Source organism: Lysinibacillus sp. BS3 (assembly GCF_039614735.1).
Classification (GTDB): Bacteria; Bacillota; Bacilli; order Bacillales_A; family Planococcaceae; genus Lysinibacillus; species Lysinibacillus capsici.
Genome location: NZ_CP154860.1, coordinates 229,893 through 287,563, shown reverse-complemented (window position 1 = coordinate 287,563; position 57,671 = coordinate 229,893). Strand labels below are relative to the sequence as shown.

The 57,671-nt window shown below is 38.7% G+C and carries 59 protein-coding genes, 1 pseudogene and 2 riboswitches (2 of these 62 cut by a window edge); of the genes and pseudogenes, 19 read left to right on the top strand and 41 right to left on the bottom strand.

Going from position 1 to position 57,671, the window contains the following annotated elements; genetic code table 11:
* Positions 1-8, top strand: partial view of a PhzF family phenazine biosynthesis protein gene (locus AAJG31_RS01490; RefSeq protein ID WP_279495108.1) — the 3' end only. 892 nt of this gene lie to the left of the window's left edge; the window shows 8 of its 900 coding nt (coding positions 893-900); its start codon lies off the left edge, out of view; its stop codon occupies positions 6-8.
* A 103-nt stretch (positions 9-111) separates the two neighbouring features.
* Here the strand turns inward: AAJG31_RS01490 and AAJG31_RS01485 are convergent, their stop codons facing one another.
* Positions 112-996 carry a LysR family transcriptional regulator gene (locus tag AAJG31_RS01485; RefSeq protein WP_279495109.1) on the bottom strand — a complete coding sequence of 295 codons (885 nt, stop codon included), beginning with the start codon at positions 994-996 and terminating at the stop codon, positions 112-114.
* Between the two features lie 104 nt (positions 997-1,100).
* On the opposite strand from AAJG31_RS01485, the gene AAJG31_RS01480 reads away from it, so the two are divergent.
* Positions 1,101-1,868: a sulfite exporter TauE/SafE family protein gene (locus AAJG31_RS01480; RefSeq protein WP_103118187.1), complete on the top strand. Its 768-nt coding sequence runs from the start codon at positions 1,101-1,103 to the stop codon at positions 1,866-1,868.
* 126 nt (positions 1,869-1,994) lie between these two features.
* On the opposite strand, the gene AAJG31_RS01475 is transcribed toward AAJG31_RS01480, so the two are convergent.
* From AAJG31_RS01475 to AAJG31_RS01435, 9 genes and pseudogenes are all read right to left on the bottom strand, one after another.
* The gene (locus tag AAJG31_RS01475; RefSeq protein ID WP_279495110.1) at positions 1,995-2,747 is read right to left on the bottom strand and encodes a glucose 1-dehydrogenase; all 753 of its coding nucleotides are present in this window, start codon (positions 2,745-2,747) and stop codon (positions 1,995-1,997) included.
* Positions 2,748-2,819: 72 nt separating this feature from the next.
* Positions 2,820-3,116, bottom strand: a complete 297-nt coding sequence (locus AAJG31_RS01470; RefSeq protein WP_112118590.1) for a 3-isopropylmalate dehydrogenase — start codon at positions 3,114-3,116, stop codon at positions 2,820-2,822.
* 57 nt (positions 3,117-3,173) lie between these two features.
* Positions 3,174-3,601 (bottom strand): annotated as a pseudogene (locus AAJG31_RS01465) (hypothetical protein).
* A 267-nt stretch (positions 3,602-3,868) separates the two neighbouring features.
* Positions 3,869-5,125, bottom strand: a complete 1,257-nt coding sequence (locus tag AAJG31_RS01460) for a DUF4179 domain-containing protein (protein WP_279495113.1) — start codon at positions 5,123-5,125, stop codon at positions 3,869-3,871.
* Positions 5,122-5,622 (bottom strand): sigma-70 family RNA polymerase sigma factor, encoded by a 501-nt coding sequence (locus AAJG31_RS01455; protein ID WP_279495114.1) that lies wholly within the window; start codon positions 5,620-5,622, stop codon positions 5,122-5,124. The genes AAJG31_RS01460 and AAJG31_RS01455 overlap by 4 nt, the downstream gene beginning before the upstream one ends.
* 163 nt (positions 5,623-5,785) lie before the next feature.
* Positions 5,786-6,148, bottom strand: coding sequence for a hypothetical protein (locus tag AAJG31_RS01450; RefSeq protein WP_279495115.1), 363 nt, complete (start codon positions 6,146-6,148; stop codon positions 5,786-5,788).
* 40 nt (positions 6,149-6,188) lie between these two features.
* Positions 6,189-7,628 carry a PLP-dependent aminotransferase family protein gene (locus AAJG31_RS01445; RefSeq protein ID WP_066036688.1) on the bottom strand — a complete coding sequence of 480 codons (1,440 nt, stop codon included), beginning with the start codon at positions 7,626-7,628 and terminating at the stop codon, positions 6,189-6,191.
* Positions 7,629-7,761: 133 nt separating this feature from the next.
* Positions 7,762-9,051 (bottom strand): glutamate-1-semialdehyde 2,1-aminomutase, encoded by a 1,290-nt coding sequence (hemL, locus tag AAJG31_RS01440; RefSeq protein ID WP_279496334.1) that lies wholly within the window; start codon positions 9,049-9,051, stop codon positions 7,762-7,764.
* A gap of 1 nt (position 9,052) precedes the next feature.
* Positions 9,053-10,303, bottom strand: a complete 1,251-nt coding sequence (locus AAJG31_RS01435; RefSeq protein ID WP_237898002.1) for a benzoate/H(+) symporter BenE family transporter — start codon at positions 10,301-10,303, stop codon at positions 9,053-9,055.
* A gap of 578 nt (positions 10,304-10,881) precedes the next feature.
* Here AAJG31_RS01435 and AAJG31_RS01430 point away from each other — a divergent pair.
* Both AAJG31_RS01430 and AAJG31_RS01425 read left to right on the top strand, forming a co-directional pair.
* Entirely contained in the window at positions 10,882-11,424 is a 543-nt protein-coding gene (locus AAJG31_RS01430; protein WP_259950211.1) for a DUF402 domain-containing protein, read from the top strand.
* A gap of 180 nt (positions 11,425-11,604) precedes the next feature.
* Positions 11,605-11,988 carry a hypothetical protein gene (locus AAJG31_RS01425; RefSeq protein WP_004224262.1) on the top strand — a complete coding sequence of 128 codons (384 nt, stop codon included), beginning with the start codon at positions 11,605-11,607 and terminating at the stop codon, positions 11,986-11,988.
* A 424-nt stretch (positions 11,989-12,412) separates the two neighbouring features.
* Here the strand turns inward: AAJG31_RS01425 and AAJG31_RS01420 are convergent, their stop codons facing one another.
* From AAJG31_RS01420 to AAJG31_RS01400, 5 genes are all read right to left on the bottom strand, one after another.
* A complete protein-coding gene (locus tag AAJG31_RS01420) occupies positions 12,413-12,697 on the bottom strand; it encodes a hypothetical protein (protein ID WP_259950213.1) in 285 nt (94 codons plus the stop codon).
* Between the two features lie 360 nt (positions 12,698-13,057).
* On the bottom strand, positions 13,058-13,600 hold the full coding sequence (locus tag AAJG31_RS01415; RefSeq protein WP_066036685.1) for a pyridoxamine 5'-phosphate oxidase family protein: 543 nt from the start codon (positions 13,598-13,600) through the stop codon (positions 13,058-13,060).
* Positions 13,601-13,926: 326 nt separating this feature from the next.
* The gene (locus AAJG31_RS01410; RefSeq protein ID WP_279495120.1) at positions 13,927-14,925 is read right to left on the bottom strand and encodes an NADP-dependent oxidoreductase; all 999 of its coding nucleotides are present in this window, start codon (positions 14,923-14,925) and stop codon (positions 13,927-13,929) included.
* Positions 14,926-14,956: 31 nt separating this feature from the next.
* Positions 14,957-15,292: a metalloregulator ArsR/SmtB family transcription factor gene (locus tag AAJG31_RS01405; RefSeq protein ID WP_054550229.1), complete on the bottom strand. Its 336-nt coding sequence runs from the start codon at positions 15,290-15,292 to the stop codon at positions 14,957-14,959.
* Positions 15,293-15,481: 189 nt separating this feature from the next.
* Entirely contained in the window at positions 15,482-16,078 is a 597-nt protein-coding gene (locus tag AAJG31_RS01400) for an SCO family protein (RefSeq protein ID WP_004227948.1), read from the bottom strand.
* Between the two features lie 585 nt (positions 16,079-16,663).
* Here AAJG31_RS01400 and AAJG31_RS01395 point away from each other — a divergent pair.
* The 5 genes from AAJG31_RS01395 (at position 16,664) to AAJG31_RS01375 (ending at position 21,200) form a co-directional block, all read left to right on the top strand.
* Positions 16,664-16,999 (top strand): DUF485 domain-containing protein, encoded by a 336-nt coding sequence (locus tag AAJG31_RS01395; RefSeq protein ID WP_004227946.1) that lies wholly within the window; start codon positions 16,664-16,666, stop codon positions 16,997-16,999.
* Positions 17,000-18,553 (top strand): cation acetate symporter, encoded by a 1,554-nt coding sequence (locus AAJG31_RS01390; protein WP_257960894.1) that lies wholly within the window; start codon positions 17,000-17,002, stop codon positions 18,551-18,553.
* Between the two features lie 481 nt (positions 18,554-19,034).
* Complete coding sequence (locus AAJG31_RS01385) at positions 19,035-19,373, top strand: DUF485 domain-containing protein (protein WP_048393058.1); 339 nt, start codon at positions 19,035-19,037, stop codon at positions 19,371-19,373.
* Positions 19,374-19,381: 8 nt separating this feature from the next.
* Positions 19,382-20,926 carry a sodium/solute symporter gene (locus tag AAJG31_RS01380; RefSeq protein WP_048393165.1) on the top strand — a complete coding sequence of 515 codons (1,545 nt, stop codon included), beginning with the start codon at positions 19,382-19,384 and terminating at the stop codon, positions 20,924-20,926.
* Positions 20,927-21,023: 97 nt separating this feature from the next.
* Positions 21,024-21,200 carry a hypothetical protein gene (locus AAJG31_RS01375; RefSeq protein ID WP_197078724.1) on the top strand — a complete coding sequence of 59 codons (177 nt, stop codon included), beginning with the start codon at positions 21,024-21,026 and terminating at the stop codon, positions 21,198-21,200.
* A 26-nt stretch (positions 21,201-21,226) separates the two neighbouring features.
* Here the strand turns inward: AAJG31_RS01375 and AAJG31_RS01370 are convergent, their stop codons facing one another.
* From AAJG31_RS01370 to parE, 7 genes are all read right to left on the bottom strand, one after another.
* Positions 21,227-21,976 (bottom strand): TatD family hydrolase, encoded by a 750-nt coding sequence (locus tag AAJG31_RS01370; RefSeq protein ID WP_048393060.1) that lies wholly within the window; start codon positions 21,974-21,976, stop codon positions 21,227-21,229.
* Positions 21,966-22,715: an ABC transporter ATP-binding protein gene (locus AAJG31_RS01365; protein ID WP_279495124.1), complete on the bottom strand. Its 750-nt coding sequence runs from the start codon at positions 22,713-22,715 to the stop codon at positions 21,966-21,968. The genes AAJG31_RS01370 and AAJG31_RS01365 overlap by 11 nt, the downstream gene beginning before the upstream one ends.
* Positions 22,690-23,463: an ABC transporter permease gene (locus AAJG31_RS01360; protein WP_279495125.1), complete on the bottom strand. Its 774-nt coding sequence runs from the start codon at positions 23,461-23,463 to the stop codon at positions 22,690-22,692. Before AAJG31_RS01360 ends, AAJG31_RS01365 begins: the two co-directional genes overlap by 26 nt.
* Entirely contained in the window at positions 23,463-23,753 is a 291-nt protein-coding gene (locus AAJG31_RS01355) for a thiamine-binding protein (RefSeq protein ID WP_112118575.1), read from the bottom strand. The genes AAJG31_RS01360 and AAJG31_RS01355 overlap by 1 nt, the downstream gene beginning before the upstream one ends.
* Before the next feature lies 1 nt (position 23,754).
* On the bottom strand, positions 23,755-24,750 hold the full coding sequence (locus tag AAJG31_RS01350; protein ID WP_279495126.1) for an ABC transporter substrate-binding protein: 996 nt from the start codon (positions 24,748-24,750) through the stop codon (positions 23,755-23,757).
* Between the two features lie 153 nt (positions 24,751-24,903).
* Positions 24,904-25,014, bottom strand: a riboswitch (TPP riboswitch).
* A gap of 108 nt (positions 25,015-25,122) precedes the next feature.
* A complete protein-coding gene (gene parC / locus AAJG31_RS01345) occupies positions 25,123-27,561 on the bottom strand; it encodes a DNA topoisomerase IV subunit A (protein ID WP_103118203.1) in 2,439 nt (812 codons plus the stop codon).
* Positions 27,558-29,534, bottom strand: coding sequence for a DNA topoisomerase IV subunit B (gene parE, locus AAJG31_RS01340; protein ID WP_048393067.1), 1,977 nt, complete (start codon positions 29,532-29,534; stop codon positions 27,558-27,560). The genes parC and parE overlap by 4 nt, the downstream gene beginning before the upstream one ends.
* A 561-nt stretch (positions 29,535-30,095) precedes the next feature.
* Here parE and plsY point away from each other — a divergent pair.
* The 6 genes from plsY to AAJG31_RS01310 all read left to right on the top strand — a co-directional run bounded on the left by plsY (position 30,096) and on the right by AAJG31_RS01310 (position 35,384).
* Positions 30,096-30,698 carry a glycerol-3-phosphate 1-O-acyltransferase PlsY gene (gene plsY, locus AAJG31_RS01335; RefSeq protein ID WP_048393068.1) on the top strand — a complete coding sequence of 201 codons (603 nt, stop codon included), beginning with the start codon at positions 30,096-30,098 and terminating at the stop codon, positions 30,696-30,698.
* Positions 30,699-30,717: 19 nt separating this feature from the next.
* Entirely contained in the window at positions 30,718-31,008 is a 291-nt protein-coding gene (locus AAJG31_RS01330; RefSeq protein WP_048393071.1) for a HesB/YadR/YfhF family protein, read from the top strand.
* Between the two features lie 188 nt (positions 31,009-31,196).
* Entirely contained in the window at positions 31,197-32,741 is a 1,545-nt protein-coding gene (locus AAJG31_RS01325; RefSeq protein WP_279495128.1) for a spore germination protein, read from the top strand.
* A gap of 25 nt (positions 32,742-32,766) precedes the next feature.
* The gene (locus tag AAJG31_RS01320) at positions 32,767-33,966 is read left to right on the top strand and encodes a Ger(x)C family spore germination protein (RefSeq protein WP_279495129.1); all 1,200 of its coding nucleotides are present in this window, start codon (positions 32,767-32,769) and stop codon (positions 33,964-33,966) included.
* Positions 33,967-33,970: 4 nt separating this feature from the next.
* Positions 33,971-34,204 carry a hypothetical protein gene (locus AAJG31_RS01315; RefSeq protein WP_054550235.1) on the top strand — a complete coding sequence of 78 codons (234 nt, stop codon included), beginning with the start codon at positions 33,971-33,973 and terminating at the stop codon, positions 34,202-34,204.
* 31 nt (positions 34,205-34,235) lie between these two features.
* Positions 34,236-35,384: an endospore germination permease gene (locus AAJG31_RS01310; protein ID WP_279495130.1), complete on the top strand. Its 1,149-nt coding sequence runs from the start codon at positions 34,236-34,238 to the stop codon at positions 35,382-35,384.
* Between the two features lie 39 nt (positions 35,385-35,423).
* On the opposite strand, the gene metA is transcribed toward AAJG31_RS01310, so the two are convergent.
* Positions 35,424-36,359 (bottom strand): homoserine O-succinyltransferase, encoded by a 936-nt coding sequence (metA, locus tag AAJG31_RS01305; RefSeq protein ID WP_004227915.1) that lies wholly within the window; start codon positions 36,357-36,359, stop codon positions 35,424-35,426.
* A gap of 123 nt (positions 36,360-36,482) precedes the next feature.
* Positions 36,483-36,594: riboswitch (SAM riboswitch) on the bottom strand.
* 203 nt (positions 36,595-36,797) lie between these two features.
* Here metA and AAJG31_RS01300 point away from each other — a divergent pair.
* Positions 36,798-37,169, top strand: coding sequence for a nucleotide excision repair endonuclease (locus AAJG31_RS01300; protein ID WP_004227912.1), 372 nt, complete (start codon positions 36,798-36,800; stop codon positions 37,167-37,169).
* 51 nt (positions 37,170-37,220) lie between these two features.
* Here the strand turns inward: AAJG31_RS01300 and AAJG31_RS01295 are convergent, their stop codons facing one another.
* Together AAJG31_RS01295 and AAJG31_RS01290 are read right to left on the bottom strand one after the other, a co-directional pair.
* Entirely contained in the window at positions 37,221-37,607 is a 387-nt protein-coding gene (locus AAJG31_RS01295) for a hypothetical protein (RefSeq protein ID WP_269898414.1), read from the bottom strand.
* Between the two features lie 22 nt (positions 37,608-37,629).
* Positions 37,630-38,412 (bottom strand): TrmB family transcriptional regulator, encoded by a 783-nt coding sequence (locus tag AAJG31_RS01290; protein ID WP_054550238.1) that lies wholly within the window; start codon positions 38,410-38,412, stop codon positions 37,630-37,632.
* Positions 38,413-38,537: 125 nt separating this feature from the next.
* Here AAJG31_RS01290 and AAJG31_RS01285 point away from each other — a divergent pair, with 125 nt between their 5' ends.
* A complete protein-coding gene (locus AAJG31_RS01285) occupies positions 38,538-39,308 on the top strand; it encodes a TSUP family transporter (protein WP_279495132.1) in 771 nt (256 codons plus the stop codon).
* 40 nt (positions 39,309-39,348) lie between these two features.
* Here AAJG31_RS01285 and panF read toward each other — a convergent pair whose 3' ends face one another.
* The 15 genes from panF to AAJG31_RS01210 all read right to left on the bottom strand — a co-directional run bounded on the left by panF (position 39,349) and on the right by AAJG31_RS01210 (position 55,815).
* Complete coding sequence (panF, locus tag AAJG31_RS01280; protein WP_048393080.1) at positions 39,349-40,794, bottom strand: sodium/pantothenate symporter; 1,446 nt, start codon at positions 40,792-40,794, stop codon at positions 39,349-39,351.
* The gene (locus AAJG31_RS01275; protein ID WP_004227902.1) at positions 40,794-41,057 is read right to left on the bottom strand and encodes a YhdT family protein; all 264 of its coding nucleotides are present in this window, start codon (positions 41,055-41,057) and stop codon (positions 40,794-40,796) included. Before AAJG31_RS01275 ends, panF begins: the two co-directional genes overlap by 1 nt.
* A gap of 253 nt (positions 41,058-41,310) precedes the next feature.
* Positions 41,311-41,865 (bottom strand): short-chain dehydrogenase, encoded by a 555-nt coding sequence (locus AAJG31_RS01270; RefSeq protein WP_279495135.1) that lies wholly within the window; start codon positions 41,863-41,865, stop codon positions 41,311-41,313.
* Between the two features lie 61 nt (positions 41,866-41,926).
* The gene (locus AAJG31_RS01265) at positions 41,927-43,402 is read right to left on the bottom strand and encodes an AMP-binding protein (RefSeq protein ID WP_259950268.1); all 1,476 of its coding nucleotides are present in this window, start codon (positions 43,400-43,402) and stop codon (positions 41,927-41,929) included.
* A 15-nt stretch (positions 43,403-43,417) separates the two neighbouring features.
* On the bottom strand, positions 43,418-44,149 hold the full coding sequence (fabG, locus tag AAJG31_RS01260) for a 3-oxoacyl-ACP reductase FabG (RefSeq protein WP_048393085.1): 732 nt from the start codon (positions 44,147-44,149) through the stop codon (positions 43,418-43,420).
* Positions 44,133-45,044 carry an alpha/beta hydrolase gene (locus AAJG31_RS01255; protein WP_279495138.1) on the bottom strand — a complete coding sequence of 304 codons (912 nt, stop codon included), beginning with the start codon at positions 45,042-45,044 and terminating at the stop codon, positions 44,133-44,135. The genes fabG and AAJG31_RS01255 overlap by 17 nt, the downstream gene beginning before the upstream one ends.
* 12 nt (positions 45,045-45,056) lie before the next feature.
* The gene (locus AAJG31_RS01250; RefSeq protein ID WP_279495139.1) at positions 45,057-46,061 is read right to left on the bottom strand and encodes a 3-oxoacyl-ACP synthase; all 1,005 of its coding nucleotides are present in this window, start codon (positions 46,059-46,061) and stop codon (positions 45,057-45,059) included.
* Positions 46,058-47,074: a branched-chain amino acid ABC transporter permease gene (locus AAJG31_RS01245; RefSeq protein ID WP_279495140.1), complete on the bottom strand. Its 1,017-nt coding sequence runs from the start codon at positions 47,072-47,074 to the stop codon at positions 46,058-46,060. The genes AAJG31_RS01250 and AAJG31_RS01245 overlap by 4 nt, the downstream gene beginning before the upstream one ends.
* A complete protein-coding gene (locus AAJG31_RS01240; RefSeq protein ID WP_279495155.1) occupies positions 47,071-47,943 on the bottom strand; it encodes a branched-chain amino acid ABC transporter permease in 873 nt (290 codons plus the stop codon). The genes AAJG31_RS01245 and AAJG31_RS01240 overlap by 4 nt, the downstream gene beginning before the upstream one ends.
* Before the next feature lie 16 nt (positions 47,944-47,959).
* Entirely contained in the window at positions 47,960-48,667 is a 708-nt protein-coding gene (locus AAJG31_RS01235; RefSeq protein ID WP_279495156.1) for an ABC transporter ATP-binding protein, read from the bottom strand.
* Positions 48,642-49,418, bottom strand: coding sequence for an ABC transporter ATP-binding protein (locus tag AAJG31_RS01230; protein ID WP_279495157.1), 777 nt, complete (start codon positions 49,416-49,418; stop codon positions 48,642-48,644). The genes AAJG31_RS01235 and AAJG31_RS01230 overlap by 26 nt, the downstream gene beginning before the upstream one ends.
* Before the next feature lie 60 nt (positions 49,419-49,478).
* Positions 49,479-50,714: a substrate-binding domain-containing protein gene (locus AAJG31_RS01225; protein WP_279495159.1), complete on the bottom strand. Its 1,236-nt coding sequence runs from the start codon at positions 50,712-50,714 to the stop codon at positions 49,479-49,481.
* Positions 50,715-51,067: 353 nt separating this feature from the next.
* Complete coding sequence (locus AAJG31_RS01220) at positions 51,068-51,601, bottom strand: GNAT family N-acetyltransferase (RefSeq protein WP_279495160.1); 534 nt, start codon at positions 51,599-51,601, stop codon at positions 51,068-51,070.
* Between the two features lies 1 nt (position 51,602).
* On the bottom strand, positions 51,603-52,421 hold the full coding sequence (locus AAJG31_RS01215) for an alpha/beta hydrolase (protein ID WP_279495162.1): 819 nt from the start codon (positions 52,419-52,421) through the stop codon (positions 51,603-51,605).
* A 205-nt stretch (positions 52,422-52,626) separates the two neighbouring features.
* Positions 52,627-55,815: a BTAD domain-containing putative transcriptional regulator gene (locus AAJG31_RS01210; protein WP_279495163.1), complete on the bottom strand. Its 3,189-nt coding sequence runs from the start codon at positions 55,813-55,815 to the stop codon at positions 52,627-52,629.
* A gap of 302 nt (positions 55,816-56,117) precedes the next feature.
* On the opposite strand from AAJG31_RS01210, the gene AAJG31_RS01205 reads away from it, so the two are divergent.
* Positions 56,118-56,327, top strand: coding sequence for a hypothetical protein (locus AAJG31_RS01205; RefSeq protein ID WP_279495165.1), 210 nt, complete (start codon positions 56,118-56,120; stop codon positions 56,325-56,327).
* Between the two features lie 55 nt (positions 56,328-56,382).
* On the opposite strand, the gene AAJG31_RS01200 is transcribed toward AAJG31_RS01205, so the two are convergent.
* Positions 56,383-57,363, bottom strand: a complete 981-nt coding sequence (locus tag AAJG31_RS01200; RefSeq protein WP_009371727.1) for a diaminopimelate dehydrogenase — start codon at positions 57,361-57,363, stop codon at positions 56,383-56,385.
* A gap of 284 nt (positions 57,364-57,647) precedes the next feature.
* Between AAJG31_RS01200 and AAJG31_RS01195 the strand changes: the two genes are divergently transcribed.
* A protein-coding gene (locus AAJG31_RS01195; RefSeq protein ID WP_048393103.1) for a hypothetical protein crosses the window boundary here: on the top strand, positions 57,648-57,671 show its beginning. Its footprint extends 288 nt past the window's final position; the window shows 24 of its 312 coding nt (coding positions 1-24); its start codon is at positions 57,648-57,650; its stop codon lies beyond the right edge, outside the window.

The following is a 57,671-nucleotide window of genomic DNA, read 5'->3' as shown; positions in this document are numbered from 1 at the left end:
TTTTATAAAAATATTTTTCTGAATTTTCTGTGTTAATTATCATAATAAAATAGACTTCTCTAAATTCTTCACTTAAATTTATAGAAGTCTTATTTATGGCAAATAAAGTGGTTAGTTTAATGCATTTAAATGCGTTTTTAAGTATTGCAAAAATGGTTGCTCCATGAGATCGGTTTTTCGAGAGCAAATAAATAAACTTTGCTGAATAGCTGCCTGCTCAACATACACTTGAGCAAGTTTCCCGTTTGCTATACTTTCATCTACACTATAGGACGGAGCTAAAGTCATGCCGTACCCCGCTTCCACTACTTTTATGGATTCGTGTAAGCCCTGCATTTGAAGCCCTAATTTAGGTAATGGCGCATTAAATGTGTAAAAAATGGACTCCAATAAATCGAGTGTCGAGCTACCACGTTCCCGATAAATAAAGTCCTCGTTCGATAATTCATAGATGGAGACAGTTTGATTTGCTAGAGGATGTGAAGGATGGACTATAAACCAAAACGGGATATCCAATACCTTTTCAAATTGTAAATCTTCATGACCAAATTTACTTTGAACGACAAAGCCAAAATCTACTTCATAATTCAGAACTTGCTCCTCCACAGATTGAACATTGCCTAACGATACAAAAAATTCAATTTGAGGATGCGCAAGCTTGTATTTAGCTATGATAGGCGGAAGTATATAATTAATAGGGATGTAAGAGGACGCAATATGTATTTTGTCTTCCTTTGCTAAAAACTTACCAAGCTTCTCATCGATTTGTGCTTCTAAGTAAAATAAACGCATGCCTTGCTCGTATAAAAACTTCCCCTCGGGCGTTAATTGAATTCCACGCCCTTTACCTTCAATCAATTTTGCCCCTATTTCATTCTCTAATTTTCGAATTTGTATGGTAACAGCAGGTTGACTTAGTAGCATACTATTCGCCGCTGCAGTAATTCCCCCAAGCTTGGCTACATTCGTAAAGATCCTCAATGCATGTAAATTCATTCCATTCCAACCTTTCTATCCATAAATAATATTTATGAATAAGCAATAATTATATATTTGTTTTATGTATAGTTTACCAGTAATTTAAGTATTGAGGTGATTGAATGGAAATTTTACTACATGAATGGTTAACAGTAAAAGGAGTTATTTTATTTACAATTGGTTTACTCGCAGCCATAATAGGCGTTCTTTTTGGTGCAGCAGGCTTTATTTTGATGCCTTCATTGTTGCTCGTCGGCATTCCAATTCATACAACCGTTGCTGTTAATAAATTTGCGACAGGCTTATCAGCCCTATCAAATGTTGTTTCATTTGTCATAAAAGGACATTTATCTGTAAAAAAGTATTTTTCTTTCATGTTTGTTGCTAGTATAGGTGGAGTATTTGGGGCATTATTCGCAATCCTCTTATCAGAACAAATCATGAATATCGTCGCTTGTATAAGCTTAATTTTTGCATTTCTGATTGTCCTTTGCAGTAATAAATGGATTGTCAAAGATGTAAAAGAAACAGAGGAACAACCCTTGAACAAGCTTATTCCATTTGTAATTTCCATATATGACGGTGGTTTTGGACCAGGCTCAGCTCTAATGAATATAACCTATTTCTTGAAAAAACAATACCATTATTTAAAAGCAGTCGAGTTAACGAGAATGCTCTCGTTATCAAGCTGTACAGGTGCTTTTCTCTTTTATTACTTTACTGGCATTGTTAATTGGGGAATTGCTATCCCTGTGTCACTTGGCTCTATTGCTGGCTCTTTCTTAGGTTTAAAGATCATTCCGTATATCCAAACAAAATGGATTCAAATTATTTTACCAATCGTTTTTTTGTTCTTAATTGTTCAAGTAGTGTCGGATTTAATAAAATAAGCGAAACAAGTCCTACCTTTTTTGCCCCAAAATTTAAGGACATCTATGGTAGAGCTTGTTTAGAATCCGCAATTTACGACTGTTAGTATAATAGACGAAAACAATAATAATTTACCTATTTTTTATTTATCTACCGCCACTCACATGTATAATTTCTCCAAGGATGTAATTTGAGGCATCAGAAGAAAGGAAGGCAATTACTTCTGCTATCTCTTTAGGCGCTGCAGCTCGTTTAATTGGTACAGCGGAAGCCATCCGTTCTAGCCGATTGTCACCAGGAGCAAATTTATCGTGAAAGGGTGTTTCGACCATTCCAGGCGCTACCCCGTTCACGATAATTCCATATTCAATTAATTCTCTGGACATACCAATCGTCATTGTATTGATAGCTCCCTTAGCAGATGCATAATGAATACTTTCCCCTGCCCCACCAATACGTGCAGCTGCAGAAGAGACATTAATAATTTTTCCGCATTTCTTCGGAATCATATGTATTAATACAGCTTGAGAGCATAAGAGCACACTATTGACATTTAGCTTGAATGTTTCTTCCCATAGCTCTTCACTCATCTCCATAAAAGTACTTTGACGGATGCCGCCTCCAGCGTTATTCACTAAAACATCAATCGTGCCGAATGTAGAAATAGCCTGCTCAATCATTGCGTTCACTTCTTCTTTATTCACAATATTAGCTTGAATAGCAATGGCGTCTCCACCTTGTTCTTGAATTCGTTGGACAGCTTCGTTGGCACCTTCCACATTTGTATGATAATTGATAATTACTTTAGCCCCGTGTTTTGCCACTAGCTCAGCCGTGGCAAATCCAATACCTGAGCTTGCACCTGTGATAAGAATAACCTTTCCTAACAAGTTATGCATAGCGTCCCACCTAACGTTTTTAATAGTAATTCGTTCATAAACAACTCAATGCTCACGTACCACGATAGTTAATTATATGGTTCTACTACTAGTATATTTTTTAATGATCGTAACTAAAATCGCCAGAATAAATACAATCAAACTATTAATGAGTAAATAATAGGCAATGTTCAATCCATAGAATAACGCAAAGGGATCACGAATAATAATTAGTGCTAATACACTTCCTAGTCCACCAAATACACCTGCCAGTAGTAAAATGATAAAAGCAGCATTATATAGATTTTTCTTTTTTTTATAGAATACAAACCCAATCACATTTGCGGTAACAATCAAAAAGCCTATCAGTATGAAGAAAAAACCTTCCATTCAACTCCCTCTTTTCAAAACGATTTTGTCATGGGATAACTATTTCTTCCCCTTGAATTAAAGTGGTCCTCCCTCAAAACCAATAGGCCAACCATTTTCTTTAAATTTCACTTTATACTGAAACTCAAAGTGACCCTCATAAATAAAAGCTAAACTAAAGCCTGAAAATATATAACTATCAAAGTTAGCCATATTTCCAAAGCTTATTGTGGATAAATAATAGCTGTTTATTTCTTGATTAGGAAAAAACTTATGTAAATACGCCAATGCGCAGCTTATATGTAAATGGAGTTCATCGAAAATTCTTTCCGCTACCACTGTTCCTGAATAAGATACTTTTCTTTATTGTATACAGGGGGATTGACTAGGTTTATTTTATTGATGTCATCTTTAGTCAACGGTTTTGCAAGAATAAGCTTATTATGCAAAATGTCTTTGATATTAGAGACCATATATTTTGATTTGTTTAATTCTAAAGAGTCCATTTTCCACCTCCGTTTAAAGTAATTATACCATCATCGCTCTACAACCATTGTAAGTTCAAAAAGAAAAAAGAGCTAGCTATGTAACTAATTCTAGAAAAGATAACCGCTTCGAATCTAAACATATCGTTACCCCTGTTATGACTAAATCAAGTGCCTCTTTAATCTATCATCTATCAAGTTGTTCAAAAAAGAAGCCCCCAACCCTTGCAGTCAAAATAGCAAAACAGCTATTCAAAAAGGTTCGTCTTTTTGAACAGCTGCTGCATTTTATTGCAATGGAATGTTTACTTCAATATTTTCACCAATTGGATTAGGGTAATAGTTTAAATATAGCTTAGCTTTTCCATTATATTCTTCAAATTGTGATGTCTCCACTACATACTGCTCGTCCCTTGAAATAGTCAAACTTTTGAATTCTAATGGCGTGCCATCTTCTTTTATGGCGTCAGAGAGCATTAATAATTTGCCTTCATTATTTTTTTTCATCTTAACTGCTACGCTTTGCTGCACTATTGAAATGTCCCCCTTAAAATAAGTAGGCTTCGTGATTATCTCTTTTGTGCCAAAATCAACTTCGATAAAATCCTCACCCTTTGGCACAGCTTGAACGGCGCCAATCATAACCGTCAATGACGCTGGATCATCGAAATAATTACTTTGCAAATAGAGCGTAAATTTGCCATCGCGAATATTCCCGTCTGTTGAAATGTCATTTCTAATACTTTCTCTACGTTCACCGCTTTCTGTCATGATGGCAACATCATCTAGCGCTAATAGTTGCATTGTATTATCTTTGGCTACCTCAATATCGAGTGCCACTTTTAATGGCGAACGGCGAATTTGTGTAATCGTAAATTTCTGCCCATTGACATCGATCGTACGATTTGCAGTAAAAATTTTCTCCTTTGCGATCTCGTTTTTCAGTGAAAACGGTAAAGATATTACAATGTTACCTTTCTCTTCATCATGAAAGTGAAAAACTGCTTTAAAATCCTTGGAAGTATAGGCGATAGGCTTTAAAAAACTATATTTCACTGATGAAGAGATGTATGTTTGATTGCTAGCATTCATGGTAAACGTACAGCCGCATTCAATCTCCTCATCTCCTTGAAACAATTGAACTTTCTCTAAGTTTAATTTTGAAATATCAAATGAGGCATCAGCGTCATAGAACAGGACAAATCCTAAATTGTCGGCAATCACGCCCTGCAATGTAAGTGCTAGACCTTTTCTAGATTGCGTCACATTGATTGCTTCATAGTATTCATGGTCTACAATATCTTTTATTCCTTTATCTATTGCAATCGCTGTTACAATTGCTTGAAAACCGGGTATTTTGGCAACTTGGCTAGCAATCGTTGGCGAAACGCGAATTGAAAAGAGAAGACTTAAGCAAAGTATGGAGATGCATGCAACCGAAACAATACGCTTCTTTCTTCTTTTTTCTCGTTGAACCTTTCGAAACATGTTCATGCGAACTTGTTGCAGTTTCTCCTTTGGAACGTCAATTAATGGTTTACTCATAGCCAGTCCTCCTTCTCTCTAGCAAAGCTTCTAAGCTTCTTTAAAATGTGATGAAGCTTCGATTTCACAGTACCCTCAGGAATTTGATTGAGCTCAGCAATTTCTTTATTTTTTAATTGCTGGAAATACTTCATATAGACGAGTTGCTGCTCTGACAAAGATAAATGTTCCAATAATCTCTCCATATCTGAATAAATGACCCATTCAGATAAATGGTGTTCCTCAATTTGAACAGTTGGCGGACGTTTTCGTAAATGGTCTTTACTGCAATTGATTAAGACGCGCACAAGCCATGTTCTGGCATATTCGTGCTGTTGAACGGTATGCATTTTTTTGAGTGCCTTGTAAACAAGCTCCTGCATCACGTCCATAGCATCTTGCTCATTTTTCATATATGTAAAGGCCATGCGATATAAAATATCCTCATCCATTTCAATCAGTGAAAGTATCGCTTCTTGATCTCCACGTATAGCACGCTGCTCTAATTCAAATTTCATCCTTTTTCGCCTCCTTCTCTCATTAGACTCAACATTGTTGCATTTCGTTCAAAATTTTTGAAACTTTTCAGGGAACTGTCATTCATCTCCCCATTAATAATAAGAAGCGATTGCTCTAATTGAACAATCGCCTCTTCCCCTTACCTGTATGTATTGGTAAAAATTAAACACCATAATGAATCATCCATTTATCTTGTTTTATTGCATCAGCTATTTTTTTGATTAATTCTTCAAGTTCTGCAGATTGGTACTCGACATTGGCTTCACTCACCATATTTAAAAATTGTTTATGAGAGCTTGGTGGTATCAAGGTTATCCCCCAATAGGCGAGACTTTTAAATGGCCTATTTGTGTTGTGTGCAAAAGTTTCGAGGTGATGTATTTTTTTGCCAAAATCCTTAGAAAGCAGTTCATCAAAGAGGTCACCATCTACACCAATGCAATTGTATTTTTCAGGTTCATAAGCAGCATACTCCTTGTCTTTTTCTATACAAGCAATGATTCCAAACTCATGAATGTATGGCATAGTATCGCAACCCCCAATTCCCTTTATGCCCGGCTAATGATTACGTTTCTTGCAAGAGGATCTTTGCAAGACGAAAAATGCCTTCCTCAATGGCTTGCTCATCAATTTTAGCAAAGCCTAGTACCCATCCTTTTCGATTATTTTCTAAGCAGTACTTGCTCAGTGGATAAACACGTATCCCATTTTCGAGTGCGAGGTTCGTCATTGCTTCTTCATCAAACGATTCTTCCGCCTCAAGAAGCATATGCAAACCCGTTTCAATGCCACTTAGCTTGAAACGTTCGGCTAGTCCTGTCGCCATAATTGCCTTTGTCATCGCTTCATGTCTACGTCGATAGACATTTCTGGCTCTCCTCATATGACGCATAAAATGACCGTGCTCAATAAAATGAGCAAGCGTTAATTGCTCCATAATGGGAAGATGCCGATAGGTTAATTGTTGTACTTGCGCAAGCTGGCGAATAGCATCTTTGGGGCCGATAACAGCCGATATTCGTATGCCAGGAGCAACCATTTTAGAAAAACTCATCATATATAATGTGTTGTGAGGTTGTTGGCTAAACAAGGTAGGAAGCGGGCCACCTCGATACCTAAACTCACCATCATAATCATCTTCTACAATCCAGAATTGATTTTTCGCGGATTTTTGCAGCAATTGTTGTTTGCGTGGCTCAGACATTATGACACCAACCGCACATTGGTGAGAAGGTGTAACAAAAATAAGCTTGGTTTGTGGATCAATCTGCTCTACTTGTACGCCATACTCATCCACGGGTACAGCAACAACATTCATACGCCGATATTTCATGGTCATCCAGGCTGCAGGAAAGCCTGGATCTTCCACAGAAACCGTTTCTCCTTCCTTAAGAAGGGCTTGGGCAATCAGATCGATGCTATGCTGTGCGCCAGAGGTTAAGATGATTTGGTCAATCTCTACATGTACACCTCTTTCAAATGTCAGGTAACGTTGAATCTGTTCACGGAGCGGTGTGAAACCGTAGGCATCGCCATAGCCCCAATTGGTCAGATCTGTTTCTGCTGAAGCCTGTAAAAACGATTGTCGCCAAGTTTTTCGGAAATGCTCGTCCAAATACGGCTCATGGGGACAAAAATCGATTGCGACGTTTCCATTTTCTTTGCCTCTAAACCAACTGTTTAATTCATCAACTGCCACGTTTAATAAAGGTAATGTTGGCGTAGATGGTCCTTGAGGAATCACCTCTTCTGCCAAGTTGGTTTTAAACCCCCATTCACTTACTCTTGTTCCTCCACGCCAATTTGTCACAGTATACCCTCGACTAAATAATTCCTCATAAACAATTTGTATGGTTGAGCGTGAAACACCTACTAATAAGGCGAGTTCTCGGGATGGAGGAAGTAACTCCCCTGGTGGCCATTTGCCTGTTGTAATATGATGAATAGCTTGGTCAAGTAACTGTTGCCATATAGGATTTTTATCGTCTCGGTTAACTTGTAACATTCAATTCACTTCCAGTTAGAATAGAGATTGTTAAAATATGCGAAAATTAATAGTTTTGTACAGTCAATAATTATTATACTATCAAATCGATCATTTTATAGATATAGGATGTTTGTAGTCCACTTTGCATCATCTAATTACACGACATCCTTTTAAAGGCTACATCTGCAGCATGAATCGTTCTATCAATATCATGTATGGAATGAGCAGTCGAGATAAATATGCTTTCATATTGAGAAGGAGGTAGAAGTATACCCTGTTTAAGCATTTCTTTATAAAAACGGCGAAACATCTCAGCATCTATTTTTTGAGCATCATCAAAATTTTGTAAGGGATGATCGATGAATGCGTAGCCAATCATTGTCCCAGCTTTCGTTGTTTTAAGTGGAATATGATTGTTATGAGCTACTTTTGATAAGCCTTGAATAAGCCGCTCTGCTAACGCTTCGATATACGTATAACTGTTATGATTTAATTTATTGATTGTGGTATACCCTGCTACCATAGCGATTGGATTACCCGATAAGGTTCCAGCCTGATAAATACTACCTTCAGGTGCAATGTGATTCATGATTTCTTTTTTTCCACCATATGCTCCAACAGGCATCCCTCCACCAATGATCTTTCCTAAACATGTTAAGTCTGGTTTTATGTTATAAAGCCCTTGAGCAGAGTGGTAATCTATACGAAAACCAGTCATGACCTCATCGAGTATAAATAGTCCACCATACTTTGTAGTGAAAGAACGTATTGCTTGAAGAAATTCAGGGTTAGCTGGTATTCCCGCCATATTGCCTGCAAACGGTTCTACGATGACTGCTGCTATTTGTGAGCCATATTTATCAAAGATCTTTTTCAGGACTTCGATATTATTATAAGGTATGGAGATTGTATGCTTAGTGATCTCTAAAGGCACACCAAGACTATCAGGAAGGCTGAATGTGGCAATACCTGAGCCTGCCTTTACTAATAGATGATCACTGTGCCCATGATAGTTTCCATCAAATTTCACAATGATGTCTTTGCCTGTAAAGCCTCTAGCTAGTCTAATGGCGCTCATTGTCGCTTCTGTACCCGAATTAACCATTCGAATCTTCTCTATGGAAGGTATGCGAGTACATACTAATGTTGCTAGCTTATTTTCTTGTAAAGTTGGCAATCCAAAACTTGTCCCTCTATTGATGGCTTCAAGAAGTGCTTCTGAAACCTCCTTATCTGCATGTCCATGAATTAATGGCCCCCAAGATAGAACATAATCTATATAGCTATTGCCATCAATATCATATACCTTTGAGCCTTTCCCGTGACTCATAAAAATTGGCTCCATCCCAACTGATTGAAATGCTCTCACTGGGCTATTTACCCCACCAGGCATAAGCTTTTTTGCTATTTCGAAGGCTTCTATTGATTTCGTCGTATCGATGTTAAAAACCACCTTTCGTAGTGATATTATCTTTTCTAATTTGTTGTCCCTCATTTATGCTATGCTGTTTTCTGAGCAATGGAACATTCATTAATAAATGTGCGCCCAAACCAGCTACAAGTCCCCAAAATGCACCGCCAACTCCAAGTAAAGTAACATTTGCGGCTGTTGCCAAAAAAGTAATGAGTGCTGTTTCGCGTCCAACAGGATTTGTTAAAGCATTGGCAAGGCTACTACCAATTGTGCCTAGCAACGCTAATCCCGCTAATGTTGCAATGAACGTAGCTGGGAGAATTAAAAACAATGCAGCCAATGTTACCCCAAAAATTCCGACAATTATATAAAAAATGCCACAGACAATACCTGCAATATAACGTTTTCTTGAATCCTCATGAGCGTCCTTCCCCGTACAGATGGCTGCTGTAATTGCTGCTATGTTAAAAGCATGTGATCCAAAGGGTGCTGTCAGGAGTGATCCCAATCCTGTTACAACCAAAATCGGATTGGCACTCGTTTTAAATCCATCATTTCGCAACACTAGCATGCCTGGCATGTACTGTCCTGTTAAGGTAATAATAAAAAGCGGCAAAGCAACACCCAATAATGCATGTAGAGAAAATGTTGGCGTAACAAATACAGGAGACGCGAAGGCTAACTCGATATGGCTGAAATCTACCTGCCCCATACTTATTAAATAAATCAAGCCAATGACTAGAATACCGACAATTGCATAGCGAGATGTAAACCTTCTTAATACGATATACGTAGTAAACAGGACGATGACAAGTAAAGGTTCCACTTTCGCACCACCAAAGGCTGAAATACCAAATTGTAATAAAATACCTGCCAGTAGACCTGAAGCAATACCTGGAGGAATAAGTTGGACAAAACGTTCGAACATACCTGATAAACCTAACAAAACAAATGCTATTGCAGAAATAATATAAGCTCCAATGGCTTCAGCATATGGGGTAACAGCTAAAGCCGAAACAAGAAACGCCACGCCTGGTGTTGACCAAGCTGTAATAATGGGTTCACGATACCGGTAACTTAGCCAGATACCCGTTACCCCCACACCAATGGAAATCGACCATATCCATGATGCAGTCATTTCTGGACTTAGACCAGCAACCTTGGCAGCCTGAAACACCAGGATAAAAGTGCCCCCATAGTTAACTAAGACAGATATAAAAGCAGCGATGGTGGGCGACAGGAAATCACGTACATTCAGTGAAACGGATGTTGAGTTCATACACTTTCCTACCTTTCTACAAATTATTTTAATCTCTTCTTCATACTAGGAATTCATCACGTATTCTCGTCCTTTAAGGACTGTTCCCTTGTGGAATATCGTTTTCCTATTGTCATTAGCCCTCTATATGTAACGTGTCATTCCAGTAAAATTTCAATTTGCTTGATTCCAAGTAACGCCTTACTTGCCGCTATTTGATAAAATGTCAATCTACCTGAACTAAACAGTAGCACTTCCCCTCCTTGCTAATAAATGAACGGTCTTAGCATAACGTAATACGGATTGATAAAAAACATCCAAAATTGCGAATTTTAGCAGTCCATAAAATTAGGTACAATAAAATAACCTCTAAGGAGTTTTATAAAAATGATTAATCGTTAAAAACAAAGATTGATCATTCATATTAAGTTTGATAAAAAAATCCTGTGTTGATATGCAGGATTTGTCAACAAACGGGCCAGATTGTTGAATAACATTTTTTTGCAATGGTGCAAAACTCTACGGATATGTTATATATATTTTAAACTCACTAGTATGTTATAATTTACCAATAACATTAATTGAGGAGCGATTATCTTTTGAAAAAGCGGTTTTTACATAGAAACGATTGGACTAGAATTATAAAACGCGACTATTCTTTAGAGCAGATAAATCACAAAGATTTTAACGGATTTATTGCTCTTATAAAAATGAATGAAGTAAAAGAACCATTAATAACTGAATATTTAATTAAAAAGCTTTGTATTGTTGATAACAATTACTTATGGTTACAACAACTACCACTCAATGAAAATTTCGCTATTACATCAATGTTTAATGAAAATGGAGAAATTATTCAGTGGTACATAGATATCACATATGAAAATGGCGTTGAGAATGGAGAACCCTATATGTTGGACTTATTTTTAGATATTGTTGTATTACGAACTGGAGAAATCATTGAAAAAGATAAAGATGAATTAGAAGAGGCTCTACACAATAATTGGATTACAAAATCACAATACGATTTTGCCTATCGAGTTTTTTATCAAGTGTTGAAACAAATACACGAAGGTACTTTTAAATACTTTGATTTAAGTTTGAAGCATCGAGACTACTTATTAGGTAAGATTCATGAATAAATCATGCTTTAATATTTCATTACCAAATAAAAGTTTGAGGTTTACTTTAGGGGCTATTAAAAAAAGGATGTTCAACAAACGTTCATCAATCGGGCCAGATTGTGGAATAACGCCTTTAAAGAAATTTAGGTTAGCCGTCATCTTAAAGACTGGATTATAATAAACAAAAGAGGTGACTGAATGAGAAAGATTTCTATAGCAAAGATACTTTTTTTCCCGATAATAGTAGCATTAGTTACCACATTAAGTATCGTGTTTATCGAGAGAATATTCCAATCGGATATAATGCCTCCTTCGACGGCTGAGAAAATACTGCTTTCTGTACTGCTCTATTTAGGAATCTATTTATTTACTATTATCCTTGTAGTCCCTATTGAAATTTATTTAACTAATAGAATAAAAAACAAAATACTTTCTTTTGTTCTAACAAATGTTATCGGTTTAATTTTGGTGGGTTGCATTGATATTTGGTTCTTTACTCTTGGTGGTTTTATGTCTATATATTTGATTTTCCCATTGTTCTCAATTTTAACGTTAATACGATTCAATTCTGATGCGAAATAAAATATATAGAGAAAGATGACTGAAGGTTGGTTATCATTTCATTCAATATTCAACACTCGGGCGCAATTCTGTAACAAAGATTCAGCGCTCGTTGCCATTAAAGGGCCATATTGTTGAATAACACTTTTGACGATAAGAAATGCTATTCAAGTTTTTATGCAAATTTTTGAACAAGCTCCGCAAGTATAAACGCTGCTACTTCAACTGTTTATGCCATATGTATAGAAAACTGTATAATTAATTGTTCTATCGAAAAGGCACAAATGTTTATTTAACAACATTCGTGCCTTTTTGGTGTATGCCCAAACTGGAAACGTTTTTTTGTATAGAGTTGTATAGCCCCTGCTTAATTAAATACTGCAAATAAATCGATAAACTTTTCGCTATGTGCATCTACTAAAACCATTGAATTCATTTAGGGAATTTATTTTTTCTTTTTACAATCTAAAAGTATCGGTGTTATATTAAGTAGGATGGAAATAATTGTAAGTATCCATAACGACTTTTCCATAGTAGGTACAACATCCAATAAAGCTGTCCAATCTTCTACTTTTACCCAATTAGCTATTAGACTATTTTCTGCACATAGCGTTAATGCTGTAAATGATAATCCCATTGCCATCGCAAGCTTGTAGTCTTTGCCTGTTGCATACATATAAAGGTTAATAAAAGTTGCTATTATTGCGATAAGACCTAATATGACCCACATAATGATGCCCCCATTAAACTTTCAATTTTCAATATAGACATAAAATGGAATAATAAAGTTCCCTAAGCGACTATTGTGAGTATTGCAGATCATAACCTTGTAATGGCACTCGTTATTCAACAATCGGGCGCAATTGTGGAACAACATAGCTGAAAAATGATCAAACTTTTTTATAAAAATCTCATACTTATCTAAAGAGAGTAACTCCATTTTGATCAATTTTTCAAAATGGAGTTTTTGATGTTGCTATTAGATAAGGATTAAGAGCTATTTGTTAATCCATCTTTATTCCAAAGCTACATCTGACTAGAGTTAGTGGTGCTTGCAGTGATTTGATGTACTAATTTCTGAAAACCAATACTATGTATGTGGGATTTTCTCAATATTGAACATCTCCCCTAAGGCAATTGGATTTTCTTTCGCGGTAATATGTTGAGGATCAATACGGTAAACTTGAACAGGCCCTCCGAAAACGGCTGATCGATATTTGTCCACGTGTTGCTGGGATAAGGGGCGATTATAGTAACCAGGTACATATTTATTTATCATCTCTTGCAACATATGTGTCGCTTCATCCAAATCGAAAATAGGCTGAGCCTTGCCAAAAACCATGACACTCATATAAGCCGTGTCCGTCTTTGCAGGTACTGGATTTGTAATGGTTCCATATTCATCACAAACCGTAAAGCAAACCTCTGGATTCTCTTCCATCACTTGATTTCGTCTCCCGCCAGTGGCTCCATGGAAATAAAGCACTCCATTTGTCCACACAAAATTAAGGGGGACAACATACGGCAAATGACCATCAGCCATACCCAAATGCCCAATGCGAGCTTGCTGCAAAAATGCCTCAATTTTGTTCTTATCCAACACTTCTCTTACTTTATAACGTACCTTATCCATTGATATCACTCCTACTTGTAGTATGATGTGATTTTATCAACCTTTGGATTGAATAAAAACGTCCATAATTACAGCAATTAAGCAATCCATTTTCCAACTTGAACCAAAGACAAAACCACCGTTCGAACAAATAATGCTCAAACGATGGTTTCTATTGTTTAGGAGATAGGTAATTATAAACTTATTGGCTGACTAACTTTGCTATATTTACCTTCAAAGAACGCAAGTGGTGAACCATCGCTCATCTCAATATTGGGCTACATCTATCCTATAAAAGGAGAAGCCTTGAGGTTTGCGGTTATTACAAACAAAATACAATATAAAGGCTATTTCATTTTTACGATAATCTTCCCTTTTGCTCTACCTGACTCCGCATGTTCCATCGCCTTTTGAGCATCTTCAAATGAAAAAGTTCTATCAATGACTGGTTTGATTTTACCAGATTCAATTAAATCGGCGATTATGCGTAATTGATCGCCACTTGGTTTCATAAATAAGAAGGAATATTGAGCATGATATTTCTTTTCAAGTGAGGTCAGTTTATGACTTGCTGCTGAAAATAATAATGTTTTGAAAAATCCTGAACCATATTCTTTGGCGAAACGAGCATTCGGCGTGCCTGATACGGAGACAATTTTTCCACCATCCTTGATAATCTCGAAAGATTTTTCTAAGGTCTTTCCTCCAAGCGTATCAAAGACTGCATCATAATTTTTCAGTATAGCTTCAAAGTTTTCTTTCTTATAATTAATCACTTTATCTACACCCAAAGATGTAACTAAGTTTGCACCAGCTTCGCTAGCCGTTGTTGCCACTGAGGCGCCCATTACCTTTGCTAGTTGTATAGCAAAGGTACCTACACCACCAGAGCCAGCATGAATTAAAATCTTTTGACCTTTTTGTAATTGCATGATGTCATGTAAAGCTTGGTATGACGTTAAGCCAACCAGTGGGATTGATGCAGCTTCCTCAAAGCTCAAATTTTTAGGCTTTAGGGCTATGTCATCTTCATGAATCGAGATATATTCCGCAAAAGTACCAATTTTACTCTTCCTTGGACGTGCATAAATTTCATCTCCTACTTTAAAGCGCGTCACTTTTTCGCCAACCTTTACGACGACCCCTGAAAAATCATTTCCAAGGATCAGTGGCATTTTATAGTGGATTAACAGCTTTACTTTCCCATCACGGATTTTAAAATCAATCGGATTAATACTTGCTGCATGGATTTCAGCAAGTACCTCATATTCATCAATTTCAGGTGTAGGCAATTCTGCCATGTGCATTGGAGCTTTGCCATATTGATCGATCACCATTGCTTTCATCGTTCATTCCTCCAGATAACCTACTATATTGTCAATAAAATTCCGTTAACAACGTCTCAATATCCAACACCAGATTTTTTAACGAACCTAGTTTTGTCCGTATATCTATATAGTAAAAGTTTTTTGTACCTTCTTTGCGCATTAAAATAACACCAGCATCTCGCAAAATCTTAAGATGATGTGACACAGCTGGTCGAGATAGATGTGTTTGTTCTGTGATTTCACCTACACGCAATCCCGTTTGACAATCTGTGCTCATTAATACCATTAAAATAGCTTGTCTGGTTTCATCACCAATTGCTAATAGTACCTTTTGAGAATTTATAAAGTCGTCCTTAATCAAGTTAAGCTGGTCCTGTTTATTCATTAAAATCCCTCCTCTTACTAATCAGTTGAATAGTTTAAGTTAATGAACCGTTGCTGCATACAACGATATAATATTGCCGTATTCGCTGCAATATTGGGAAAGTAAATCGAGACGAATGATTTTTAAAGGCGTACATCTTACTTTCCCCTCTTTCCATAAAAAAACACAGAAGTCACATGGACTTCTGTGTTATTTGCTCTCCTTAATAAGAGCCTTCATATCTCCAACGATTGTTTCAACTGGTACGTTTGTCGCGCCATCATAGTCTTTTACAACTGTGCCGTCTGCGTTTACTAAATAATAGCTCGACATATGTATGACTTGGTCTGAGTTAGGATCGTTTTTAACTAATGAATTAAATGATTTACGTGCAAATTGTTCAATGAATTTTTGTTGATAGCCAGTTAGTAGCTGCCATTTGCTTTCATCTACAACATTATACGTATTTAAGTAATTTGTTAAAACATCAGGCTTATCCACTTCTGGATCGACGCTAAATGCCACAATTTGATAATCTTCAAGGCCTTCATCCTGTAGTGCTTGTTGAACTTCTGTCATATTAAATGTCATGGGTGGACAGATTGTCGTACAGTTTGTAAAAATAAACATGGCTAGCCAAGGCTTACCTTTAAGATCATCTAGGGTCACTTGTTCATTTTTTTGATTTGTTACTGTGAAATCTTGAACCTCGAGATTTAATGTTGGTTCAAACTTGTAACTACCGCAAGCAGCTAGAATGCTACTAAATGCTAGAACTAAAACTAGCAATATACTTTTCTTTGTCATTAGTGGTGCCCACTTCCCTTCATTTCATCACCTTATTTTATTCATTATAGAAGCTAAACACAAGATAATGGACTTACACCCAGATGGCTATTTGTATAACATGTGAACATTAACTGATTCTGGAATTCCTCCTCACTAATTCTTCCAAATGACACATCCTTTTTAAAAATTTTTTCATAGCTTTTTTTTATCATTTTCGTTATTTCCCAAAACCTCAGATAATTGTTATATAACAATTTTTTTCTACTTAACAAGCTCCCATGGAATTTAATAGCAGAATAATAAAATACAGAAAATTCTCTTTTATGTTTGTATTTTCTCCTACATTCATTTTTATCAACAACAAACTATTTTAACAATATTATTTCATCAGAAAACTGCACGCTCTTTTAAACAGAATTTTTCTAATAAATCCTTATTATTTCTATGTTATTTCCACAAAACAGAAGTGACTAAAAATTATAAAAACTCAAAATTTAGTATTGCATTATAGGATTCTCCCCCATAAAATAAATGAATATAACGACGAACGAAAAAGAAATATGTCGTTTAAAACAGAAATATATAACTTTAGGGGGAATAATAATGGCGAATGTTTCAAGCAAAAAACAGGCCCAATCAATTGATTATCATGCAATTGAAGCAATGGAATCGTTTAATAGCTTTGTAAAAAAGAAAAACACCTTTCTTTTCTCGATTACAGCAGTGTTTTTAATTCTTTATATCCTGCTTCCGATTCTTGCTTTCCAGCCTGTACTACAACAAAAATTCTTCGGAAATATTACGGGTGTATGGGTTTATTCTGCAGGATTATTTATCATGACCATTGTGCTTTGTACAGTATATGTAAAAAAAGCTGCTTCATTCGATAAAGCTGCAGCTGCTGTTCTTGCAGAGTACCAGGCGAAAGGTGGAAAATAAATGAATATCGTATCTATAGGTTTCTTTTTAGCTATTGTTGGCTTAACACTTGTTGTTACCTATATTGCAGCAAAGCGTACATCTTCTGCGGCTGATTTTTACACTGCTGGTGGTGGTTTAAAGGGGTGGCAAAACGGCTTTGCGATTGCTGGTGACTATTTATCTGCGGCAGCCTTTCTTGGGGTGTCTGGTGCAATTGCCTTAACTGGCTTTGATGGTTTTTTCTTTTCTGTAGGCTATGTAGTAGCGAATTTAGTGCTGCTTTATGTCATTGCTGAGCCAATGCGAAACTTAGGCCGCTACACGTTAGCAGATATGTTAACGGCTCGTTTCAATGAAAAGCGAATTCGTGGTGTGGCAGCGTCTGGTACCATTATTATCGTAATTCTTTATATGATTGCACAGCTAGTTGGTGCTGGTGCATTGATTAAGCTATTATTCGGTATTGAGTATTGGATTGCCGTTTTAATTGTCGGTGTTATGATGACAACTTATGTATTGTTTGGTGGTATGACAGCGACTTCTTGGGTGCAAATCATTAAAGCAAGTCTATTATTATTCGGGACAGGTTTATTAGCGGTTTTAGTGTTAATGAAATTTGACTTCTCTCTTATGAAGATGTTCGACACAATTGCAGTAGATCATGGCGAAAAGTTCCTTGTACCTGGAATTAAGTATACAAGCACAATCGACTCCGTTTCGATGATGATGGCTTTAGTTTTAGGAACATCTGGTTTACCACATATTTTAATGCGTTTCTTTACTGTAAAGGATGCAAAAACAGCACGTTCCTCTATTTCTTGGACAACTTGGATTACAGCTATTTTCTTTTCATTAACAATTTTCTTAGGGTTCGGTGCATTAAACTTTGTAGGTTTAGATCAGATTCTTGCTGAAAGTAAGGCTGGTAATACAGCTGCTCCGCTTCTTGCGCACTACTTAGGTGGAGATGTATTGATGGCATTTATCGGCGCAGTGGCATTTGCGACTATTTTAGCCGTTGTTTCTGGTTTAGTACTAACAGGGGCTTCAGCCATTTCTCATGATATTTATGGAGAAATCATTAAGGGTGGTAAATTAACAGAGAAGCAACAGGTAGTAGCAGCTCGTACAGGCTCTATCTCGATTGCGATCGTGTCTATAATTCTCGCTCTGTTTGCACAAAGCTTAAACGTTTCATTCCTAGTATCATTCGCCTTTTGTATCGGTGCGTCTGCAAACCTACCTGTAATCCTTTATACAATCTATTGGAAGAAATTTAATTCTACAGGTGCTGTAACTGCGATGGTAACGGGGTTAGTATCATGTTTAATTTTAGGAGCAATGGGACCAAATGTGTGGAGCCCTGTTGAAGGTGCGGCTATCTTTGTTGGACAACCACTTGTGCCACTTGCTGTTCCAGCGATTATTACAATTCCATTAGGCTTTATTGCTGGATACTTAGGTACTGTTCTTTCATCTAACAAAGTGCCACAGGAAGAAGCAGAACGTATTTATAAAGAAATTCGTGTGAAAGCAAATACAGGCGTGTCTGTCTCTGATATTTCACATTAATATTTATACACCTCCTGCATAATGAATCTCAATTCAAAAAATGCAAAAAAATAGGCAAAAAATTCGATTTTTGGTCGAGTTTTTCGCCTTTTTTGTTATTCAATATCTACCAATTTATTTATCGAACAATATTATTTCACTTCCAAAAAACAGAAAAAATCCAATTTTCACTAGGTAAATAGTGTTTATTTTCAATTGAAAAAACAAGATTTTTTTGTAAATTTACCCTTCATTTTTTGTTAAGAATCTAGATTTCTCTTCACTTCATTTATTTATCTGAATTTTCTAAAACCCTTTATATTCTTGGCTTTGCGCCATTTTTTCTCTCTTAGGAGTATTTTCTGAAAAATTTTTTTTACATAATTTTTCTGAAATGTATTGCAATTTTGTGAACTGTTACATAAAATGAAAATGTGAATTCACTAAACTAGCAAAATCAAGTCTTGAGGTAGAAAAAATATACACAAAATGGGGAATGTTAATGGCGAACAATCAAGCAAAAAAAGGTATCGTGATTGACTATGATTCAATTGCAAATCAAGAATCATTTAAGTCTCTTGTACGAAGAAAGAACTCTTTTCTTTGGTCAATGACTGCCATATTTTTATCGGCATACATGTTGTTACCAATTCTGACATCGTACACGACAATTCTACACCAAAAGGCATTTGGGGAAATTACTTGGGTGTGGATCTATGCAGCAGGTCTTTTCATCATGACATGGGGGTTATGTCATTTATATGTAGCAAAGGCAAACAGCTTCGATAGAGAAGCAAAAGCGATTATCGCTGAATACGAGAACGGAGGTGGCCGCCGATGAGTAACGGAATGAGTCTTACAGCCATATTCTTCTTCGTAGCCATTGTTGGTTTAACATTAGTTATTACATGGTGGGCATCTAAACGTACATCTTCAGCAAGTGATTTCTATACTGCTGGTGGTGGCTTAACAGGCTGGCAAAATGGACTAGCTATCGCTGGTGACTACTTATCAGCAGCATCCTTCTTGGGTATCGCTGGTGCTGTAGCATTATTTGGATTTGATGGATTCTTCTTCTCTATTGGTTATTTAGTAGCTTACTTAGTGGTATTATATATCGTTGCTGAGCCATTACGTAACCTTGGGAAATTTACATTAGCTGACATGATTACAGCGCGTTTTGATAACGCCAAAGTCCGTGGAACAGCTGCTTTAAGCACTATTACAATTGTTTTATTCTACATGATTGCACAACTAGTTGGTGCAGGAGCACTTATTCAATTACTTTTAGGAATCGACTATTGGATCGCCGTATTAATCGTAGGATTCATGATGACTACTTACGTACTATTCGGTGGTATGACAGCAACATCTTGGGTACAAATTATTAAAGCTTGTCTTTTAATGTTGGGTACAGTTATTATTTCGTTCTTAGTATTAAAAGAGTTCGGCTTCAGTATCTCTACAATGTTTAAAGAAATGACAACGGTTACTGATAGTGGAGCTGCTTATTTAAACCCAGGTCTTAAATATACAAATGGACTTGATACAATCTCTATGTTAATTGCGTTAGTATTAGGTACTGCGGGTCTTCCACATATCTTAATGCGTTTCTTCACAGTAAAAGACGCGAAAACAGCTCGTTCATCTGTTATTTGGGCTACTTGGATCGTAGGTATCTTCTACGTTCTAACAATTTTCTTAGGCTTCGGTGCAGCAGCATTCGTTGGGAAAGAAGATATTATCGCAGCAAACGCTGCTGGTAACATGGCTGCCCCACTTCTTGCAGAAGCACTTGGTGGCGACATTCTATTCTCATTCGTTTGTGCAGTAGCATTTGCAACAATTTTAGCGGTAGTAGCAGGTCTTGTACTTTCTGGTGCATCTGCCCTATCTCATGATATTTATGGACAAATTATCAAAAAGGGTAAAATTACAGAAAAAGAGCAAGTTCTTGCAGCTCGTATCGGTTCGATTACAATCGCTGTTATTTCTATCCTATTAGCACTTGGTGCACAAACATTAAACGTTGCATTCTTAGTATCTTTAGCATTCTGTATCGCTGGATCTGCTAACCTTCCAGTTATCATCTACACAATTTATTGGAAACGCTTTAATACAGCGGGTGCTGTTACTGCGATGTTAACAGGTTTAATCTCTGCGTTAGTATTAGTTGCTATGTCTCCAAACGTTTGGAATCCAGTTGAAGGTAAGGCAATTTTCGTTGGTGATCCTTTAATTATGTTAACGAACCCAGCCTTAATCTCTGTACCACTTGGTTTCCTTGGTGGTTTCATCGGCACATTACTTTCTAAAGAAACAGATGATGCGAAGTATCGTGAAGTTGACGTTAAAGCAAACACAGGTATTTCTGTACAGGACGTATCTCACTAATACACTCGACAGCCTCGTAAGTATCTTGCTTACGAGGTTTTACTTTTTCTTCCCTATTCGCTACTATAGAATTAAAAATGAATTGGAGGCGATGCTCATGTCACAATCTAAAGCTAAAAAGAAACGGATGCACATTAAACGCACAGTTGGTAAAGATGTTGAAAAAAAACGACAATCTATCTCTTTTAGTACACATGAACGTCTAACGAAAACAAAAAACGAAAAATTGGAGCATGATTATACGAAATATAAAAAGCAGTATAAGGACGAATAACTCGTACCCTATACTGCTTTTTCTTATTAAAGCCGATAAAATGTTTTCGTGTTTTGCGTAATAATTTTGGCCACTTCCTGTGTTGATAGCCCTTTGATGGAGGCAATCACCTCAATCGTTGAGTGCATCATCCAGGGAGATGTACGCTTCTTCGTAAACGGTCCCTCAAACGGCCAAGGACCATCCGTTTCTACCATCATTAGTTCAATGGGATAAGCATGAATTAGCTGTTGAATTTCCTCTTCGTACAAGCAATCTGGCGTAATGGAAATAAAATAACCACGCTCTATCATGCGCTTCACAATAGCTTCATCCCCTTTAAACCAATGAAAATGGGCTTCGTGAAGCTGATGTTTTTCCAGCAAATCACACACAATATGGGCGTCCTCATATACTGCGTGTAACACAATTGGCTTGTCCAGCTCCTTCGCCAATACAACAAAACGCTCTAATAGCGCCACATAGGGACGTTCATCAATCGCTTGCTCTTGTTTTAAATAATAAGGTAGACCCACCTCACCAATAGCAACCATATCATCCTGATGCGAATGAATCCAATCAAATAAAGCTGTCTCATCATTTGGACTTAGTAAAGGCTGTTCAGGATGAAAGCCAAAAGCAGCCTTTACTTGCTGATAGCTATTCGATAAACGCAAAGTTCTTTCACAAGAGGAAAGTTGCATACTAACCGCGATTACAGCTTTCACTTCTTCTAATAAGGAAGGAATTTCCTCATCGGTGTACTGATCCAAATGAATATGCGCATCAATCAACATACATATCACCCTTTTCCTCCTGTAAATACATAAATAATTGTTGCTTTAACGCTGTGAATGCTGCAGAATGTCGAATTTCCTCTTTCCGAGGTCTTTCAAACGGCACGATGATTTCCTTTTTAACGGTAGCTGGACGTTTGGTTAAAACAAGTATGCGATCTGCTAAAAAGAGAGCTTCCTCAATACTATGTGTAACAAATAGAATGGATTTGCGGTACTCCTCCCAGATAGATAAAAGCCATGCTTGCATTTCCAGTCGAGTAAATTCATCCATCGCAGAAAATGGTTCGTCTAAGCATAAAATCGGCTTATCACTGACCATTGCTCGAATAAAGGACACACGCTGCTGCATGCCTCCAGACAGTTCGTTCGGGTAGGCATGGATAAAAGAGGCAAGACCAACCTTTTCTAACCATTCCTTGGCACGTTCAACATTTGATTTATGTTGTAATTCCTCTACAAGCGTGACATTTTCTACTATTGTACGCCAGGGTAATAGACATGGCTGCTGTGGCATATAGCCAATCGTTCCTTTTTTTTGTTGGATATCCTCTCCATTCAATAAAATGGCTCCTTGATCAATTGGCGAAACACCACCAATTAATTGAAAAAGTGTACTTTTACCACTGCCTGAAGGACCCACGATGGCCACAAACTCTCCATCCTTGACGTCAAAAGAAAGTTGATCAAGGACTTTGAGCGCATCGAAGGATTTAGCGATGTTTTGAATGCTGAGCATGATAGCCTCTTCCCTTCACCATGAATTTTTCAATTAAACGAATACCACTAAACAATAGTAAGCTCAAGAGAACAATCGCAAAAATTGCCACAAATACGCGATCCGTACGGAAGGAGGATTGGGCTAGGGTCATGTAAACACCAATACCCTTTTTTGCACCAAGCCATTCCGCAATCACAGCACCCATCACACTATATGTAGCCGCAATTTTAATGCCTGAAAAAATAGCAGGATAGGCATAAGGCCATTCCAGCTTCCAAAAGGTTTGTGCCCTTGTAGCACCAATCATGGCAAAATAATGCTTTAATTCTGGAGCTGTTTGTCTAAATCCATCCATCGCTGCAATGACTATCGGGAAAAAGCACACAAGACAAATAATGATAAGCTTCGGTAATAAGCCAAAGCCAAACCAAATAATAAGGAGCGGTGCCAAGACAAGAATAGGAACATTCTGCGACATAATAAGAATTGGATAAAACAGTTCTCGAATAAATGTAAATCGATGCAACACTATTGCCACCGTTAGCCCACAAGCGATGCCAATGGCCAAACCTAGTAGAGCTAATTGTACTGTAGCGAATGCATGTGGTAGAAAGGTTTGATACGACTGGATGGCTACCGACAAAATACTACTTGGTGCGGGTACTAACCAATGAGGAACTTCAGCAAACTGCACGATTAGTTCCCATATGAACAAGAGGAAGGCGATAAAAATTATCGTCCTTCCCTTCTGTAATGCACGTTTCATTACTGATATTTCCCCGTTAATGTCTCCATCGTAATACCCGTTGGCTGATATAAAATTTTCACTTGTGTAATGACATTAATGGCACCAAGTTCAATCATCTTCTCATTCATTTTTTCAATGATTTGGAGCAATGTTGAAAGCTCACCCTCCATCGTTGTTTCCAATGGATGTACCTCATATTTCACCCCAGAAGCATCGATCACCGCAATTGCTGCATCGACATATGGTATAACATCTTCATATTTCTCTGTCTTCGGAATGATTTGTACACTGATTAATGAATTTGCCATCTTATTTGGCCTCCTTTTTAGGTAAGAAATCATTAGTAAAGGCTTTTTTCGCATCAAATTCGCCCTCTAGTACTTGATTGCTAGACATCCATTTCGCGTAATTTTCCCACACAGAAAGCTTTTGCTCTCCCCATTGCTTGGCATCATCCTGATATTTATCAGCCAGCCATTCCTGACTTTTATGCACTAATGCTTGATCTAAATCAGGTGCCGCTTCGATTAAAATATCAGCCGCTTCACTTGGGTTTTCAATTGCGTATTCATAGCCCTTCGATGCAGCTGCCACAAAGGCTTTGACTACATCCGGGTTGTCCTGTATCATTTTTTCATTTGTAGCTAAAACTGGCGTATAATAATCCAATTGATCACTATAATCTGTAAGATATAGCATATTAATCTTTTCCCCACGCAGCTCAGCCTCAATCCCAGTCCATGCATAATAAATCCAAGCAAAATCTATATCTTTTTCCATCATTGTGAAGAAATCTAAATCCCCTGCATTGACGATATCTAGCTTATTAATATCTGCCTTTTCTTTTTGCATGAGTGATTGTAAAACGGCTTGCTCTAATGGCGCGCCCCAACCACCATAGGTTTTACCTTCAAAATCCTTTGGCGATGTAATGCCCTTCGAAGCAATAGAAGCAAAGCCAGATGTATTATGCTGTATAATTGCTGCGATGGAGACCAGCGGCACATCCTGTACTCGTGCCTGTGTTATGCCTTCCTGATAGCTCACGCCAAAATCCGCCTTTCCAGAAGCAACAAGCTGATCTGCGCCCGCCTCACCAGGCATAATAATATCAACATCTAAACCCTGTTCCTCAAAATAACCGAGTTTTTTGGCAACATATAGTCCTGTATGATTTGTATTCGGCGTCCAATCCAGTACCACAGACACCTTTTTCAGCTTGTCTGCAGTCTGCTTGTCATCCTTGTCACTACAGCCTACTAATGTCAATAGTGCTGCCAATAAAATAAAAAACCATTTTTTCATGCGAAAGCCTCCCAGTTTGTAATATGAAAGTGTTCATGAATGAATGTTGTCACCAGAAGAAAGCGTATACAATGTTGGCAAGCTGTTGCTTGAAAACATAAAAAAACGCCTAGGATTCCTCCCAGACGTATTGCAATCAATCTTCAAAACTTTGCTTTTTGAATAGATGTTCCCTACGCTGGTACGAGCCAAATCAGGTTCAAAGGGTCAGCGTCTACCGGACACAATCTCAGCTAGCAATTACTAGCCCCCCTACATTCTTTCGCTATGAACTTTTCGATGATTATTATACCCATAGTTTCACTTAAATGACAAGGTGCTATTTTTGAATAGAGCTTAAAGCCCAGCGCTCCTAAGAGGCTGGGCATGCTTTTAGCTTGGTTTCTGTTCTTTTTTGGCTGTTACAACATGAGAAATTGCTCCATCTGTTGCAATATCCACTTTAAATGAACCATTGGAATGGCGATCCGCACGAGACAATGCTTGTACGTCAATCATCTCTTGAACACCTTTTTCAGTTTCAATCACAACCTGCTCCTCGTCTGTTGCTTGAACAACTGCCACAATTCGGTGAGGGTTTGCTTTTAACTCTGTTAATACTTTTAGTCCACGTTTTGCACGACTTGCTACTTCAACTTCAGCGACATTCATTTTCTTCACGGCCCCACGCTGTGTCACAATCACTACATAGTGGGTAACATCAGGCTGTAATACATTGACTCCAACTAAGGCTTCTCCATCTTTTAGTGTGATCCCTTTCACACCGCCTGTTTTCACACCTGTAACTGGTAACTCCTCCATAGGGAAACGAATCGCATAGGCTGTATCCGTTGTGAGCATCAGCTCCACGTCATCTGTTACAAATGATGCATAGATCATCGCATCACCAGCCTTGACATTCATCGTTTTAATTGGCTTTGAATAACGCGTTACCGCATAGTCTGCGAGTGGTGAGCGCTTAATTTGGCCATCTTTTGTGGCTGTGAAGACATACGTATTTGGCTGGTCAAATGTTTCGAAACCATAAACCGCAATAATCGATTCATCTTCCCCTGTTGGTACAATACTTGAAATATGCTGGCCGAGATCCTTCCAGCGTATATCAGGCAGCTCATGAACAGGCTGATAAATATAATTGCCTCGATTTGTGAAAAGCAGTAGATGGTGCTGTGTATTCAAGTTTGCTTCATACAATAAATAATCTGAATCCTTCATGGCAAAATCTTGCCCGTTTGAAGCGGCATGAGAACGTGTGGATGTACGTTTAATATAACCATCCTTCGTTACTGTTACGACAACCTCTTCACTTGGCACAAGGACATCCAATGTAATTTTAATTTCTTCAATTTCTTGCTCAATCTTCGAGCGGCGAGGCTCTGTAAAGCGTTTCTTAATATCTAGCAACTCTTGTTTAATAACACGCACTAGCTTTGCCTCACTTTGCAGAATCCCCTCTAGCTTCGCAATTAGCTTATTTAACTCGTCCTGTTCCTGACGTAGCTCTGTAATATCCGTATTCGTTAAACGATATAATTGCAGGCTTACAATGGCCTCTGCTTGTACCTCTGTAAAATCAAACTTTGCTTGTAAATTAAGCTTCGCATCCTTCTTATCATTAGAAGAACGGATCGTCGCAATGACTTCATCTAAAATGGAAAGAGCTTTGATTAATCCATCTACAATATGAGAACGATCCTTTGCCTTTTGTAAATCATAAATGGAACGGTTTGTTACCACTTCTTTTTGATGGGCAATATACGCATCTAGCAATAATGGCAATGTCATCATCGTTGGACGACGATTATGAATGGCAATCATATTAAAATTATAAGCTACCTGTAAATCAGTTGTTTTAAACAAGTACTGTAAAATTCCTTGTCCTGGTACATCCTTTTTCAGCTCAATTACGACACGTAAGCCAGTACGGTCTGATTCATCACGAATTTCCGCAATGCCTTCTAATCGTTTATCTACACGTTGCTCATCAATTTTTTTCACAAGATTCGCTTTATTTACATCATATGGTAACTCAGTGATAACAATTTGCTCTTTACCACCCTTGATTGGTTCAACAACTGCTTGTGCACGGACGATGATTTTACCACGACCTGTTTCATACGCCTTTTTAATGCCATCAACACCTTGAATGATTCCACCCGTTGGGAAATCAGGTCCTTTAATCACCGTCATCAATTCATCTACAGTAACATTAGGCTTGTCTAAGCGCATCAACACAGCATCCAGTACTTCATCTAAGGCATGTGGCGGAATATCTGTCGCATAACCAGCGGAAATTCCTGTAGAGCCATTGACTAAAAGGTTAGGAAAACGTGCTGGTAATACAGTTGGCTCCATATCCTGATCATCAAAGTTTGGCACAAATTCAACCGTTTTCTTGCCAATATCTCGTAGCATTTCAGCGGCAATAGCTGATAGTCTCGCCTCTGTATAACGCATTGCAGCTGGAGGATCGCCATCTACCGAGCCATTGTTCCCGTGCATCTCAATAAGCATATGACGTGCCTTCCAGTCCTGACTCATCCGTACCATCGCTTCATACACAGAGCTATCGCCGTGCGGATGATAGTTACCAATTACGTTACCCACTGTTTTTGCGGATTTACGGAACGGCTTATCATGTGTGTTGCCTTCCGTAAACATCGCATATAAAATACGGCGCTGTACTGGTTTAAGACCGTCACGTGCATCAGGCAACGCGCGGTCTTGAATAATATATTTACTATAGCGACCAAAACGGTCACCCATTACTTCTTCTAACGGTAAATCTTGAAACTTTTCTGTACTACTCATGCTTGGTCCTCCTCTTGTTGGATGAATTCATTCTCTAAAATGTTAGAATCATCCTCCATACCGAAGTCTACATTGGCTTCGATCCATTTACGACGTGGTTCCACCTTATCACCCATTAACGTCGTGACACGTCTCTCCGCTCGTGCACCATCCTCGATTGTGACACGAATCAATGTCCGTGTTTCAGGGTTCATCGTTGTGTCCCACAGTTGGTCTGCATTCATCTCACCAAGACCTTTATAGCGCTGTAATATGTAACCCTTTCCAACCTTCTTGATGGCCTTTTGTAAATCACTTTCTGTCCAAGCATATTCAATGACTTCTTTTTTCCCTGTACCTCTTGATACTTTATAAAGCGGCGGTAGTGCGATATAGACTTTCCCAGACTCAATGAGCGGACGCATATAACGATAGAAGAATGTTAATAGCAAGACTTGAATATGTGCCCCATCTGTATCCGCATCGGTCATGATGACTACTTTATTGTAGGCAGAATCCTCCACCGCAAAATCCGTACCAACACCTGCCCCAATCGCATGGATAATCGTTGAAATTTCTTCGTTTTTCATAATATCCTGTAGCTTGGCTTTTTCTGTGTTGATTACCTTCCCGCGCAATGGCAGAATCGCTTGGAATGTACGGTCACGTCCTTGTTTAGCAGAGCCACCCGCAGAATCACCCTCGACTAAATACAGCTCATTTTTTGCCGCATTACGTGACTGAGCTGGCGTTAATTTTCCAGATAAAATCGTACTACCCTTTTTATTTTTCTTGCCATTTCGTGCATCCTCACGCGCTTTACGAGCCGCTTCACGCACTTGCTGCGCTCGAATCGCTTTACGAACAAGAGAAGCTGATAATTCTGCATTTTCCTCTAGCACATACAAAATTTGCTCAGACACTACACTATCTACTGCAGAACGAGCCTCACTTGTCCCAAGCTTACCCTTTGTTTGTCCTTCAAATTGCAGTAAGTGCTCTGGAATACGAACAGATACAATGGCTGCTAAGCCTTCACGAATATCTGTCCCCTCAAGGTTTTTATCCTTGTCCTTTAACAAGCCAATTTTTCTTGCATATTCATTAAAGACACGCGTCAATGCTGCCTTTGCACCCGTTTCATGTGTACCACCATCTCGTGTACGGACATTATTAACGAATGATAAAATCGTTTCCGAATAACCATCGTTATACTGGAAAGCGAACTCTACTTCGATTTCATCCTGTACGCCTTCTACATATTTTACTGGATGAAGGACATCTTTTTCCTCATTCAAATACGCAACGAAAGCCTCGATGCCATTCTCATAAAAGAACACATCGCTCTTGCCTTCCTCGCGCTCATCAATTAATTCAATTTTTAAGCCCTTTAATAAAAAGGCTGATTCACGTAATCGTTCCGCTAACGTATCATAATTGAATTTTGTGACAGAGAAGATCGTTTCATCTGGTAGGAAATGAACAAGCGTTCCTGTCTGCTTGGTCTGCCCAATATTTTCAAGTGTTGTGACAGGCTGTCCACCATGCTCAAAGCGTTGACGATACTTTTTACCATCGCGATGGATTGTCACCTCTAAAAATGTTGAGAGCGCATTCACAACGGAAGAACCAACACCATGTAAACCTCCACTTGTTTTATAGCCACCTTGACCAAATTTACCACCAGCGTGTAGCACTGTAAAAATAATTTCTGGTGTCGGTTTGCCCATTTTATGCATACCGGTTGGCATCCCACGGCCAAAGTCGCGCACACTCATACTTTGATCTTTATGAATTGTGACAATAATATGAGATCCAAAGCCAGCCAGTGCTTCATCCACCGCATTATCTACGATTTCATACACAAGGTGATGAAGTCCACGGCCATCCGTAGAACCGATATACATGCCAGGTCGTTTGCGTACCGCTTCTAATCCTTCTAATACTTGTATAGCGTCATCATTATAGACGCTAGGTGACTGTTTATTCGTCAAAAAAATTCCCCTCCAAAAAACAAACACATGTTCTATTTATGTTCTCATCCTAATAATAATAGCATTTCCTGTCAATAGCTAGCGACAGGTCCAATAAAATTTTAAAATTTGCTCACAGTTTTGATCTTTTTTATTAATAGTAAACATCTTCAACAGTTGCTTAAAATTGGTATTTGAGCAAGACAGACTGCTTCTAGCTTCCATCATCATTTGACGCATTGAAGCCTACTTAGTTGCAAAATAAAGTTGTGATGCTTGCAAATAAAAGCACACTAACTCGTGCCTTGCGATTAAACAGGATAAAGTTAGACTTCTATTCTACCAAAGGAATGAGCGATTGACAAAATTGCCATTTTGCCTATATTTTTATAAAGGTTTTAGTGCTTCCTACAAATTTATGTCTAAAAGCCTAGTCCTCACTAATAGATTCTCTTTTGTATTGATTCAAGACTTCGGATGAAATCTCCTTCATAACATTGTAGATTAGCAAGAAAAAGTGTAAAATACTTGTTACAAACTATTAGTACCAAGTGATGGACTATGAATGAAAGGAGTCCAACTATGATCAATGGACTTATTATTTTATGTGCTTATCTAATCGGCTCTATACCTTCTGGATTATGGATAGGCAAAATTTTTTATAATACCGATATTCGTGAACACGGGAGCGGTAATCTTGGTGCGACCAATACTTTTAGAACATTAGGGAAAAAGGCTGGTATTATTGTTACGGTGATGGATGTCTTAAAAGGAACTGCCGCTGTCTTACTCGTGACACTTCCTGTTTTCTCTGATACTACACTCCACTCTTTATTACTGGGTCTTGTCGCTGTTATCGGTCATATGTTCCCGATCTTTGCCAACTTCCGTGGTGGGAAAGCTGTGGCAACGTCAGCTGGTGTATTATTAGGCTATTCTTGGCCACTCTTTGTCCTACTATTTATTACCTTTATTGTGACATTAAAAATCACAAAAATCGTCAGCTTAACATCAATGATAGCCGCTTTAGTAGCGCTTATCTATGCAATCGTTTATTATTTTATTACAGGTGACTTTGCATTAGGCATCTTGGTAGCCTTTTTATTTACCTTTATTATTTATCGTCACCGTGCCAATATTGCTCGTATTAAAAACGGCACCGAACCAAAGGTAAAATGGCTGTAGGAAGAGAGGAGCATTTGAAATGAATATTGCATTGACAGATGAAGCCCTACAATGGTTCAAACATGAAATGGAAGTTGAACCTGGTGATACAATTCGTTTTTATGCACGTTATGGTGGCTCAAGTCCGTTTCACGAAGGCTTTTCACTAGGCATGACACGTGAGGAACCTATTGCCATAGGTGTGCAAACAGAAATTGATGGTGTTATCTATTACATTGATGAGAAAGATCTTTGGTTCTTTAACGATCACAATTTACATGTTGATGTTGATACAAGTAATGATGAATTACAATACGACTATCGTACATAAAGCAGTCTGTCCTTTCCATACATGAAAGGACAGACTGTTTTTTTATTTATTACAAAACAAGACACACGAAAGTTGCAAGGAATGTGATATTGCCACAAATAGCTAGATTTTTCATATCTCTTTCGTTTATCTCTCAAAAAAATTGTCCATTCTAAAGGTAATGAACGACCATTTGAGGAGGAAAACACATGTCCATGTCTAACAATAACGAGACCTCCCCATCCCATACAACGAACGATTTATTGTATACTTCCCTATCTAAAAATATAAAAATCATTCAACAATCACTAGGGCATAGTAATGATATTATCATACGTGAAATTGCGATTGGAGAAACTGATCCCCATAGCCTCGCCATTATTTCCATTGATGGCTTATCGGATAAAACGACTATTTCTGATTCTGTTATCGATAAACTGATGGCAAATATTGAAGAAGAACAAGATATTGAAATAACAACCATTAATCAATATGTTCGGAATTCCTATTTAACGGTAGGCGATGTGACGAATATTGAGCATTTCACAACACTCTACAATGCCATTCTCAATGGTGAAACGGTTATTTTATTAGATGGCTTTGCCGAAGGGATTGTGACAAGTACTAGAAGTGCCAAGGATCGAGCTGTCACAGAGCCATCGACGGAATCCGTAATTCGCGGACCGAGGGAATCCTTTACGGAAACCTTGCGAACGAATACAGCGCTCATTCGTCGCAAAATAAAAAGTCCGAATCTCTGGATAAAATCACGCGTTATCGGAGATGTGACACAAACAGATGTAGTAGTGATGTATATAAATGGCATCTCCAGTGACAAAATCGTCGCAGAGGTATTGGCTCGATTAGATCGTATTAATATTGATGGCATTCTGGAAAGTGGCTATATTGAGGATTTTATTCAAGACTCAAAAAACTCTATGTTTCCAACCGTCTACAACTCTGAACGACCTGATGTCATCGCAGGTGAATTATTAGATGGCAAAGTGGCGATTCTAGTTGATGGCACACCTTTTGTCTTAGTCGTTCCAGCGCTATTTACATCCTTTTTACAATCAGCAGAAGATTATTATCAGCATTGGATGATTAGCTCACTTGTACGTATCTTGCGTTTCTTTGGTATCAGTCTAGCATTAGTAGCACCATCCTTGTATGTGGCGATTACTACCTTTCATCAGGAAATGCTACCGACCCCCATGTTAATTAGCATTGCTTCACAAAGGGAAGGCGTACCCTTTCCTGCAGTAGTAGAAGCGCTTATTATGGAGGTTGCCTTTGAGGTCTTAAGGGAAGCTGGACTTCGTATGCCTCGAACAATCGGTCCTGCGGTATCCATCGTAGGTACTTTAGTTATTGGTCAGGCAGCAGTTGATGCAGGCGTCGTTTCCGCTGTAATGGTAATTATTGTAGCCTTAACAGCGATTTGTAGCTTTCTATTCCCTGCCTATGGCTTATCGAATACGATTCGTGTACTACGTTTCCCATTAATGATTTTAGCTGCTATGTTTGGTTTATTCGGTGTAATGTTTGGCATTATGCTAATTATTCTTCATCTATGTAGCATTCGTTCATTTGGTGTACCTTATTTAAGCCCATTCGCACCGTTGGTATTACAGGATCAGAAGGATGCGTTTCTGCTGTTCCCGCGTAGAAAGTTACTTACACGACCTCGTTTGGTCAATCAAAAAAATATTGTTAGAGGACATAAATATATCAATGTAAAAAGCAGGAAATAACAACTGGATAAATGAGGAATGGAATATGGCAAAAATAAACTGGATTTGCTTACTATGTATCCTCACAATACTGTTAAGTGGCTGCTGGAGTAAGCGTGAATTAAATGAATTGGCCATAGTCGTAGCATTTGGCATTGACAAAATAGATGAGGAATATGAAATTACAGTTCAAATTGTTGATCCTAGTGAAGTCTCAGTGCGCCAAGCTTCCACTCAACGCTCTCCTGTCGTTAGCTATCATTCGAGAGGCGAGACCATCTTTGAAGCCATTCGGAAAATGACGACTATTGCAGCTCGAAAACCTTATTTTGCCCACCTTCAAGTGGTTGTATTAGGGGAAGATCTCGCGAAAGAAGGCATTAGTGATGCACTTGATTTAATTGTAAGGGACCATGAATTTCGTAAGGATTTCGACGTCATTATGTCTCACGAAGCAACAGCGAAGGAAGTATTAAATGTACTAACACCCATCGAAAAAGTTCCTGCTAATAAAATCTTGAATTCCCTTGATGTCTCTGAAAAGGCTTGGGGCTCCACAATAGCTGTTAATATTGATGAATTAGTCAATACGTTAACCAATAAGCATAAAGGGGCGTTAATTTCTGCTATTGAAGTTCATGGCGATAAGAAATTAGGGGTAGATCAAACAAATGTGCAACGTGTTAAAACACCTGTGCTATTACGTTATACAGGTTTAGCAGTATTTAAAGGGGATAAATATATAGGGCTACTGACTGAAAGCGAAAGCAAAAGTATTAGTTTTCTTAATGACAAAATTCAAAGTACGATAGAAATCATCGCCTGTCCTAATAAAGGGACCTTGTCTACTGAAATCACCCAATCCACTACAAAGGTGAAAGGGTCATTTAAAAACGGGAAACCGAAAATCGATGTCCATATTAATGTAGAGCAGAATGTTGGAGAGGTCGAATGTGATATCGATCTTACCAAAAATAAATCGATTGATTACGTTAATAAAAAAACAGCCCAGGGTATTGATGACCACATTGAAAAAACAGTAGAGAAAATTCAACAGCAATATGAAGTCGATGTTTTTGGATTTGGGGATGCCCTACATCGGGCAGATCCAAAGCAGTGGAAAAAAATTAAGGATGACTGGACTTCCATTTTTCCAGATTTAGCAGTGGCTGTTCATGTAAAGGTAACAACCCAAGGTTCAGGTACGATGCAAAATTCATTATTAAACAAGCCAAAGGAGGAGTAATGAGATGGTACTAGCAGTAGCTATCTTGATTATTGCAATCATTGTTGCTCTTGTTTTTATTCCAAAGCTAAAAAAGCAACAGGATAGAAAAGCCATTATTGTATTCTCCTTTTTGCTATTTATTGGAACGGCTTTAAATATGGGGATTGCCCTTAAAATCCATATTCCTAGCCCATTAGATTTGATTACCTTTATCTTCACACCGATTAGGGATTACATTGTGTCATTCACAAAATAGAAAGATGGACTGAGAAACGGAGGGTAGCTTGATGGAAAAAGAGATAATTAGTTCAAGACAGTTTACAATCGTTACCTTTCTCTATTCTATCGGTACAGCGATTTTAATTATCCCTTCGAGTATTACTGGTGCCGCTAAGCAAGATGCTTGGATAGCGGCAAGCATTGGTGTTCTGCTCAGTTTACTGGTTCTAAAATTATTTTTAACACTGGCCAATCAAACACCGTCCCTAAACTTTATCGAGGCCAATGAAAAAATTCTTGGGCGTTTTTTCGGGAAAATCACAGCGATTTGTTTCCTGATTATGACCTTTCTTTCGGCTGGAGAATTACTTTATTTTATCGGTATTTTCATGAAAACGGAAGTTATGCCAGAGACACCGACATTAGCATTTGCCCTACTGTTCAGTATCCTTATTATGTATGCCGCTTATTTAGGGATTGAGACCTTTGCCCGTTCGGCAGAAATCCTCTTCCCATTGTTTATCTTTATTTTTATTTTTTTCGTCATTAGTATTACCCCTCAAATTACATTTGAGAATATTCAGCCTCTACTAGAAGCGACCAAAGCATCTATGTTTTATAGTATTGCACGCTTTATGAGTATCTTTTCCTTTCCATTACTTGTATTATTGATGCTCTATCCTACTGGCGTCAATGTACAGCCGTCTGCACAGAAAGGGCTATATATTGGGGCAATCCTTGGCGGAATCGTCTTAGTTACGTTGATTGTCCTATCAATTCTTGTATTAGGTCCTGAAAACACTGCATCAAGGACATTTCCTAGCTATGCCTTAGCGCAAAGAATATCTATAGGGAATTTTTTACAGCGCATTGAAATCATTATGGCATTTATGTGGATTACGTCTATATATATTCGTACATTTATGTATTTCTATACGACCGTTGTTGGCCTCGCACAAATTTTAAAGATCAAGGATCATCGCCCACTCATTATACCGATGGGGATAATTGTTATTGGACTTTCTCAAATTGTTCATCCAGATATTGTGCATTCTACTAATTATAATAATGAAATTTGGCCAATCTTTTCCTTTATTTTCACCATTTTATTACCTATACTTTTGTTGATTGTGGTAGTTATTCGCAATCGTAAATCCAAGGCTCAAAATAACGAAACACCTCAGCAGGAAACAGAAAATGACAATCAAAAAGTCTAATTTCTTCTAAGCTAGAAAAGAAATTAGACTTTTTATTAATTAAATATGATATTCGATTTCATCTACAAAATCCCATTCATATGGTGTTTCTTGGTAAACATAGTAGTTCAACCAGTTAGAGAATAATAGATGCGTATGGGCACGCCATGTATTCATCGGCACTTGTGTCGGATCGTCATTCGGGAAGTAGTTTACAGGAACGGCGATATCTATGCCCTTCGCCACATCGCGACTGTATTCATCGGCTAGCGTTGTCGCATCATACTCTAGATGCCCCGTAATCATAATATTTTTATTATCTTTTGATTGTACAATAAATACCCCAGCATCCTCTGAATAGGATAATAATCGTAGATCTGGATGATTGCGAACCTCGTCAATCGAAACAGATGTATAGCGTGAATGGGGCGCAGTAAATAAATCACTAAAGCCACGTACCAAATCTACAGTTAAATCTGTAATCACATGGGAATAGACGCCTGAGCATTTAGCAGAAAGCTCAACCTTCCCAATGCCATAATGATGATACAATGCAGCCTGTGCCCCCCAACATATATGTAGCACGGATGTCACATTCTTTTTAGACCAATCCATAATTTCTGAAATTTCCTGCCAATAGTTGACCTCTTCAAAAGCCATTTTTTCTACTGGCGCACCAGTTATAATCATACCATCATAGCGTCGGTGTCGAATCTGATTGAACGTTGTGTAGAAAAGCTGCAAATGGGATTTACTCACATTTTTAGACTCGTGTGTGGCTGTATTCAAAAAGGTAATATTGACTTGTAATGGTGTATTCCCCAATAAACGTAATAATTGGAGCTCTGTTTTTTCTTTTTCAGGCATTAAATTTAATATTAATATATTTAATGGACGGATTTGCTGTGTTTTCGCACGATCTTCTTCCATGACGAAGATTTTTTCCTCACGTAAATGTTCTCCAGCTGGTAAATTTTTCGGAATATTAATTGGCATCTTGCTTTCCCCTCTCTATAATCACTCTCTTTTAGCAAACCTTGCTTGCGTAGAATGCAACGAAATTAAAAAATCCTCCTCATTCCATACGAGATAGAATGAGAAGGATTTTTTTCACGTCCACTCTTATCTCTCAAAGGAAAAAATCCTTTGCTGGAATTAGCACCTTTCTAACAATTGTTAGAGGTTGCTGAAGCGTCATCGGGCCAAATCCCTCAGCTTCTCTTGATAAGATTATTTAATTATCTTGAATTGTAACACGAACTAGTTAGAATATCAATAATTCATAGAATATTTTGTGATTCATGTGCATGTTCCTTGGTCATTTGATGTACACTAAGCTTGCTATATGTGGTGTTTCTGCATTTAAAATTTATGGTAAACATGCCGTAATTATGTTACCATATACTTTTAGTAAGAGAGAGGAACGTGAATAGTTTGATTAAAATTGAATTTCCAAAACCAGATCTAGTAATCCGTCAACGTGAACAAGACTTAAAACCAGGTGATGTGCCGATCACACCTTACTTTGGTTTTATTGACTTCCATAAAATCACACGAGATAAAGGCGGCATTTTCTTATTCTATAATGACAAGAATGAGCTATTGTTTGTTGGGAAAGCACGTAAAATTCGTCAACGTATTAAAAAACATTTCGAGGATAATGTATCTCCGATGAAAAACCATCGTGATGAAGTGTTCAAAATTGAAGTCTATGAAGTAGAAGATCCAATGGAACGTGAAATTTACGAAACATATGCGATTAATACTTTCCGCTCTAAATATAACGTAGACAAAGTCTTTTATTAGGCATCACGTAAAGAAACCGAAATCTCATCAAAGGGATTTCGGTTTCTTTTATCACATAATGGTCATACGATCAATTGGCGTACTCTGACCGTTTATTCGCAAATCAATGGTATCAAGCTCAGGATTCTTGACGGTGATTTTAAAAACATAGGGTTGTGCCTCTTTCCTTTGCTCGCTGCCTTCTTCTAACTGGATAATAAGCCTATTTCCCTCAGCTGTAATACTTGCCAATACATTCCCTTTTGAATAATAAACAAGGTAATATGGAGCATCCTTTTCATGCAATAGTTGTATTCTGTCATTAGAAACGATATTTTTTTGGACATTATCTGGGACAACCGTTAGCTCATGAATCGTTGGTGGATCGGTAGGTGGTGTAGCATTACAGGCTCCTAGCATTAGTAGGCTCATTAAACCTAGCAACACGAATTTTTTCAAGTAACTCCCCTTCCTTATACGACTATTCTAAGAAAAAAGCTTTACGCTCCTTAGCAATCCAGTCTTCTAACTCCTGATCATCACGTTTTACTAACCGATTGATGAGCACATCATGCCATATATAATCCTCTAACAAATAAATATGAACCGGATCATTGGTGATAAAGGCCGTCTCTTGGGTAGATGGAGAATGACCATAAATCATTTCCTGACCATCTATCGATAAGATAAACCAATGCGGTGTAGATGCTTTTTTTGTATAATGTGTGGCTCTATGCTGGTCAATTGAGGCGAGATGCTCTCCTACATACAACGTAATGCCATGAACAGGAACATGCAGCGCCACCTCTTGCAAATCTTCACGTAAGGCATCATACATATCTTCCCACATCGACAGCATCACTTTTTTCTTCGCCTTCTTTAGAAGTGACTGACAATAGTTGATAATGGATTCCTTGCCCTTCAGCATGACCACTTTAGGCTCAGCTTCCTGTACTTTTTCCTCTAATTTCTCTAATTTCCCGCTTATAGACGTAAAATTCGACTCCCAGCGCTGTTGCATTTGCTGTAAGAACACAGACACAGGCATTGCCGAATAGGTCGTTTGTTCTGCGGTCTCTTCTTTTAACACGATGCCCTTTTCTACAAGGATATTTAAAATATCATACACTCTTGCACGTGGTATGCCAGAATTTTTACTAACCTGATAAGCACTGACATGACTTTGCTGAACAAGTGCCGTATAGGCCTTTGCTTCATATTCTGTAAAACCCATTTCTTTCAGCTGGGTGATTAATTCCTCCATGTAATCCCTCCATTATCTTTATTATAGGCTACCAATGTGAAGATTTGCCAATGAAAAAATGGGGTTTACAGCGCAAATAAATTTAGTTACTATTTCAGTAGTAACTAAATTTAAAGAGGTGTCATATGTTGTTTGAAATCGATGTACATATTCTAATACTATTAATTTCTTTTGGATTTCTGGCGGCTTTTGTTGACTCAGTAGTGGGAGGGGGCGGTTTAATTTCACTACCAGCCTTACTATTTGTTGGGCCTAATCCAGCCGCTGCTGTTGCCACGAACAAACTAGCAGGAGCTATGGGCTCACTCACTTCCTCTATTTCTTTCTATCGTTCTGGCCAGCTGGACATTCGCTCTGTCCTCAAATATTTTCCACTAGCATTTATCGGATCATTATGTGGTGCTTGGACTGTGCATCTGATTAATCCAGCATTACTAAAGCCATTAATGCTTGTTATGCTGGCGGTTGTTGGGGTATATACGATCTTTAAAAAGGATTGGGGTGCCGTCTCTACCGTAAAAAATCTATCTAAAAAACATTTGTTTTTATTTATGCTGCTATTATTTGCTATTGGTTTTTATGATGGATTTCTTGGTCCTGGCACAGGGTCGTTTTTAATCTTTAGCTTCTTACTGGTAGGCTTTGATTTTTTAAAGGCGGCTGGTAATGCAAAGTTTTTAAATTTGGCGAGTAATGTGGCTGGTGTTTGTATGTTTGCCTACTTAGGTCAAATTCATTATGTTTATGGTCTAGTCATGGGCATTGCGCAAATTGGTGGGGCTATGCTTGGCTCACGGATGGCAATCAAGAAAGGAAGTGGCTTTGTCCGCACACTATTTATTGTCGTTACAATGACATTACTTGCGAAAAATGCCTATGATTTTATGATGCATTAAAATAAACGCCACAGAATTTGAAATCTGTGGCGTTTTGGCGTTAAATCATAAGCTTTTCGTTTTTAAATTTATGACTAGTGGACAAACTGACAATCACAAAAATAAAGAAGGATGCGACAATTGGTATCGTGACTGTATGCATACCAAAGACAGAAGGATAAAACCGATCAATCATAATATACAACAACATGCCTGAAATCATTGACGCAATCGCTCCGTATTTATTCGCTTTTTTCCAATACAATCCTAAAACGACTGTCCAAATAAAGACAGCCTCTAGTCCACCGAAGGCAAATAAGTTCAACCACACTAATAAATCAGGTGGATTGAGTGCAAAGATGACAACGGCTAGGCCAATGACTGTTGTTACAATAAAGCTTGCACGCTTTATCTCTGCATCACTAGCTTTCGGCTTCATATAATTTAAATAGATGTCTTTGACAACTGTAGAGCTGACAAGCATTAGTAAAGCATTAACCGTAGACATTGTCGCAGCCATTGGTGCAGCTAAAACGATTCCTGCTAAAAATGGCGGTAATACCTTCAATGTCAGGAGCGGCATGACTTTATCACCAATCTCAATGCCCGGTAAGACAGGTCGGGCTAACACCCCAATTAAATGCATGCCAAACATGATTGTCCCTATGGCAATCGTGCCAATAAGAATCGCTTGATGCATACTTTTGGAATCCTTATAGCTCATCGCACGAACCGCAATTTGCGGAAGTCCTACAACCCCTACACCAATGAGAATCCAAAATGTTGAGACATACAGAGGCGTTAAATCTCCTTGTGCGCCAAATGGTGACACAAAGTCAGGATTTTCAGCGACCAGTGAGGCCATTATATTGTCGATGCCTCCACCTGCCACAATCGTGCCGATTAATAAAATAATTGTACCAATCACCATAATTGAACCTTGGACCGTATCTGTAAGTGCAACCGCACGAAAGCCTCCGATAATCACATATACTAACACGGAAATCGCAAAAATAAACAGTGCTGCTGTGTAGCTTAAGCCAGTTAATGACTCAATTAAGCGTGCACCCCCAACCCATTGAGCCATCATAGCCGAAAATAAGAAAACAATGATACTAATGGCTGATAAAATAACAATGACATGGCTTTTGTAGCGTTCACGTAAAAAGTCGATTAACGTAATGGCCTGGTAACGACGAGCAATAATGGCGAATTTTTTCCCTAAAATCATGAGTACAAAATAACCTGCTGGTAGCTGAGCCATTGCCAGTAATACCCACCCAAGTCCTTTTGTATAGGCTACACCCGGTCCTCCGATAAAACTACTCGCACTGCCATATGTAGCAATCATCGTCATTGCAAGGATAAAACCACCCATTTCACGACCACCTAGGAAATACTCCTGCAGGAATGAATTAGAGGAGCGGACATGCTTATTGGCCCAAATACCGATTCCAAAAATAATAATTAAAAATAATAGCAATGGAAATACAACTTGCCAATGCATTAGCGATCCACCTCCTCATCATCGAATGGTACCTCTTTGAAAAAGAGTTTCATCACAATCCAGATAAGAAGGATCATAAAGCCTGTCCCAGCGATACAGCTATAGAAAAACCAGGCAGGAAAACCAAATACATACGTATAATTTCTTGGATCTCCTGAACCTAATCCATAGGCAAAGCCAAACCAAATCGCAAAGTTGACTAGGACGAGTCCAATTCCGATAAGCGCCTCTCGATGCGCTATTTTAAAGCGTTGATCTTTCACATGTAATCCCCCTAACCTACTCTATTTTACTGATATGTCGGTCTGATGGGAAGAGATGTGAGTAAATAAGGATAAGTTATATGGAAATGATTTTGTTATACTAAGTAAAAGGTAAGGAGAAGAAAGTTGCTTGATCCTGACGTTTTTCACACAAACCTAACTATCCCTCACAATTATGTAGACATCTACAACAAACTGATAATGGAGATAAGTAAAAACCTTCGTCCATCTAGTTAGACGAAGGTTAGTTAGTTTATAATGGTCGCTTTTCCCAAGGTTGTAGCGTCCCGACAATATGGATAGGTTGATCCTGTTGAATAGCAGCAACGACACCTTGCGATATTTCCTCATGCGTAAGCCATCTCGCATGACCTTCTTCCATCATAAAACCTAGCTGGATTTGCCTGTATTGCGAACGAGCAGGGAGCTTCAATTTCTCTTGGACTTCACTTAAATTCGCCTTACTCCCCAACACATGAAACAGTTTCCATTCCCCGTTATTCTCTATTGAAATTACATTGGAGATGTTCTCTAATGTAGTATCCGCATAGGAATGAATCCAAGCAACGACCAATTCAATGGGCCCATTATGCTTAAGCGTTTCTTCTAGCTTCTTTTTTAATAAGGCTATATTACAATAATCAACTAAAATCGGCGTTAGAAGTGCGGGTTTGGTTGTTCTATTTCGCAAATCTTCCATTCGATGGGCACTACGTCCAATTACTGAGACATGGTAGCCATCATTCACTAACCAACAGGATGTGTCAGCCAACATCCCTGTTCCACCAATAACTAATGCGTGGGCCATTTATGTGTCCCTCTCTTATTTCGGATTTAGAAAGACGAGCGTTTCTTCCTTCTCATCATACTTAACAGATCGATGAGTCGACAAGCCTATACAATGCCTTTTTATCGATTTTACCAACGCTTGTTTTTGGTAGTTCGTCTAAGAAAATCATTTGTTTTGGAATCTTATAACGTCCTAATTGTTGATGACATAGCTCATTAAGATCATCTATTAGAGAGGCTACTTGGTGGGGACAAACAATAAAAGCTGTCACGATCTCACCCCAATAGTCATCACCTACACCAATCACGGCCACCTCCCGCACATCTGGATGCCGTAGTAGACATTGTTCTACTTCCTGAGGATAGATATTTTCACCACCTGAAATTATCATTTCTTTTCTACGCCCAACAATATAAAAATCGCCTTCCGCATCCATCATCGCTAAATCCCCTGTTTTCAACCAGCCATCTTGCAGGATATTGGCAGTTTCTTGCTTGTTATTCCAGTAAAAGCGAAACATATGCTTCCCTCTTACCAATAGCTCTCCTACTTCTCCAGGTGCACAACTTTTTCCTGTATGACTGATGATTTTAGCTTCATTGAATTGCATGCTTTTCCCGACAGCCCCCTTTTTTGCATAGGCACGCTCTCGGTCAATATAAAAATTATTGGGTCCTGCTTCTGTTAAACCATATCCCTCTTTAAAAAATAATCCCTTATTATAAAAAGCATCGTAAATAGGATGAGGGCACGGGGCACCGCCAGATAAAAATACCTTCATGGAAGGAAATTGATTTTCCTGAAAATACTTCGTAGCAATCATTGCTTGATACATAGTTGGCACAAAAAGAGAAATTGTCGTTTGATATTGGTTCGTTGCTTGTAGTGCCTCTTCTGCATCAAATTTATCGCCAATAATGACGGTTCCTCCCGCCATCAGTAAGGGGATGCATAAAGCATTTAAGCCACCAGTATGAAACATCGGCATATAATTTAATGTCCGATCTTGAGCATGTAAACCCCAGCTAATAATAGTATTCATGGCATTCCAATTGACCGACTGAAAGGATAACACTACCCCCTTTGGCTGACCCGTCGTGCCTCCTGTATAAATCATTAACCATGGATCATTCACATCCACGTCTTGCCTACTTGGTTGTATCTCCTTCTCATGCTGGCTAACATAAAGTGAAAACATTTTTTCTAAAACTAAGGGACAATGACTATCCTCTTCGTATAATAGGATAGCAGGAGTCGCATCCTCCAAAATTTGTGTTAGCTCCTCCTTGCTTAAGCGCCAATTTAACGGCACATAAATGAGCCCACGTAGCCCACAGGCAAATAAAACAGCAAACAATTGGATATGATTTTTCGCAAAAACAGCGACTCTACTTCCCTTTTGTAGCTGCTGCCGTTCGAAAAATTGACTCCATTTGCCGATTTCCTCAGATAATTGCTGGTAGGTCCATTGTTCCTTTGATGTTAAATTAATCAAGGCGATGTGGTGAGGTGTTAAAGCTGCACGTTTTAAAATCCATTCTTGCTCAACAAACATCTTGACTACCCCCTATCACATCATAATTGCGCCATCCACATGCAGAGTATGCCCATGAACATAGGAGGCCTCATCAGATGCTAAAAATAAATAGGCATTGGCAATATCACGTGGTGTCCCTAGGCGTTGTAGGGGGACGATTGATCGCATTTGAGCCAAAATATTTTCAGGCATTTTTTTGACCATATCTGTTTCTGTAAAGCCAGGTGCCACTGCATTAACATTAATCCCCTTACGCCCTAATTCCTTCGCCCATGTTTTTGTCATACCTACAATCGCTGCTTTTGTCGCTGCATAATTGGTTTGACCAACATTGCCATATACTCCACTAACTGAGGATGTATTTATAATTTTGCCTCCACCTGCTGCCACCATATAGGGAATGACCTCCTGTGTACAATGGAAGACACCTGTCAAATTGACATCTAGTACCTGCTGAAATTGATCCTCCGTCATTTTTGTCAGCATCGCGTCTCTTGTAATCCCCGCATTATTCACTAAAATATCAATCCGTCCTGCCTGTTCGATCACTGCCGTCACCAGCTGATTAACGCTCTCTCTACTTGCAACATCTACTTGTATAAATACAGCATTTTCGCCTAGTTGTTGTGCTGCTAGAATGCCTGCTTTATCGTCATAATCGGCGATAAACACCCATGCCCCCTCCTCGATAAAACGCTCAGCAGCCGCATAGCCAATACCATTTGCAGCGCCTGTAATGATAGCCACTTTATTGTTCAAACGCATACTGTCTTCCTCCAATTTCTAAAAAAGCTTCAATTTCAGCTGTCAATTGTGCTAAATCATCGACCAAAGGCGAATGCCCACAATTTTTTAGGCTTACAAACTGTGCTGTTTTGCCTAAATCATGTAATATCTCTGCATTCATCTCCTCTGTAATCACCAAATCACGATCCCCTCGGAGCACTAAAATTGGGATATGAAGCAGCATGGCCTCCCGAGAGCCTTTTGCCACCTCATTGTCAACAGCGCTTATATTAAATGTATTGAGTGCATGATATACTTCTGCTAAATTGCGCTGTGTAAGCATATCTTCTACATATTCTTGATATTTTCCCTCGTTTGGTCGATGATGCGTATAAATTAATGCATTCCATATAGACTGTAAGCCTTCCGCATTTTTTTCATCGTAGAAGCCTTGAATAAGCTTTGTTTTGGATGTATCCACCAATACCTCCTCATAATGATAGGCTCGCTTAAAGGAGGCTGGATCGCCTGTTCCTAAATCCGTGTAAAATGGATAACCACGTGTAGAAGCAGACGCAAGTAAAATTAGTCGTTGACAGTGTCCTGGATAATTTGCTACAAACTGCATACAGACAGCTCCACCTGTTGACCAGCCAATCATATCAAAGCTTTGCAGTTGCAGTGCATCCACAAATAGTTTGACATCATCACTAAAATCTTTAATAGCAGTGATTGGCTTAAGATAGGATGATTCACCAAAACCACGTAAATCTATCGCGTAAATGGTGTATTTCTCGTCTAAAGCATCCATCAGAATATCCCAATGCTTAGAAGATGTCATATTGCCATGTACCAACACTAAAGGATGACCTCCACCTGATCGCTTGCGATAGGCCATTGTTTCTCCATTTGCTAGTTGAATCGTTTTTACCATGCCATTTCCCCCTTATCCCCAACGTATTGTGATAGCTCCCCATACATAGCCAATGCCAGCACTAACAAGCATCACAATATCGCCTGCTTGAATTTGGTTTTGCTCCTGTGCTAGCTGTAGGGACAATATTTGATCGATCTGACCTATATGTCCATAGTCTTGCAAATAAATAGACTGCTCCTGCTGTAAGCCAAGCTCCGTTAAAATATAATCATGTGCAGATCTTTTCATATGCAACATCGCTAAATAATCTAGCTGATCGTCACTGTATCCACTTTTCGCTAAAGAACTGCGAATGACCTTCAAAAAATTGCTTAAAGATTTTTGTTCTAGCCGCTCCTTCATCCCAATGGGGTCCAAAACGTCAAGCTTATATAAATTTTCGGTTAAATGGGTTGGGGTTAATGGATTTTTCGTTCCCCCGACTGGCACGACTACATCCTCTGAGAAAGAACCATCCGTTATAATATCTGCCTCTAGTAGCAAATTTTTTTCATAGTTTTTTTGTAATAACATGGCCCCTCCACCAGCCGCTAAATTGTACATAAAGCGCGTTCGTGGATTGCTGTAATCGATAAAATCAACATTGCGATAACCACCTGCTAACAGAATGGTTCGTATCGTGTCATCTGAGGCCATTAGGCTTTTCGCCACTTTCAGCGCCATAATTGTAGTGCCGCAGCGTAATTGCACATCAAATGCCCATGCATTAACAGCACCAAGCTCCTCCTGCATTTTAATGGAGGCTGTCCAGAGTGGATATTCCTTATGTTCCTCCCCCATATAGATGACAACATCAATATCCTTAGGGTCTATATTTGCCTTTTGAATCGCCTCCTGTGCTGCCCAGATACCCATTTGCACGGTATGATCAGACTTATCAGGAATTGGCTTTTCATGAATGCCCATTTTTTGACGGATAATGGCCTCAGGAATATTGGAAAGAGCCGCAATTTCCTGCGATGCCATCTTCTGTTGAGGTAGATAAATACCTGTACTAACAATACCAACTGTCATTCAAATCGCTCCTTTTCCTGAGGCAAGGGACCTGTCGTTTTTCGTTGCTTTAGCCTTCCTCGCCACTTCCAAAAGAGCAATCTTAATGAGCCAATAATACCTTTTGGGAAGAAGATAACGGCTAAAATATAGAGAATCCCGAAGAAGATAATCCAACGTTCAAAAATAGGATAATCTCGTGCAAGCCCTGACAGTGCATGTTGCGCATATTCAATGACCGCCGAGCCTAATAACGGCCCCACTAAAGTACCAACCCCACCGATAATCGTCATTAACAATGCATCCAGCGTAATATCCATGGCCATCACACTCGTGTTAACGAAGCGCAATGACACTGCATATAAGGAGCCAGCAAAACTTGCTACAATGCCTGCCACAACTGAGGCAATGACTTTATAGTGCAACGTATTAAAGCCTAATGATTTCGTCCGCTGTTCATTTTCACGAACGGCAATTAAAATACGACCTGTTGGTGAATTAACAAAGCGGTAGAGCGCCAAAAAGATGACAACCAAGCTTGCTAGCACAAAGAAATAGAAGGTCATTCGATCTCTAAATAGATCAGGTGCTCTGAATGTAAAGCCATCATTGCCATACGTAACAGAGCGCCACTTTTCAGCTAAGACTAAAAATAACCCCGAAAAGGCTAGCGTCAGCATCGCAAAAAAATGACTTTTTAAGCGTAAGGTTAATAAACCTACTAAAAAGCTAATGAAGCCTGCTAGTAGCATACCAATCACGATGGACAGTACAAAGATCAAGAGTGTGTGATCCATCTGCTTAAGCATGACTGCTGTTGTGTAGGCACCAATGCCGAAGAACATGGCGTGCCCAAAGGAGACGATGCCTGTATAGCCTAGTAAAATATCATAGCTCATTGCCAATATCCCAAAAATAAAGATTTGTGTGAGTAAAATAAGTAGTGTCCTTGAATCATTGACAAAAGGAAGGATAATAAAAATGACAAGTAACAGGAAAAAAGCGAAAGTACGTAAAGATATTTTGTTGTTCATGATGTCCGCTCCTTTCGCATCGCAAACAGCCCCTGAGGACGGAAAATTAAAACGACGGCCATTAAAATCATATTGACCGCCAGTGACAGCACAGGGACATAATAAGCCATAAAGCTACCTGCTAGCCCTACTAAAATCGCTGCAAGCAAGGAGCCGGAAAAACTACCCATACCGCCAATTACCACAACAATAAAGCCTAAAATGGCATACTCCATGCCCATCTCCGCATAAATCACACCTGAATAGGGAGCCATCAACATGCCACTAAGTGCCGCCAGAGCAGCGCCCACCATAAAGACGTATAAAAATACACGCTTAATATGAATACCGAGAGCCTGCGCCATTTCCTTATCCTGCACCCCAGCCCGAACGATCAAGCCAATCTTCGTGCGCTTCAGCATGTATTGGAAAATACCAAAAATCACAAACCCTATGACAATAATAAATAAACGATATTTAATGATGATCACATCACCAATTTCCCAGCTTCCTGCTAAATAACTTGGTGTTTTTACTGCCACCCCATTTGGTCCAAAGACCACCTTAATAAGCTCCTGCAAAACGAGCATCAGCCCTAAGGTAATTAAAATTTGCTGAATATGATTGCCGTAAACAGGCGTAATAATGAATTTCTCTGTCAGCAGTCCAAGCAACGCTCCAGTCACAATCGCGCCTATAATCCCAACGATAAAACTTTCTGTCAACATATAGGTAAAGATGCCCGCATAGGCCCCCCAAACAAAGAGCCCACCATGCGCAAAATTCAATACATCCATTAAACCGAAAATTAATGTCAAACCAGCTGCTAACAGAAAAATTAACATCCCAGTGGCCAAGCCATTAATAATTAAATTGACCAATAGCTCCAATGATAGTCACCCCCCTCTATCCAATGCCAAGATACTTGCGTTTTAGCTCTTCATCATCAATCAAATCCTGCATATTGCCCGAATTTACTGTTCTACCATCATCGATTAATGTATAGGTATCACCAATTCGACTAGCCATTATAAAGTTTTGCTCCACTAGAACAATGGACGTTTTCTTTTTCATTTCCACAATCGATTCCATCACTTTTTCCACAACTATCGGAGCAAGTCCCTTGGAAGGCTCATCTATCAATATTAATTGGCTATCATTGATAAAGGCTCTAGCCATGGACAGCATTTGCTTTTGACCACCGGATAAATGCCCACCAGCCTTTTTCCAAAACTTCTTTAAGTCAGGAAACAGCTCTAGCACATATTGCTGTCGCTCTAATGTGGCTGTATCCTCCTTGCGCATCGCTACCTTCATGTTTTCCTCTACCGTTAAATCTGCAAAAATCCCTTGATTTTCAGGTACATAGCCGATTCCTAATTTCGCCACCTTATAGGTAGGACTTTTTTTAATCGATTGGGAGCGAAAGGCAATGTCACCCTTTGTTGCAGGCGTTAAACCCATTATTGTTTTCAGGGTGGTCGTTTTCCCTGCGCCATTGCGTCCGAGCAGTACAGTAACCTGCCCCTCCTTCGCTTCAAAATTAACGCCCTGCAAAATATGATATTGACCAATATGCGTGTGAACCTCATTTAATGTCAGTAAGGTGGTCATCGTACAGCCCTCCTAAATATGCATGTTGCACAGTATCATTATTCATAATTTCCTCTGGTGAGCCATCTGCTAATAGCTGACCATTGAACAACACCATAATAGAATCCGATAAATCCAAAATCATATCCATTTTGTGTTCAATGAGCAAAATGGTTTTATCCCCCTGCTGTTTTATGCTTCGAATAATTTCTAAAATCGTAGGTACTTCCTCTAATGACATCCCTGCAGTGGGTTCATCGAGCAGTAGAATTTCTGTATCTAACGCGAGTAGCATGGCAATCTCAAGCTTTCTTTTCTCTCCATGGGATAGCATTGTTGTCAGGGCATCTCGTTTATTGTCGAGTAACACAAGTGCCAATAACTCCTCCGCTTTGTCCGTAATCGCCTGATAGCTTTTGTAATGGCGGAATAGCTGATAACGAATTCTCTCCTTGGATTGGACGGCTAAACGAACATTTTCGAGAACCGTTAAGTTTGGAAAAACATTGGTAATCTGAAAAGATCGTCCCAATCCCATTCGAGTTCTTTCAATGGCCGACTTTTGTGCAAGTGATTGCCCTTTAAAATAAACATCACCCGTAGTTGGCTTTAGCTCACCACTAATCAAATTAAAGAAGGTTGTTTTCCCAGCACCATTCGGCCCAATAATGGACTTTAAATGCTTCTCAGGCATTTGAAAATTAACGCCATCTACAGCCGTATGTCCCCCAAAACGAATTGTTAAATTATCTGTATATAATATAGGCTCCATTCTCTACTCCCTTCCTTCTCACATTTATGTAGAGAGACAGCTATGCTGCCTCTCAATTCTTTAATTCATAACGGGCGGTGCTGTCTCTTCAGGACTAAGCTCCCGAATAAGTACTGGTACTGGATAATCCACACCATCTTGTTGCTCTAAGCGAATCGAATACATGGATTGTAGAGCCTGGTGATCCTCTTCACGGAATGTCATTGTCCCTTTTGGTGTTTCAAAGGACATACCTTCCATAACGTCGATTAACTTGTTGGCGTCTGCATCCCCATCCGATTGTTTCAATGCCTCCACAATAGCAATCGCCGCAGACATGCCGCCAGGCGTAAATAAGTCGGGCACTTCATTGAAACGTTTTTGATGTTCATCTACTAACCATTGATTGACATCATTTTGAGGAAGTGTATGATAATACACCGAGAAGCCTTCCATCCCAACCAATGGATTCATAAATTGAAGCGCAATAATATCCGGTGCACCCGTCGAAATTTTAATGCCCTTTTCTTGAATTTTAAGATCTGCAATTTGATTCCATGGTGAATTTGCTCCTGCCCAAACCACAAACAAATAGTCTGGCTTCGCATCAATCACTTTTTGCAAATTGGAAGTAAAATCTGTTGCAGCAGGATCTGCATACTCCTCTAGTACAATTTCAGCCCCTAATTTCTCCGCTGCCGTTTTAAAGGCATTCACACCATCCCAGCCAAACGAATAATCTGGCGCAAATGTAGCAATCTTCACACCTTTGCCTGCAATAGCCGCTGCTGCCGCATAGGCATCCTGTGATGAATTACGACCTGTTCGGAAAATATACTCATTGAACTCTGAACCTGTAATACTGTCAGCCACTGCAGGCTCTACCACCATAATTTTTTCATACTCCTCGGCAAGCGGTAGAACAGCGAGCGTATCACCCGAGCTTGAAGAGCCCACTAAAAAATCAACCTGATCATCTTCTAAAAGCTTTGTCGCTTTTTGCACAGCCACCTCTGGCTTTGTTTCGGTATCCTCATATACAATTTCTATTTTCTTACCATTGACCTCCATCGTGCCCCCTGTTGCATACTCAATTCCTAAATCAAATCCTCGCTGCGTCTGCTTCCCATATGACTCAAGCGCCCCAGTTAACGATGCAAGCACACCAATCTTAATTGTGCCGCCTTCCGCAGTAACCGCCTTCGCCTCCCCATCAGAAGAATCCGCTTCCGTTGCGCCGTCTTTCGTATCCCCATTACAAGCCACCAACACCACAGCCAACATCACTAAAAGAAACCAATACCACTGCTTCCTCATCCCATATCCCCCTTCAAAATAAGCTCCCTAGAAAGCGCTTTCTTGCTATGACAACACTATATAAAAGTCCAGTTACAAATTAGTTACAAGCTAGATAGCTCAAATATGAGCCACCTAGCTCTGTCCCGAAAATGGAGCGAAGCAGAATGGCAACTAAACAACATTTCTTAAAACAAAAAGCAAGAATGTTTAGAAATCAACATTCTTGCTTTTTAGAGTCCACATCTATTTTTCTTATAATTTTTTTCTCATTCACTACTGCATTTAATTGCAGTGATACATCGGATTCTTGTTGCTCTTTTCCTTCCGCATAGCTTTATACCCCTAAATAAGATGACTTTTAATCGTACGCTTCATGATAACCATTCTTGTTTCAACATACTATACAATAATGAATCTCGCCAAACGCCATCTTTCATTAACATGTTTTCACGTAATATTCCTTCCTTTGACATTCCTATTTTCTCTAATACTTTGGATGATCCAATATTTCGAGGGTCGCATGTTGCATAAATACGATGGAGCTTTAATGTTTCAAAGCCGAAAGTCATCATCAATTTAGCACTCTGCGTTGCTATTCCCTTACCCCAATAATCAGGGTTCACGATATAGCCAATTTCCCCGACTTCATTTACAAAATCCCTAATCATGATTTCTACCGCACCTATTAATGTTTCTTGATGAATAATAGCAAAAACATATCGTTCCCTTGGTGTTTGTGTTGCTTCATCGAGAGCATCCTGAATGAATTCTTTTGTATCCTCTTCTGAATTCGGTCCCCATGTTTGATACCTACAAACAACCTCCTGAGAGGCATATTTATGCACATCAACCCAGTCTTGCTGCCTGAATTCTCTTAAAAATAATTTATCATTTGCAAGTATCACTTTAATCCATCGCTCCCTCTACACGATTCAACCATTCACTCATCAGCTCGGTAAACAATTCAGGTTGCTCGATCTGCAAATTGTGGCCTGCTCTATCTAAAATGGCAAAGCTTGCTCTGGGAAACTTCTCTAGAAGTGAAAACGCGTCCTTATAGCCAACCACAGAATCTTGTTTACCCAGCAAAAAGAGACTTGGCTTATCAAAGGACTTTTCGTCAACGGCAAAGGAAAATCTGTAGCTTTGCTGAATTTTTTCTAAAAATGTCTGATCTGCTAGATTACACCCTACCAACACCTCTGTTGAATAGCGCTCCCAATTATAGGCATTTAAGACAACTTGATTAGCCATAAAATCATCTTGCTCCTGCTGACTTAATGTTGATAAAAAAGCGGTGTCTGCTTGTACAATACAATGCGGTGGCACCGTACGTTGTTCTTTTTCAGGAATGATGAGAGGGCAAATAAAGGCAGTACCTAAAAGTTGATCCACTGATTTCCTCATAATACCGCGCGCTAAATAGCCACCATAAGATTCACCAACCAACAAGTACGATTCTTGTGGAATGATTGTGTGTATCAATTCGATAATCGCTTCTAGCATTTCATCCGAGTTTTGAATTGATGAATAGTCTGTTGTTTTTCCCATTCCCGGAAGATCCAGATAAATACGTTTCCACCCTTCACGTTTTTTAAAAACAGGCTCCATACAGCCCTTCATCAAACGATGATCAGGAGAAAAACCATGTAGCATGATGATAGGTATCCCTGTTCCAATTATTTCGTAGTAAATTTTCGCTTTATTTGTCTGACAAAATGGCATTGTTGTTCCTCCAAATAGGTTACATTTTTTTCTAGTTTATATTAGACTACGCCACTGTTGGAGCGAGTTGACATGGTTTATGAGCGGCTATTCCCTTAATTAGAGCGCTTTGTCTACTCTTAGGAGCGGGCCTCCCCTCAATAGGAGCACTTTCATATTACTTAGGAGCAGTTCGAATCACTTCGCTTAGCCTAAACAACACTGACTAACCCATTATCAAGTCATAGACCGTCATGGTGGATTCCATCGGGGTTGTGTTTAGCTCCTGTTGTAATTGCTGGACACATTTTTCATACCATTTTAAGGCAAGAGAACGATTATGGAGTTGGTAGTGGCTGTACATGAGCAGGCGATACGCTTCTTCCCAGAGTGCATCCTCACGTAGCATCTTTTCTGCGAAAAAAATGGCTTTTTTATATTGCTGTTGCCTTGTTGCATTTTGTGCTAGTCGTTCCAAGACTTCGATATATAAAAATTGTAGCTTTTCACGGTCCTGCGTTAGCCAGTCGATTTGCTTTTTTTCCGCATAGAGCGCATCCGTATAGCTCGCTTCCGCTAATAAGAGCCACTCATTGGACAGCTGTGGATCAAATTCGTCGATTCCTAAGCTGTAATAATAGTGAAAACGTTCAACATCAATTTGGAGAAAAGCAATATTTTGTAACTGATACATATTATTTTTCCGCTGAATGAAAAAGCTCTCTTGTCTTGCATGTCGTTGCGGCTCCAACACTTTAAGTAACGTATTTAACACCACCTTAAAATCACGATCCAAGGACTCGACACTACGATCTGGCCATAATGCCTGTGCTATTTCTTCCTTTGGTGTAAAGCGATGGCGATGGCAATAGAGATATACGAATAATTCCTTTGATTTATCACGTTGCCATTCTTTGTCTTCTAGCTTTCGTTGTGAACGAATTAAATTTAAACTCCCGAAAAGATTTATCTGTATTTCATCATGCGGATAACTAATACTATCCTCGACCTGAAAATAATTTTGCAATGCTAATATAGCTGGATGCTTCATCTGGCATTTTTGACTAAATTGCAATAGCTCGTAAAAAACCATTCGATTGCTCGGACCAAGTATCGTTGGCCTTTGTAAGAAGTATTCATAGCCATTTGAGACACATAGTTGTGCAAACTGTTGAAAATACTGTTGAAACGGCTTCTTATTACACTCTTTCAGGGCAATCATTGATTGATAAAATAAGACATGCATCAAGCCATTGCGATCACCGCACTCCTGAAATAGTTGCTGTGTCTTCTTTAATAATTGCTTCGCTCTCCCTATTTCTTGCTCAGAAAGTATTATTTTTACTTCTGCTAAAAGAATAAGCGCTGTCATCCAAGCATCTTGAACTTGCTCCGTTTCCTGTAAGCCCAGTGCTAAGTATTTTTTAGCCGCTACCATATCTCCTAACAAATGTTTGACAATGGCTAACCCCATATATGGCTCCGCCTTCACACGAGAAATATTAATGGCATTCATGAGGGTCAACGCTTTTTCATAGGCTTGACATGCCCCATAATGATCTGGAAAATCCATTAACAGCAGGGCATGAGCCTTTCTGATATAGCCAACCGCCTCTATGAAAATAGACTTCTCTTTTTTTCCTCTTCGAATGCCATGCTGGGCAGCATACCAGGCTTCTTTGCCTTGACCTAACAGTGCATAAACGAAAGCTGCCAGCAGTTCACTTTCTCGATGGGTTGCAACAAGCTGAGGCGGTAATTCAAGACGCTGCGCTAATAACTCCTTAGCCTCCCGTAGTTGTCCTGTTCGTAGTAAAACACGTACATCAACATTTGCTCGCTGTATGACATCCTCTGGCAATGCGACGTCCTCCATAAAGAGCTGTGCACCCTTGGCCTTCCCTAGATTCACTAAATTTTCAGCGTATTGCCGTTGAAGTTCTAGTAATTCCTCTTTGCGCAATGGTGTATGTTTCGCTAGCTCTAATGCTTTCTCGAGATATGGCTCTGCTAAAGCAGGTTGAATGGTGTCTAAGTAAATATGGGCTATCCCAGCTTGTGACTTTGTCATAAATAGGTGATCCCGCTGCTGCTGTGCGAGGATTGCACATTTTTCATAGGATTGTTTCGCTTTCTCATAATAAGCTCGGTAGCGATGACATTCACCCTCAAAATAATTTAATTTATAAAATTTATCTTTTTCCCGTGCACTAAATCGATTGATTTTTTCGAGCAACCATTCAAATTGACCAGCCCGTACGATTGATTCTGCATGAAGCTGTAGGAGCTCTCCGCAAAAATGATGATCATTCGTTTTAAAGGCATGATACAGGACAGCTTGAATATTTTGATGTTCTACATAATACAATGCTGCTTGTTTATGAAGGTCCGCATGTTGTGTTGGATACTGTCGCCATTTCATTTCTAAAAATCGACTAAACAATGCATGAAAACGATAGAAGCCATCTGTTGTCACAGGTTGGATAAATAAATGACGCTGAGTTAATACATTCAGCATTTGCGCAATCTCAGCGCCATAAAACGCTTTCAATAGCTCCGCAGAAAAGGTAGGAAAAATCGCTAATTTTAAGATGGTCTCCTGCTCAGTAGCAGTCATCCTACTATAAACTTCCTCTGATAAATATGTGAATAGCTCATTTGTGGGAATCGTCAGCCAATGATCTAGCGAAGCATGATGCCATTGCTCTGCCAATAAGGAAATGCTAATGGCCCAGCCTTCAGTGATCTCTAATACTTTTTTCATTTCAGCCTCGGATAAATGTACATCTACATATTCTTCAAAAAACACCGCAATCTCCTCAGTTGAAAATGCCAGTTCGTCCTCTTTTATAACGAGCCATCTTTTTTGTAGTTTTAATTTCCTCATAATATCCCAATTGGGTAGTATTCTGGAAGCCAAAATAAAATGAATGCTGGGTGGAGCAAATTCAATGATTTTTTCCATGAAATAATTAATAGGAAAAACATGATCTACTAGGTGAAAATCGTCAATCACGATGAGAAGAGGCTCGTCTAGATCGCAGAGGCAATTGACAAAAAGCTTATACCATCGATTGAGCTCATCCATTTTTGGAAAGCGCGATAATTGGTTCCACCCATCAAATGTATGACCAAAATTCGGTACGACGCGCTGTATACTAAAAAAGAGGTGCCTCAAAAAGGGTAATAAATTATCATCTTCATCAGAAATACTATACCAAGAAAACGTACTTGATTCGGTTGCAAGAAATTGAGTTAGAATGGTTGTTTTACCGTACCCTGCTCCACTATGCAAGAAAGTACAAGTATGATGATGACTTTTCTTTAGCGTTCGCATTAGTGTTGCTCTATTAATACAATGCGTGGATGGATTGGGGGCCATACATTTTGATTGAATAATAATATCTGCTGTCATATAAACATAACCTCCATATTTTGTAAGGTTACAAAAATTTCTACAAAAATTCAGATTATTAAATTATTGACAGTTTACCATATTTTTTATGTATTTTTATAGATTTTATCCCCATTTTTTGTTTGAGGGATGGAAGTAGAATTTAGTGGGTATTTTCTTCCCAATTTTAGTATCCTGTTATATTACTAAAATTTAGAAGGAAAGTGGCTAAATGAACCGCCTTTAAATATAGAGATTATACGAGTTCCGATTATAATGGAACTGCTTTACCGAGCAAAGGAATTTGAGTGAAGTATGGATATGTGGTTATTGCAATTCCAAAAGACTTAGTACCATTTATGAAAGAAAATTTAACAGTGGCAACTAGCAAGGCTATTCTTGCTATAAAGGAAGCATTACTTCATTTTCCCACACAATACGCCTCCATTTTTATTGATCAAGCAGTCTTAGAATTTGGCATTAGACATGTAGATGAATCGTTTCATTGGCAACCTACTTTAGCAAAAAATTAGGCTTAAAAAAATTCCCGATTATCAACTCAATGATAATCGGGATTATTAGCTACGTTTATAGTAATTCTTTACGTAATTCAGCAGCTGATTTTGGCGAAAGTAGGCTGAATGGGATATCAAATACTGTTTTCGCCCCTTTATCACCCGCTTGACTTAAACGGTGTGCTGCACGTGCATAAGCCACTAATACGCTAGATGTAAAGTTTGGATTACTGTCCAGTTTTAATGAGAATTCGAGAATTTGTTTATCGTTTGCACCACTGTCACCACTGCGAATGACAAAACCACCATGTGGCATACCAGTATGATTTGCTTTAAATTCATCTTCAGAAATGAAGTTCACTGTTGTGTCATATTCATCGAAATAGTTAGGCATTGTGACAATTTCTTGTTCAACCTTTGTTGCATCTGCACCTTCTTCTAATACAACCCAACATTCACGTGCATGTTTTTCACGTGTTGTTAGTTCAGGGTTTTCACCGTTACGAACTCGTTCTACCGCTTCTTTTATCGGTAATGTGTATTGAACAGCATTTTTTACGCCTTCAATACGACGAACAGCATCTGAATGTCCTTGACTTAGGCCATCGCCCCAGAATGTATATGTTGTACCAACTGGTAATACTGATTCTCCAAGTAGACGATTTAAAGAGAATAGACCTGGATCCCAACCAACTGAGATAACAGATACTTTACCAGATTTTTGTGCCGCTGCATCTACAGCATCGAAAAATTCAGGAATTTTCGCATGTGTATCGAAGCTATCAATTGTATTAAACCATTGTGCAAAATGTGGACCTTGCTCTGGTAAATCTGTTGCAGAACCACCACATAAAATCATAACATCAATGTCGTTTTGGAATTTTTCAGCGTCATCTACTAAATATACGCTTGCATTGCTTGCTACGTTTACTGTTGAAGGATCACGTCGTGTGAACACTGCTACTAATTCCATATCTGGATTTTGTGAAATGGCATACTCCACACCACGTCCTAAATTTCCATATCCTACAATACCTACTCGAATTGCACTCATTAAAAATTCCTCCTAACGATTTCGCGACTTTGTGAAAACTTTCACGTTAAATCTAATTACAATAATACTTCGTGTTAGAAAAATTCACAATAGTTTGAGTATGAGTTTTTTAAAAAGAATTTATATCAGTTTTCTATGGTTTTTATCCCATAATGGTATGAATACGGTTACAAATCACTAAATTTTCCATGAACCTTAAAGTTATTGTAAAAGCCTTGTAAATAACGGCTATTTTCCCACTTAGTCTTGTACAATAACTGTAACGACAAAAGGGGGCATGTTGAATGAAAAGTACTGGTTACTCATCA

What these genes read in the sequence shown, in the direction of transcription:
- AAJG31_RS01485 (WP_279495109.1), bottom strand. Translation starts at nt 996, where the DNA reads ATGAATTTACATGCATTGAGGATCTTTACGAATGTAGCCAAGCTTGGG.
- AAJG31_RS01480 (WP_103118187.1), top strand. Translation starts at nt 1,101, where the DNA reads ATGGAAATTTTACTACATGAATGGTTAACAGTAAAAGGAGTTATTTTA.
- AAJG31_RS01475 (WP_279495110.1), bottom strand. Translation starts at nt 2,747, where the DNA reads ATGCATAACTTGTTAGGAAAGGTTATTCTTATCACAGGTGCAAGCTCA.
- AAJG31_RS01470 (WP_112118590.1), bottom strand. Translation starts at nt 3,116, where the DNA reads ATGGAAGGTTTTTTCTTCATACTGATAGGCTTTTTGATTGTTACCGCA.
- AAJG31_RS01460 (WP_279495113.1), bottom strand. Translation starts at nt 5,125, where the DNA reads ATGAGTAAACCATTAATTGACGTTCCAAAGGAGAAACTGCAACAAGTT.
- AAJG31_RS01455 (WP_279495114.1), bottom strand. Translation starts at nt 5,622, where the DNA reads ATGAAATTTGAATTAGAGCAGCGTGCTATACGTGGAGATCAAGAAGCG.
- AAJG31_RS01450 (WP_279495115.1), bottom strand. Translation starts at nt 6,148, where the DNA reads ATGCCATACATTCATGAGTTTGGAATCATTGCTTGTATAGAAAAAGAC.
- AAJG31_RS01445 (WP_066036688.1), bottom strand. Translation starts at nt 7,628, where the DNA reads ATGTTACAAGTTAACCGAGACGATAAAAATCCTATATGGCAACAGTTA.
- AAJG31_RS01435 (WP_237898002.1), bottom strand. Translation starts at nt 10,303, where the DNA reads ATGAACTCAACATCCGTTTCACTGAATGTACGTGATTTCCTGTCGCCC.
- AAJG31_RS01425 (WP_004224262.1), top strand. Translation starts at nt 11,605, where the DNA reads ATGAGAAAGATTTCTATAGCAAAGATACTTTTTTTCCCGATAATAGTA.
- AAJG31_RS01420 (WP_259950213.1), bottom strand. Translation starts at nt 12,697, where the DNA reads ATGTGGGTCATATTAGGTCTTATCGCAATAATAGCAACTTTTATTAAC.
- AAJG31_RS01415 (WP_066036685.1), bottom strand. Translation starts at nt 13,600, where the DNA reads ATGGATAAGGTACGTTATAAAGTAAGAGAAGTGTTGGATAAGAACAAA.
- AAJG31_RS01410 (WP_279495120.1), bottom strand. Translation starts at nt 14,925, where the DNA reads ATGAAAGCAATGGTGATCGATCAATATGGCAAAGCTCCAATGCACATG.
- AAJG31_RS01405 (WP_054550229.1), bottom strand. Translation starts at nt 15,292, where the DNA reads ATGAATAAACAGGACCAGCTTAACTTGATTAAGGACGACTTTATAAAT.
- AAJG31_RS01400 (WP_004227948.1), bottom strand. Translation starts at nt 16,078, where the DNA reads ATGACAAAGAAAAGTATATTGCTAGTTTTAGTTCTAGCATTTAGTAGC.
- AAJG31_RS01395 (WP_004227946.1), top strand. Translation starts at nt 16,664, where the DNA reads ATGGCGAATGTTTCAAGCAAAAAACAGGCCCAATCAATTGATTATCAT.
- AAJG31_RS01390 (WP_257960894.1), top strand. Translation starts at nt 17,000, where the DNA reads ATGAATATCGTATCTATAGGTTTCTTTTTAGCTATTGTTGGCTTAACA.
- AAJG31_RS01385 (WP_048393058.1), top strand. Translation starts at nt 19,035, where the DNA reads ATGGCGAACAATCAAGCAAAAAAAGGTATCGTGATTGACTATGATTCA.
- AAJG31_RS01380 (WP_048393165.1), top strand. Translation starts at nt 19,382, where the DNA reads ATGAGTCTTACAGCCATATTCTTCTTCGTAGCCATTGTTGGTTTAACA.
- AAJG31_RS01375 (WP_197078724.1), top strand. Translation starts at nt 21,024, where the DNA reads ATGTCACAATCTAAAGCTAAAAAGAAACGGATGCACATTAAACGCACA.
- AAJG31_RS01370 (WP_048393060.1), bottom strand. Translation starts at nt 21,976, where the DNA reads ATGTTGATTGATGCGCATATTCATTTGGATCAGTACACCGATGAGGAA.
- AAJG31_RS01365 (WP_279495124.1), bottom strand. Translation starts at nt 22,715, where the DNA reads ATGCTCAGCATTCAAAACATCGCTAAATCCTTCGATGCGCTCAAAGTC.
- AAJG31_RS01360 (WP_279495125.1), bottom strand. Translation starts at nt 23,463, where the DNA reads ATGAAACGTGCATTACAGAAGGGAAGGACGATAATTTTTATCGCCTTC.
- AAJG31_RS01355 (WP_112118575.1), bottom strand. Translation starts at nt 23,753, where the DNA reads ATGGCAAATTCATTAATCAGTGTACAAATCATTCCGAAGACAGAGAAA.
- AAJG31_RS01350 (WP_279495126.1), bottom strand. Translation starts at nt 24,750, where the DNA reads ATGAAAAAATGGTTTTTTATTTTATTGGCAGCACTATTGACATTAGTA.
- parC (WP_103118203.1), bottom strand. Translation starts at nt 27,561, where the DNA reads ATGAGTAGTACAGAAAAGTTTCAAGATTTACCGTTAGAAGAAGTAATG.
- plsY (WP_048393068.1), top strand. Translation starts at nt 30,096, where the DNA reads ATGATCAATGGACTTATTATTTTATGTGCTTATCTAATCGGCTCTATA.
- AAJG31_RS01330 (WP_048393071.1), top strand. Translation starts at nt 30,718, where the DNA reads ATGAATATTGCATTGACAGATGAAGCCCTACAATGGTTCAAACATGAA.
- AAJG31_RS01325 (WP_279495128.1), top strand. Translation starts at nt 31,197, where the DNA reads ATGTCCATGTCTAACAATAACGAGACCTCCCCATCCCATACAACGAAC.
- AAJG31_RS01320 (WP_279495129.1), top strand. Translation starts at nt 32,767, where the DNA reads ATGGCAAAAATAAACTGGATTTGCTTACTATGTATCCTCACAATACTG.
- AAJG31_RS01315 (WP_054550235.1), top strand. Translation starts at nt 33,971, where the DNA reads ATGGTACTAGCAGTAGCTATCTTGATTATTGCAATCATTGTTGCTCTT.
- AAJG31_RS01310 (WP_279495130.1), top strand. Translation starts at nt 34,236, where the DNA reads ATGGAAAAAGAGATAATTAGTTCAAGACAGTTTACAATCGTTACCTTT.
- metA (WP_004227915.1), bottom strand. Translation starts at nt 36,359, where the DNA reads ATGCCAATTAATATTCCGAAAAATTTACCAGCTGGAGAACATTTACGT.
- AAJG31_RS01290 (WP_054550238.1), bottom strand. Translation starts at nt 38,412, where the DNA reads ATGGAGGAATTAATCACCCAGCTGAAAGAAATGGGTTTTACAGAATAT.
- AAJG31_RS01285 (WP_279495132.1), top strand. Translation starts at nt 38,538, where the DNA reads ATGTTGTTTGAAATCGATGTACATATTCTAATACTATTAATTTCTTTT.
- panF (WP_048393080.1), bottom strand. Translation starts at nt 40,794, where the DNA reads ATGCATTGGCAAGTTGTATTTCCATTGCTATTATTTTTAATTATTATT.
- AAJG31_RS01270 (WP_279495135.1), bottom strand. Translation starts at nt 41,865, where the DNA reads ATGGCCCACGCATTAGTTATTGGTGGAACAGGGATGTTGGCTGACACA.
- AAJG31_RS01265 (WP_259950268.1), bottom strand. Translation starts at nt 43,402, where the DNA reads ATGTTTGTTGAGCAAGAATGGATTTTAAAACGTGCAGCTTTAACACCT.
- fabG (WP_048393085.1), bottom strand. Translation starts at nt 44,149, where the DNA reads ATGCGTTTGAACAATAAAGTGGCTATCATTACAGGCGCTGCAAATGGT.
- AAJG31_RS01255 (WP_279495138.1), bottom strand. Translation starts at nt 45,044, where the DNA reads ATGGTAAAAACGATTCAACTAGCAAATGGAGAAACAATGGCCTATCGC.
- AAJG31_RS01250 (WP_279495139.1), bottom strand. Translation starts at nt 46,061, where the DNA reads ATGACAGTTGGTATTGTTAGTACAGGTATTTATCTACCTCAACAGAAG.
- AAJG31_RS01245 (WP_279495140.1), bottom strand. Translation starts at nt 47,074, where the DNA reads ATGAACAACAAAATATCTTTACGTACTTTCGCTTTTTTCCTGTTACTT.
- AAJG31_RS01235 (WP_279495156.1), bottom strand. Translation starts at nt 48,667, where the DNA reads ATGACCACCTTACTGACATTAAATGAGGTTCACACGCATATTGGTCAA.
- AAJG31_RS01230 (WP_279495157.1), bottom strand. Translation starts at nt 49,418, where the DNA reads ATGGAGCCTATATTATATACAGATAATTTAACAATTCGTTTTGGGGGA.
- AAJG31_RS01225 (WP_279495159.1), bottom strand. Translation starts at nt 50,714, where the DNA reads ATGAGGAAGCAGTGGTATTGGTTTCTTTTAGTGATGTTGGCTGTGGTG.
- AAJG31_RS01215 (WP_279495162.1), bottom strand. Translation starts at nt 52,421, where the DNA reads ATGCCATTTTGTCAGACAAATAAAGCGAAAATTTACTACGAAATAATT.
- AAJG31_RS01210 (WP_279495163.1), bottom strand. Translation starts at nt 55,815, where the DNA reads ATGACAGCAGATATTATTATTCAATCAAAATGTATGGCCCCCAATCCA.
- AAJG31_RS01200 (WP_009371727.1), bottom strand. Translation starts at nt 57,363, where the DNA reads ATGAGTGCAATTCGAGTAGGTATTGTAGGATATGGAAATTTAGGACGT.